We start from the raw sequence: 57671 nt of genomic DNA on the forward strand, positions 1-57671 counted from the left end.
CGAACACCCCGGCCGGGGACGAGGTGGCCCGGGTGCTCCAGGTGCCGGAGGGGGCGCCCGACCAGTTGCGCCGGCTGGCCACCCAGTTGGCCCAGGACAACGGCGCCCCGTACGCCCGGGCGATGGCGATCGAGCAGTGGCTGGCGGAGCACTACCGGCTGGTCGCCGACGCCCCCAGTGGCCACGCGTACCCGAATCTGGCGTTCTTCCTGTTCGGTCCGCGCAACGGCGGCGGGCAGCGGGGTACCTCGGAACAGTTCGCGGCGTCCTTCGCGGTGCTGGGCCGGTTGGCCGGGTTGCCGACCCGGGTGGTGGTCGGGTTCGCCGCCCCGGGTGACGGGCCGGTACGGGCGGGCGACGCCTACGCCTGGCCGGAGGTGCTTTTCGAGGGGGTGGGCTGGGTGCCCTTCGACCCCCTGCCCCGCCCGGAGGACGAGCCCCGGCCGGTGGAGGAGGACTTCCGCCCGCAGCCGGAGAAGCCGCCGCCCTCGGAGCAGCCGGAACCGACCGTAGAGCCGAGCACCGCACCCTCACCCCAGGCCGCCCCCGAGGAGGGCGAGGGCCAAGCGGGGGTGTCCACCCCGGTGCTGGTCGCCGCTGTAGCCGGAGGGGTCCTGCTGCTGGTCGTGGTGGCGCTGGCCGTCCTGGCCGGGATGCGCCGCGCCCTGACCCGCAACCGGCTGCACCGGGGCCCGGCCGACCTGCGGGTCGCCGGGGCCTGGCGGGAGCTGACGTACGCCCTGCGGCTGGCCGGGCATCCGGTCCCCGCCGACCTGTCCGCCACCGAGGTGGCCGAGGCCGCCCGCCGCGCCCTCTCCGACGCAGCACCGCCGACCGAAGCGGCCCGGGCCGGGACTCAACTGGAGGCGAAGATGGGGCGGGTCGGGACTCAACTGGAGGCCGAGGTGGGTCGGGCCGCGACTCATCCCGAGGGTGCGGCGGGTCGGGTCGGATCTCAGTCGGAGGCCGCCCACCGGGCGGTGGAGGAGTTGGCTCGCCTGGTCAACCAGGTCGGGTTCGCCCCCGGTCAGGTGACCGAGGCGCAGGCCGAGGCCGCCGCCGAGGCGGCCAGGGTATGCACCCGGGCGCTGCGCGCGGACCGGCCCCGGTGGCGGCGGTTGCTCTGGTCGGTGCACCCGGGGCCGCTGCGCTGGCGAGACTGAGCGGTGATCAGCGCCGCCGGGTGGGGCTCAGGTCGACTCCCCGGTGTCCGGGCCGAGCCGGGCGATCATGGTCGTCCGGGCCGCCACCCCGCCGGCAGCCAGTTCGGGGGTGGGCAGCAGGGCCATCACGGGGACGTCCACCCCGGCCTCGGCGTAGCGGCGGACCTGGGCCCGGCACTGCTCGGGTGAGCCGTGCACGATCAGCGCGTCGACCACCTCGTCCGGGATGGCCGCCAGGGCCCCCCGCCGGTCACCGGCCGCCCAGGCCTGCCACATCGGCGCCAGCGCCTCATGGCGGCCCAGCCAGCGGTGGAATTCCGCGTACGCGGGCACGGTCAGATAGCTGGTGATCATGCGGCGGCCCAGGGTGCGGGCGTACCCGGTGTCCTCGGTGGGACAGACGAAGATGCGGGCCACCACCTCGAACTGCGGGCGGCGCTCGCCCAGTTCGGCCATCGCCCGGGGGACGTCGGTGGCGGCCAGCCAGTTGAGGATCACCCCGTCGGCCTCGGCGGCGGCCAGCCGCAGCATGCCCGGCCGCAGCGCGCCCAGCAGCACCGGCGGGGGCACGGCCGGGGGTCGTTGCAGGCTGAACCGCCGCACCGCGAAGGTGTCGAAGGCCCCGTCGACGGCCTCTCCCCGCAGCGCCGCCCGCAGGAACCGCAACACGTCCCGGGTACGCCGGAACGGATCGGTGAACTCGATCGCGTTCCAGTCGGACACCAGCACCGGCGAGGAGGCCCCGATGCCCAGGGCGAACCGACCGGGTGCCACGTCGGCCAGGGCCGCGGCGCTCATCGCCAGCAGGCCGGGCCCACGGGTGAACACCGGCGCGATCGCGGTGCCCAGCCGGAGCTGCGGCGCCCAGGCGGCGGCCAACGCCAGTGGGGTGAAGGCGTCGGCCCCGTTGACCTCGGAGGACCACACCTCGGTGAAACCCGCCTCGGCCAGGGCCGCGTACACCGTCGCGTGGTCGGCCAGCCCCACCCCGTCCAGGGGCACCGTCATCGCCCATCGTGTCGTCATCGATCGATCCTGCCCGGCGGGCGGCCTCCCTAGCAAGATCTTGGTGCCCTACCGGTCCACCGGGCGGCTGCGCCGACCCTGGGGCAGGGCTCTGACCAGCGCTAATCTTGCCGCGTGACCTTCTCGCTCGTCGCCCGCTCCACCGACGGCCACCTGCATGGTGTGGCCGTGGCGAGCCGCTTCCTGGCTGCCGGCGCTCTGGTCCCGGCGGCCGAGGCCGACCTCGGCGCGATCGCCACCCAGGCGCATGTGAACCTGGCCTACCGGCCGCAGGGGCTGGCCCTGCTGCGGACCGGGGTGACGGCGGCCGGTGTGGTGGCCGCTCTGGTGGCCGCCGACCCGGAACGCGATCATCGCCAGGTGGGTGTGGTGGCCGCCACCGGCCCCGGTGCCACCTACACCGGGGAGCACTGCCGGGACTGGGCGGGCGGCCAGGCGGGCGACGGCTGGGCCGCCCAGGGCAACATCCTCACCGGCCCCGAGGTGATCGACGCCCTGCGGGACACCTGGCTGGCCCGTACCGACCTGCCCTTCGCGCAGCGCCTGCTCGCCGCGCTACGCGCCGGACAGCAGGCCGGGGGTGACCGCCGGGGCCAGCAGAGCGCCGGGTTGGTCGTGGTCCGACGCGGCGGGGGGTACGCCGGCACCGGCGATCTCATGATCGACCTGCGGGTCGACGACCACCCCGATCCGATCACCGAACTCGACCGGCTGCTGGCCGTGCACACCCTCATGTTCAGCCGTCCCGACCCGGCCACCCTGCTCGACCTGACCGGGGCGGTGGCCGTCGAGGTGGCCGGGCTGCTCACCGCGCTCGGCTACCCGGCCGACCCAACCGACCCGGAGGACGCGCTGGTGGCCTGGGCCGGACTGGAGAACCTGGAGGAGCGGCTGGCCCCCGGCCGCATCGATCCGGTGGTGCTGGCCCAACTGCGCGCCGCCCTCCCCCACGTACCCGCACCCCGAAGTGCGGCGTCAGCGGATGGTGACGTCGCCGCCCAGTCGGGCAGCGAGCCGGCACGGTAACCCGCCCGCTTCGACGCAGCCGACATCCTCGGCGCGGATCAGCGGCCGAAGGCCAGCAGCGGCAGGCCGACCCGGGCGAGGGCCGCCTGCTCGGCCAGGCTGCACGGAGTGCGCCCGGTCAGCTTGGCGATCAGGGTCAGCCGGTCCCAGCCCAGCTCCGCCGGCAGGGACCGGCCCCCAGTGAGCAGATCGGCGATGACCCGGCTGGCGGGCGTGGTCAGCCACGGCGGCCGATCCAGCGCCGCGGCCAGGTCCAGCCCGTGCACCCCGACCTCCACCACCCGGGTACGCAGGAACTCCGTCACCGTCATCGCATCGTCGTGTCGGGTGCGCACCACCCGTTCCGGTGGGTACGCCTCGACGGCCGCGAAGGCAGCGCGCCATGCCCGGTCGAAGTCCGCGCCCACCCCGACCCCTCGACGCGTGCCGCCCGAGTCGAAGCTCTCCTCGCCACCCTCGACCCGCCCGTCTCCCGCCCGAACCGCTCCCCCCGGTGCGCCCTCGACCCGAGCCGCCTCGACACGAGCCGCCTCGACCCGAGCCGCCTCGACACGAGCCGCCTCGACCCGAGCCGCCTCGACCGGAGCAGCCTCGGCGCGGGCCGACGCGGCACCAGCGACCTCAATGCGACCGGCCTCGGCATGAGCAGCGCCACGAGCAGCTTCGATGCGATCGGACTCGGCACCAGCGGCCGCGGCACGAGCAGACTCGGCACCAGCGGCCTCGATGCGGGCCGACTCGATGCGGGCGGCGTCGACCTCGAGGGTGAACTTGGCCGCGCCGAAGTAGCCGGCGGCGTCGATCAGGGCACCGGTCGGCGCCGGTGCGGCCAGCATGTCGGTCAGCCGGCCCGCACCGGTGCGGACATGTGCCAGCAGTTCGGCCACCGTCCACGGCACGCAACCGGTCGGCCGGGCCAGGTTCTTCCGATCGAGGGTGGCCAGCACCTCACCCAGCCGCAGGCACTCCTCACGGAAAGCCGCCCGAACAAGGTCGGCGTCCCCCACACCCTCCCCCACCTCGACCCACCACCCCTCCCCCAACCTTGCCTCCCCACCCCCGGCCGGGACGGCCCCGCCTCGTCGCCGACCGTTCATGATCGCGCTCGATCCAGGATCGAGTGGCCTCGTCTTCAAACTTGACCACTCGATCCTGCATCGAGCGCGATCTTGCGGGCGGGGAGGGCGGGGCGGGCGGGGCGGGGCGCGGTGGTGGTGGGGCACGGCGAGGGCGGAAGCGGCGGTGGTGGTGGGGCGGGTCGAGGTGGGGCGGGTCGAGGTGGGGCGGGTCGAGGTGGTCGGTGCGCGTGGCCGGGACCGGGTGGGGGTTGCCGTTCGGCGGGATCCGCGCCGTCAGGGGTCGCGCAGGTGGAGGCCGGCAGCGGTCAGCCCTTGTGGCGGGGGACGATGCGGTGCACGGCGGCGATGGCCAGCGCCATGACCACCCCCATCGTTCCGGCGATGCCGGCGGCGCTGCCGGCGTACCCGACGAACAGGGGTTGGCGGGACAGGTCGGCCGCCGCGGTGGGGCGCAGGCTGGTCAGCCAGAACAGCGCCAGCGCGCAGGCCAGGATCAGCAGCAGCCCACCGATGCCGAGCAGCAGGGCCACTCCCCGGTGCGCGTCGGCGGAGGACACCTGCGCCTGTTCCCGCTGGGTGATCAGCAGCAGGATGCCCGCCAGGGCCGCCCACACGCCGACGACGAGGTACGCGGCCACCGCGTCACTGGGCCGGTGCCAGCCCGCCGAGAGGGTCGCCACCCCGGCCACCGCCGAGTAGGCGGCACCTACCACGGCGGCGAAGGCCCGGACCTTGGGCGGCAGTACGAGCACCAACGCCACCGCCACGGAGGCGGCTACCGTGGTGTGCCCGCTGGGCAGGCTGTTGCCGACGCCGGCCCGTTCCGGGTCGATGCCGTAGTCGGGTCGGACCAGGCCGTACTTCAGCACCTGGGTGGTGACGTTGGCTCCGACGATCAGCAGGGTGGCCGCGACCGCCAGGGCGACCCGGCCTCGGATCAGGGCGATGAACCCGATCATCACCGTGGCCGCCAGCAGCGACACCACGGACATCGCGTTGAGGATCCGGTTGACCGGTTCTTCGATGTGGTCGCGGCCGATCCGGTTGCCGGTCAGCGCGACCGTGTCGACCCACTGCCCGAGTTCGCTGTAGAGGGCGAATCGCCACACCACGATGAAGACCGCCGTCTGGACCAGAGCCAACCCGACCAGCCAGACCGCAGTCCCACCCCTGGGCGTCACGCGCACCCGCACAACTTAGCGACCCTGTCCGAGCCGCCCACCAGTGGCCCGCCGACCGGATCGGCAGCGCCGCCCAGGGGCGGCTGAGCAGGGGCTACGGTGACCGGCAGGCCGAACCCGCCGGTGCGCGAAGGCAGGGGTCGCGGCGACAAAAAGGGAGAGGCCGCCACGGGGGGAGCGGCCTCTCCGGTGATGTACGTTACTCCGTCCCCGGCGGTGTTGTTATCCCGGAACGGTGACTTTTTCCGCGATCTGCGCGGTGTGCCTGTCGGATCGGGGGGCGGTGGGGTGGGTCGACTTCTCCGCTGCGTCGGCCAGAGGGCCGACCCACCCCGGCCTGACCGTGGGCGTCAGGCCGCCGGCCGGTCCTGCCTCTACCCCCGAGGCCCGGCCGGAGCCTCCGGGTGGGTCACCGCCCACCCGGAGGACGTCGTTCAGCCGTTGGGGAACAGCTTCCCGTAGTCGGCGTACGCCATCGCGACGTCCGCCTGGGCCCAGAACCGGTGGTAACGGAACTCCGGCTCCGGCCCACCGTCGAGGTAGGCCTGGACCTTCGGCCACGCCGGGTCGTTCTTGTAGAACGACCGGATGTCGACGAAGCTCTTGCCCGGGGCGATCACGTCACCGTTGGGCATCCGACCGGTCCAGCCCTGCGGGATGTACAGGCCCTGCCCGGTGGAGGCGTCGTAGACGTCGTCGAAGCGCCGGTAGTCGCCACGCTTCTCCACGGTCGACACACCCTGGGCGTCGCTCTCGCCGTGCAGCGCGTCCAGCAGCCCCTTGGCGGTGTTCTTCGCCGCCACGTCGCCGGACTTGGCCGCGTACGCGATCAGGGTCCGGGCGTAGGAGGCGGCGATACCGACGTCCTGGCCCTTGGCGATCACCTCGACGTGCAGGTTGGTGTTCGGCTGCGGGTTGGTCGGGTTCCAGTTGTTGGGCTGGCCGGTCCACTTCAGATCGGCCGGGATGGACCAGTCCTCACCCAGGGTGGTGTTGGCGATGGCCCACGGCACCCACTTGTCCAGCAGGGCCTTGGCGCGGGCGTCGCCGCTGACCAGGTACAGCTCGGCGATGCGCTGCATCGACCAGGCCTGCATACCGAACCACTGGTTCGAGGGCGGGTCGTTGTAGACCGGGTCCTCGTCGTAGAACATGCCGTAGAAGGTGGCCGTGCCGGCCGGCGGCGTGCCGTAGTGCCCGCCCCAGCTGTTGGTCGCGCCACCGGCGATGCCACCCTCGGCCGACTGGAGCCAGGTGTAGAGCTCCAACTGCCGGGTGAGGCTGTTGTTCCAGTCCGCCGCCGCGGTCGACGAGCGCGGCTTGAGCTCGTTGACGTTGGTCAGCGCCCAGGCCGCGAACGGGTTCTGGTAGCCGAAGTGGCTGTGGCTGGAACCGATCCGCCACGACCAGTTCTGGCTGGTCTCGTACGCGCCGCCCCAGGCGTAGTACCAGGACAGCAGGTAGTGGGCGGACTCGCGGTTGTTACCGGCCGGGCACTGGGTGGCCCCGACGCAGTTGCCGACGCGCTTGAAGTACTTGTCGAACAGGGCGTACCGCAGGTAGTCACCCATCTTGGCGGCCTTGGTCACCGTGGCCGCCACGTCGGCCTGCTTGTTCTGCTCCTTGGCCCAGGTCAGGGCCCAGTAGGCGGCCTGCACGGCGCGGGCGTCGGCGTCCGGGGCGTTGGTGTACTTCCACTGCTTGGCCGGGGTGCCGGACTCCTTGATGAACAGGTCCAGGTAGCCGCTCGGGCCGCCGTGGGCGAAGGTGTCGCAGGAGGGATGCGGCACGGTCTCCCACACCGACTCCTGGGTGCCCCGCTGGAAGGTGTTGATGTACGCGGGGCGGGTGGTGCCGTTGCCGCAGCGGCCGAAGCCGTAGACGTTGTCCACGTCCAGCAGCCAGTGCATGCCGTAGATGCTGCCGGTGCCGTAGGTCTGCTGGAGTTCCGCGCGCAGCGGGTCCTTGCCGACCGGCACGTTCGCGTTCAGCTGCGACGGGTACTGATTGGGCAGGTCGTTCTCGGCCGCGTAGGTGGCGTCACCGGCGGAGCCAGCGGTCGGCTGGTCGGCCGTGGACGGGATGATGTAGGTCTCCATCACCGTCCAGGCGTTGTTGAACGGCGCCCAGTTCTGGGTGACCCGACCGTAGTACGCCTCCAGCCACAGCCAGAAGCTGAACGCCTCCGAGGTGGTCTGGTGACCGTGGTCGGGCGCCTCGACGATCAGGGTCTCGATCGAGTGGTAGGGCACCCCCTCCGGGCTGAAGTAGCCGGAGTTCTTGATTTTGCCGTACTGCTCGAGGAAGCGCTGGACGTACTCGCCGTCCCCGCCCGGCACGTCGTTGTCGATCTCGGTGACGGTGACCGTGGCCGGGGTGTGGCCGGTGGCCGACGCGGTGATCGTCGCGGTGCCGCCCACCGTGTCGGAGTCCTCGGCGGCCTGGACGGTCACGTTGACGCCGGTCTCCCAGTTGCTCGGGGTCAGGGTCACCGAGGTAGGCGAGACCGTGATGTCCGAGTCGCCGGTGCGGGCGAGGCTGGCCGCGACGTTGGCGGTGGGTGCCCGGTTCAGCTTGAGGTTGAAGGTGGCGCTGTCACCCTCGGGCACGCTGAGCGTAGTCGGGGTGGCCACCAGGGCCGGCGAGGTCGCGGCGGTCACGCTGAACGCCCGCTCGGCGATCGCCGACAGACCGCTGTTGTCGTACGCCCGGGCCTGCACGGTGTAGTCACCGGCCGGCAGGCTCTCCATGGTGTACGCGTACGGCGCGGTGGTGTCGGTGTTGACCAGCAGGCCGTTGCGGTAGAACTCGACCCGGGCGATCGTGCCGTCCGGGTCGCTGGCGGTGGCCGTCAGCGGCACGGTCGCCGGGGCCGTGAACGGCCCGGCGGGGATCGACAGGCTCACCGTCGGGGGCTGCGCGGTGACGCCGCCGCAGGTGACCCCGTTGACGGAGAACGAGGTGGGCTTGGGGTTGCTGCCGGTGTAGGAGCCGTTGAAGCCGATCGTGGTGCTGGCGCCGGTGGCCATGCTGCCGTTCCACGCCTCGTTGACGGCGGTGACCTCGTTGCCGCTCTGGCTCCACCGGGCCGACCAGCCGTTGGTCACCCGCTGGTTGCCGGGGAAGGCGAACCGCAGGGTCCAGCCGTTGACCGGGTCGCCGAGGTTCTTGAGGGTGATGTTGGCGGTGAAGCCGTTGCTCCAGTCGTTGGTCGTATAGACCACGTCGCAGGCCGGTGCGGCCTGTGCGGCGCCGGCGGGTACGGTCACCCCGCCGATCGCCAACGCCGCGGCGGCGAGCCACGCCAGGCGGCGGCGTCTTGCCAGATCTCTCATCTGCGCGGTGTCTCCTCGAACCAGGCCGGGTGCGGTGCCGCCCCGGCGAGACGTCTCGCAGACGAGAAGGACGCGAGACGTCGGTGGATGGTGGTGGCCGGCCGACCGGCCGGAACGCAGCAGCGGGAACGAGCTCCACACCACTGCGATCAGGGCGCCGTCCGGATCACCGGAAGCCCTCGGCGGCCCCACGCTCACGTCTACCTGGCTCCACGTGGTCGATCGACAGTGTGCCATGGAAGCGCTCCCAGCACCAGAGACCGCACTTCCGGAAGCACTCGGTTGTTTCGATCTCATTTTGGGGCTTTCACAAAGCCGTGACGGGCGTTACAGTCGCAGCAACGTCGATGGGAGCGCTTCCATCGACGGAGTTCCAAGCATTGGATTACCCGGCGCCGTGCCCACGGCAATGGGTACTAAGACCGCAGGCCGACGGCGGGCCAGCCCGGACACCGCCGTCAGCCGTCACCCCACGAGAAGTGAGGGGAGGTGGATCCTCAGCCACTCGCGTGGCCCGGCTCCCGCGCGACACGCACGACTGGGACGCCAATCCGCACGTGCGTGTACCGCAACATGGTGGGGACGGGGGTTGCCCTCCCCCGTCCCCACACTAAACCCCCGTTCACGATGGGAAAAGAGGCCGATCGGGTCAGACGCGCATCACCCGCGCGCCCCGCACGGCAGTAAGCCCCGCCCGCCGACCGTGCGCTGCCCCGCCGACCACCTCCGGGAGCACGCCGCCGGTCCGCCCGCGGAACTCGGCGTTCCCGGTCCCGCCACACCCGATGCCCGACCGGCCGACGCCAGAACCCTCACCTTGTCACCTCCGCCAACGCGGTCGTCCGTGATGCGTGACGATCATGCACCGGCGGCGGTCGCCTACCCTTTACCCTTCTTGGGAGCGCTCCCGAGGGGCGCCGGCGGCCACCCCACCCACGAGGAGAATCCATGTCGATGCTCACCAGGCGACACCTGCTGCGCCAAGCGGCGCTGTCGGCCACCGCCGTAACACCGGCCGGTGCCGCCCTGGGCGCGGTCGCCACCGCAGCCGGCGCCACCGCCCTCACCGGTTGCGCCACCGACGACGGCACCGCCCCCACCGATCCGGCCACCAGCGCCGCCGCCCGGTTGCAGTTCCCGGTGGACTTCGGCTGGGGCGCGGCCACCTCGGCGTACCAGATCGAAGGGGCCGCCAAGGAGGACGGCCGGGGCGAGTCGGTCTGGGACACCTTCAGCCGTACCCCCGGGCGCACCCGCAACGGCGACACCGGTGACGTCGCCGCCGATCACTACCACCGCTACGCCGAAGACCTCGATCTGATGCGCGACCTGGGGCTGCGCAGCTACCGGTTCTCCATCTCCTGGCCGCGCATCCAGCCCGACGGCAGCGGTGCCGCCAACCAACGTGGTCTCGACTTCTACCGCCGCCTGATCGACGGGCTGCACGAGCGGGGCATCTCCCCGATGGCCACCCTGTTCCACTGGGATCTGCCGCAGACCCTCCAGGACGCCGGCGGCTGGGAGTCCCGCGAAGTCGCCTACCGCTTCGCCGACTACGCCGCCACCCTCTTCGACGCCCTCGGCGACCGGGTGCCGGTCTGGCTCACCATCAACGAGCCCAAGACCGTGGTGCAGAACGGCTACCTGTACGGCCACCACGCCCCCGGCCGGCGGGATCCCGACGCCGCCTACCTGGTCGCCCACCACCTGCAGCTGGCCCACGGCCTCGCGGTGCAGGCGCTACGCGCCGAGGGCCGGGAGGGCCGCATCGGCCCGGCCTTCAACCTGCACCCCTGCTACCCCGCCGACGACTCCCCCGCCGCCGCCGAGGCCACCCGGCTGTACGACGGTTACGAGAACCGCCTCTACCTCGACTCGGCGCTCAAGGGCAGCTATCCCGAGGACGTCCTGGCCGACCTGGGGCCGGACAGCCGGATGGTGCGCGCCATCCGCGACGGCGACCTGGAGATCATCTCCTCGCCGGTCGACGTGCTCGCCGTGCAGTACTACACCCCGATCTACGTCACCGGCGGCGGCGGCACCACCCGCCGGTGGCCCACCTCCGAGGCCAGCTGGCAGCAGATCTACCCGGACGGGATGTACGACATCCTGACCCGGGTGACCCGCGACTACGGCCCGATCCCGCTGACCGTCACCGAGAACGGACTGCCCACCCCGGACGTCCTCGCCGCCGACGGCACCGTCGAGGACACCGGCCGGGTCACCTTCCTACGTGACCACCTGGCCGCCGCCCACCGCGCCATCACCGACGGGGTGCCGCTGGAGAGCTTCCACGTCTGGTCGCTGCTGGACAACTTCGAGTGGGCCGAGGGGTACGACCAGCGCTGGGGACTGATCTACATCGACTACCCCACCCAGCGGCGCGTACTCAAGCGCAGCGCCCACTGGTACCGCCAGGTAATCGCCGACAACGCGGTGTGAGTCCTGGGTGACGCGCCGGGCCGGCGTACGGATCAGCGCCGCCGGCCCGGCGCGTTGCGGGTGAGGATGCCGTCCAGGGTGGCGTCGGTGCCGGACGCGGGCTGCGCCTAGGCTCACGGGATGGATCGGAACCGACGATCGTTGGGCCGGCCGTTCTGGACGTTCTGGAGCGCAGCCGCACTGGCCAACCTCGGTGACGGCATCCGGGTGGCCGCCTTTCCGCTGCTGGCCGCGGCGCTCACCGACAACCCGCTGGCGGTCGCCGCCGTGGCCGCCGCCCAGTTCCTGCCCTGGCTGGTGTCCGGCCTGCTCGCCGGTGCCCTCGCCGACCGCCGTGGGGCCCGGAGCCTGCTCACCGTCGCCGACACCGGACGGGTCGTCGTGCTCGGCACGCTCGCCGCCGCGATCGCCCTCGACTGGGCGAGCATCGCCCTCGTGGTGGTCGCCGCCTTCCTACTCGGCATCGGCGAGACCATCCGCGACACGGCTGCCCAGACCGCCGTACCTCGGCTCGTCCCGGACGCTCAGTTGGAGAAGGCGAACGGGCGGCTGGTCGCCGGTGAGATCGTCGGCAACGAGTTCGTCGGCCCGCCGGTGGGGGCGCTGCTGTTCGTCGTCGGCGCCGCCATCCCGTTCGCGGTCAACGGCGCCACGCTCGCCCTGGCGGTGATGCTGGTGTTGTCGCTGCCGCTGACCCTGGCCCACCGGCCCCGCATCGACGACGAGGCGCAGGTCGCCGACGACGGTGTCCTGGCCGGCCTGCGCTGGCTGGTGCGCCAACCGATGCTGCGGACCCTGGTGCTGGTCACCGCCGCCGTGGCCGCCGCCGACACCGCCTGGTTCGCGATCTTCGTGCTCTACGCCCGCGAGGCCCTCGACCTCGGGGCGTTCGGCTTCGGACTACTGCTGGCCACCGGGGCGGCCGGCGGTCTGCTCGGCTCGTTCACCGCCGACCGGCTGATCACCCGGTTCCGCCACCGCACCGTACTCACCTGGTCGATGGCGACCACCGCGGGCGTACCGGTGCTGCTGGCGGTCGTCGCCGACCGGGCCGTGGCCGTGGTCGTGGTGGTCGCCACCAGCGCGGCGTTCGCCGTGCTCAACGTCGCCGCCCTGTCGGTACGGCAGCGGCTGGTGCCCGGCGGGTTGCTGGGTCGGGTCATCGCCGCTTCCCGCCTGGTCACCTACAGCTGTACGGCACTGGGCGCGCTGGCCGGCGGTGCCCTGGCCGCCCGCGCCGGTCTGGGTGCGCCGTTCGTGTTCAGCGGCGCGGTCGCCGTGGCCGCCACCGCAGCCTGGTGGCTCGCCTCCCGGCCGACCATGCCCGGCGCCCTCGGCCTGCGCTGATTCCGATGTTAAGAAGGGGCCCCGCTACTACCGCAGGCGTTAACAAGGGGCCCTTCCTTACCTCAGCGGGGCAGGGCCTGCTGGAGTTCGGCGCGCAGGGCCGGGGTCAACATCTCCCCGGCCTGCTTGGCCAGCCGGGCCATCTCGTAGCCCACCACCCCGATGTCGGCCTCCGCCCCGGCCAGGGTGGCCAGGATCGAGCCGTCCCGGATCTGCATCACCAGGAAGTAGCCGCGACCCATCTCGACCACGGTCTGCTTGACCACGTCACCGTCGAACATCTGGGCCGCACCGGCGGTGATGCTCATCAGGCCCGAGGTCACCGCGGCCAGCTTGTCCGCGTGGTCGCGCGGCAGATGGTCGGAGATCGCGACCAGCAGCCCGTCGGAGGACACCACCACGGCGTGCGCCACACCGGGCACCCGTTGCGTGAACCCGCTGACCAGCCAGCTCAGGTCCCGGGCCTCCTGAGACAACGTTGTCACTTGAGTCCTCCCTCACTCCACGTCCCCGGTGGTGGTACCGGTATTTCGGTGGTCTCCTCGGCCTCGGCCCGTCGCACACCGCTGTACAACTTCGACAACATGCCGCCGACCGCCTCCGGGTCCGGGTCGTGCCGGGTGCTCTGCTGCTGGCCGGGACGGGCCGGCTGGGTGACGGACTGCAACTGCGCCATCGGCACCCGCATCGGCAGTCCCCGGGCGTTGGTGCCCGCCGTCACCGGCACCTCCGGCGGTGCCTCGCCACCGGCGGAGCTCGCCGGTGCGGGCCCCTCCCGGGACCACCACCCGCCGCCGCCGGACGCCGGGACCGCCACCGGGGGGAGTACGTTCTCCGCGCGTACCGGCACGGGGTGTGCCTGTCGGGGCACCGTGGCCGGTCGCCGCCCGGCCACCGGCAGCTCCATCGGAGCGTCGCCGATCTGCGCCGGCGGCGCCGACCGGGGTACCGGGAGCGGACGCTGGGGTGCGAAGGGTTCCAACTCCGACGACGGCGACGCCAGCAGGGCACCCGGCAGCCGGACCCGGGCCACCAGCCCGCCGGTTCCGCCGTGCAACCGCACCTCGATGCCGTGCCGGGCGGCCAGATGGCTGACCACGAACAGACCCATCCGCTCGACCGTCGCCACGTCCGCCGCGGGCGGGGTGGCCAGCACGGCGTTGGCCTCGGCCAGTGCGGTCTGGCTCATCCCCAGGCCCTGGTCGGCGATCTCGATGGTCGCCCCGTTGCCCTCCTGACGGGCCATGACCCGCACCAGCGTGTCGGGGCGGGAGAAGGCGGTGGCGTTCTCCAGCAACTCGGCGAGCAGGTGCACCACCTCGCCGACGGCGTGGCCCACCAGATGCAGGTCGGCCACCTCCACGTAGCTCACCCGCTGGTACTGCTCGATCTCCGCGCTGGCGGCCAACAGCACCGCGTTCAACCCGATCGGCCGGTTCCACCGGCGGGTCGATTCCGTGCCGGCCAGCACCAGCAGGCTCTCGTCGTTACGGCGCATCCGGGCCGCTAGATGGTCCAGCTTGAACAGGTTCTCCAGCTGGTCCGGGTCGTTCTCCTCGCGTTCCAGGTCGTCGAGCAGTTCCAGTTGCCGCTCCACCAGCACCTGGCTGCGCCGGGCCAGGTTGACGAACATCGCGTTGACGTTGCGCCGCATGTTGGCCTGCTCGACGGCCACCCCGACCGCGCTGCGGTGCACCGCGACGAAGGCCTCGGCCAGTTCGCCGATCTCGTCGAGGGACCGCACCACCGCCGGGGCCACCTCGATGTGGGGTACGCCGCCGGAGACCGAGCGCAGCCGGGCCAGCGCGTCCGGCAGCTCGACCTGCGCGATGTTCAACGCCTGGGAGCGCAGCATGCGGATCGACCTGGCCAGCGAACGGCCGATGAGCACCGAGATCAGTACGGCCACCAGCAGCACCGTGATGATCACACCGACCATCAGCAGGGTCTCCCGCCACTGGGTGTCGCTGGCCGTCTCGGCCTGTGCGGCCGAGTCCTCCAGCACCCCGGCCTCGAACTCCCGCAGCAGATCGTGGCGTACCTCGCTGAAGGTCCACCAGTCGTCGTCCGGCAGCAGGGTCAGGGCGGTCGGGTCCTGGGTCAGCGCCCGTTCCTCCAGCCGGGCGGCCTGGACGAAGGCGTCGTGCTGACTCATCCGGTCGTAACGGGTCACCTGGGCGTGGCTGGCCGCGATGCGGAAGGTGCCCAGGGCGGTCTGCTGGCGGGCCCGCAGGTCGTTTATCTGTGCCCGGTCGTTGGACTCGTACCCGCCGCTGCGGGCCGCCGCATAGAGTTCCGCGCGTACCCGCGAGGTGAGTTCCTTGGCCCGGGCGAACTGCACGTAGCGGGCCACCGCCTCGGACAGGTCCGGCCGCTCCGCGCCGGGGGCGGGCTGGGAGAGCAGGGTGAGCAGGGCGTCCACCGCCCGGTTGTAGTTGCCCAGGATGGTGTCGTTGCTCAACACCACAGTGGTCGTGACGCTGCGCATGTAGCCGACCTGCTGGTATGCCTGGTACGCCACCGTGAAGGCGTCCTGCCAGGCGGCGTCCCCCCTGCCCACCGGCTCGGCCACCCGGCGCAGCGCCTGGGCCGCCTGGTCGGTGTCGGCGCGGTAGGGGGCCAGGGTTGCGGTCACCTGGCCGGTCTCCTCCTCGGAGGCGGCGGCCCGCATGGCGGGCAGCTCACCGACCGTACGGTCGCGCTCCTGCTGCAACCGGTGCACCAGTTCGGCGATCTCCTGCCCGATGCCCACCTGGGCGGAGAAGTCACTCAGGGTGTTGGCCTGGCTGACCAGGTTCTGGGTCTGCACCCCTGCCAGGACCAGGAAGGCCACCGACGGGATCACCAGTACGGTGGCGAGCTTGGTCCGCATCCGCCAGTCGTGGATGCGCAGGGCGGAACGACGACGGTGGGGCACCACCCGGACATCGAACCGACGCCGACGATGCTGTGACACCGTCGGGTCCTGGTCCGGTCCTGTCCCCACCGCTCCTCCTCCCGCGCGTCCACCGCCGCCCGGGGAGCGTCGTCCATCCAACCAGGCCCCGGACCAGTGTCAACGTCCTGCCCTCACGTTGGTTCAGGAGTGCACCGCCGGGCGTCACCCTATGCCGTGCCCGCCGGGGAGTGATCATCCGTCTGGCCGATGTCGGTCAACGCGACGGCGTCGGCGATTCGGCCACAGGCCACCAGTGCGGCACCGGTGGCCCCGATCTCGGGGTGCCGTCCGAACCACACCTGTCGGGGTGCCAGCACCTCGGCGAAGGCCGCGCGCCACCAGGGGGAGGCGGCCATCGCCCCGCCCCCGAGGACCACCTCCACCGGTGCGGAGACTGTGGACTCCAGGGCGGCCAGGTCATCGACGACCTGGTCGCACACTCCGTACATCAGTCCGGCCAGCAGTTGCACCGCGGTGGTGTGGAAGCTCAGGCCGCCCAGCTCACCCGCGCCGGCCCGGCGGCCGCCCGGCGGGCGGTCACCGCCGAAGGCCACACTGACCGGACGCCGGTCCGCCGGCCCCAACTGACTCAGCGCCGCCTCCAGGGCCGGGCCCTGCGGGAGCCGCAGTTCCCGGTCGGCCCAGGCGAACAGGTTCCCCCCGGCGGAGTAGGCCGCCCCGGTGACCACATGATCGTGATCGACGCGGTACCGCCACAGGTTCGGGGGCAGGGGTGCCAGCGGCGCGTGGGCCGGCATCCGCTGGAGCAGCCGTACCGCCGAGGAGGTGCCCACGGTCACGGCCGCCCGGGTGTGGTCGATGCAGCCGGAGCCGACGTTGGAGGCGGCACCGTCACCGGTCGGTGGGGCCCACCGCGCCCGCGCCAGGCCCGGCCAGCGGCCGGCGTACGCCGAGCGCAGCCGTCCCTGCCAGTACGCCGGTGCCAGCTTCGGCAGGCTGTCGCGGCTCACCCCGGCCAGGGCGCAGGCCTCCGGATCCCAGTCGAGGGTACGCAGATCGAGCAGGCCGGTGCCGGAGGCCTGGGACAACGACATCGGGGCCTCGTCGAGCAGTTGACTCAGGGCGTACTCGACCAGGCCGGTGAACCCGGCCACCGGGCTGCCGCAGTGGGCCCGCAGCCAGGGCAGCCGCACCGACCAGTAGCAGCGGTGCCACCAGGTGCCGGTCCGTTGGTGGTAGGCGTGGGCGTCGGCCGGGCCGGTCAGGGTGGCCGGCGGCTCGGCCCGGGTGTCCATCCAGGTGAGGACCGGCCCCAGGGGATGGCCGTCGGCGCCCAGGGGCAGCACGGAGTGCCACTGGGCACTGACCGCCACCACCTCGATCTCGTGCAGCCATCCCTGCTCGCTCAACTCGTCCAGGCACTCCAGCAGACAGGCCAGGTAGCCGCGCGCGTCGAGGGTGCCGGTGCCGTCGTCGTCGACCGTCAGCTCGATCTTGCGGCGGGCCAAGGCCCCCGGCACCGGCTGAAGGTCGCCGTCCAGCACGAGCCCCCGCACCGAGGAGGTGCCCAGGTCCAGCCCCAGAATGCTCATCGCCGATCAACGTACCCGCTGGTTCCGCGGCGGCAACCTCACCGGGCACCCGGGTACGCCGATCGGCTTCCCCACCGCCGGTTCCGCGCGTAAGGTGAGCGCATGCTTGCGCGACTGTCCTGCTGGTGGCCCGCCGACCCGGCGGCCCACTTCCGCGCCTAGCTTCACCCGCGGCCGCCCGACGAGGCGGCCGCCGGTCCACTCTCCCGGCCCCCGGGCCGCCTCCTACGGCGGCACCCGGCCCGAGGAGAACCGATGACACCGCTGACCGACCTGCTGACCGCCCTCGCCGAAGGCGTCGATCCGGGCCCTTTCGCCCTGATCCGCCGCGAGGGTGCCGAGCATCTGGACCTGTTCACCGGCCCGGTGGGCACGGTCGACCGGCTCGCCGACATTCCGTTACCGGCCGGGCCGCCCGGCCCGGCCACCCTGGCTCTGGTGCCCTTTCGGCAGGTGGCCGAGCGCGGCTTCGCCTGCCGGGACGATGGAGTGCCGCTGGAGTGCCTGCGCATCGACAGCCGGGTACGGCTGCCCCTGGCCGAGGCCCTGGCGGCCCTGCCCGAGGGCCCGGTACGCACCACCGAGGCGGCCTTCGACATCGGCGACGACGAGTACGCCGACATCGTGGCCCGGGTGCTCGCCGAGGAGATCGGCCGCGGCGAGGGGGCCAACTTCGTCATCCACCGCACCCTGCACGCCCGGGTGCAGGGTGCACCGCTGGCCGCCGCGCTGGCCGCGATGCGGTCCCTGCTGCTGCGCGAGCGCGGGGCGTACTGGACCTTCGTGGTGCACACCGGCACCCGCACCCTGGTCGGGGCCAGCCCGGAACGGCACGTCAGCGTCGAGGACGGGCTGGTCATGATGAACCCGATCAGCGGCACCTTCCGGCACACCGGGGTCGCGGCCGACCGGGCCGCCCTGCTGCGGTTCCTCGCCGACACCAAGGAGGTCGAGGAGCTGTACATGGTCCTCGACGAGGAACTGAAGATGATGGCGACCGTGGCCGAGCACGGCGGCCAGGTGGTCGGGCCGTACCTGAAGGAGATGTCCCACCTGGCGCACACCGAGTACCTGCTGGCCGGTCGCGGTTCCCGGGACGTCCGCGAGGTGCTTAGGGAGACCATGTTCGCCCCCACGGTGACCGGCAGCCCGATGGAGAACGCCTGTCGGGTGATCGCCCGGCACGAGAGCACCGGCCGCCGCTACTACGCCGGGGTGCTGGCCCTGCTGGGGCAGGACGACACCGGCCGGCAGACCCTCGACGCGCCGATCCTCATCCGTACCGCCGAGATCACCCCGGACGGTGCCCTGCGGGTGCCGGTCGGGGCCACCCTGGTGCGTCACTCCACCCCGGCGGCCGAGGTCGCCGAGACCCATGCCAAGGCCGCCGGGGTGCTGGCCGCCCTGGGCCTGGGGCCGCAGGCACCGACCACCGGCACCGGCCCGGTGCGCCGGCTGGCCGACGATCCTGAGGTACGCGCGGCGCTGGCCGCCCGCAACGCGCCGCTGTCCCGGTTCTGGCTGGACCAGCGACCGCCGGGGGCCCTCGCCGTGCCCGGGTTGACCGGCCGCCGGGCCCTGATCGTCGACGGGGAGGACACCTTCACCGGGATGCTGGCGCACCAGTTGGGGGCGCTGGGGCTGGCGGTGACCGTGGCGCCCTGGCACACCGCCCCGCCGGTCGCCGGGTACGACCTGGTGGTGGTCGGCCCCGGCCCCGGCGACCCGAACGGCGACACCCCGAAGATGCGCAGTCTGCGCGGCCTGCTCGGCACCCTGCTGGACGACGGTCGACCGACCCTGGCGGTCTGCCTGGGTCATCAACTGCTGGCCGGGCTGCTCGGGTTGCCGGTGGACCGCCGGGCCGCGCCCTACCAGGGGCTGCAACGAACGGTGCCGGTGTTCGGCACCCTCCGACGGCTGGGCTTCTACGCCACCTTCACCGCCCGGGCCGCCAGAGGCCGTCAGGACAGCCCGTACGGTCCGGTCGAGCTGGCCTGGGACGAGACCGACGGGGCGGTGCACGCCCTGCGCGGCCGGGGCTTCGCCGGGGTGCAGTTCCACCCGGAGTCCGTGCTCAGTCCGGACGGCCTGGCCGTGCTGGCCGACCTGCTGGCGGAGCTGCTGCCGGCACCGGCCGGTGAGCTGTCCCCCGCCGGACAGGCATAGCGGCCCCGATCGGGGGTAGCGCTGGAGACAGGACCGGTGGACCGGGCGGGTTTGAGAGCCCTCGCCCGGGCCACCGGTCCGCCGACTGTCAGCCGGCCAGGCCCTGCTTGACGGCCGCGCCGATCTGCACCGCCCGCTTGGCGGTCAGGGCCGTAGCGGCCAGGGCGATGTCGTCCGGTGCGGTCTCGCCGTTGTTGCTGACGTGCGAGGCGCCGTACGGGTTGCCGGCGACGAACTGGCTGGGGTCGGTGTAGCCGGGCGTGACCACGATCCCGCCCCAGTGGTAGAAGACGTTGAACAAGGACAGCAGGGTCGACTCCTGCCCACCGTGTTTGGTGGCGGTGGAGGTGAAGGCCGAGTAGACCTTGTTGGCCAGCGCGCCATTGGCCCACAGCGGCCCGGTGGTGTCGATGAACTGCTTGAGCTGGGCGGCGATCATGCCGTACCGGGTGGGCGAGCCGAAGATGACCACGTCGGCCCAGCTGAGATCGTCCGGCTGGGCCTCCTCGACGTGCTGGGTCTCCAGGTGGTGGGCCGACCATCCCGCGTTGGACCGGATCGCCTCGTCCGGTGCCAGCTCCCGCACCTTGCGCAGGCGTACCTCCGCCCCCGCGTCGCCCACGGCCTCGCAGGCCGCCTGAGCCATCTGATAGGTGATGCCGGTAGCGCTGTAATAGATCACCGCTACCTTGACCTGTGCCGCCATCACGCGTCCTTCCTGCCTCGGGGTTAGCTTCGGCGTCTACCCGATGCTTGCGCCGACAAACACCGGGGTTGTCCACCGGTCGACGGACAAGGGCCACCGGGACCTGCGTACCTCGGGGCGGGTGTCGTCTGACATCCTCGCGGCCATGGAGATCAGGATCGCGACGGCCGCGGACTGGCCGGGCATCTGGCCCTTCCTGCGCGACATCGTCGCGGCCGGGGAGACGTACACCTGGCCCCGCGAGGTAGGTGAGGAACAGGCCCGCGGCATGTGGCTGGTGTCCCCACCCGGTCGTACGGTGGTCGCGGTCGATTCCGACGGCACCGTGCTCGGCACGGCGAAGCTGACCCCCAACCAGTTGGGCCCCGGCGACCATGTGGCCAACGCCAGCTTCATGGTGGCCCCCTGGGCCTCTGGGCGGGGCATCGGCCGGGCCCTGGGCGCTCACGTGCTCGACCTGGCCCGCGCGGACGGCTACCGGGGGATGCAGTTCAACGCCGTGGTGGCCGGCAACACCCGGGCGGTGGCCCTGTGGCGCTCACTCGGGTTCGAAGTGGTCGGGCGGATCCCGGAGGGCTTCCGGCGTCCCGACGACAGCTATGTCGACCTGCTGGTGATGTACCAGCGGCTCTGATCCAGGGGCTTCCTCAAGGCCGGATAGCCTGGGCGCGTGATGCTTCCCCTGCCCACCGGCGACTTCCAGGCGTACCTGTTCGACTGCGACGGCACCATCGTCGACTCGATGCCCCAGCACTACACCGCGTGGCGGCAGGCCCTGGACGAGTGGGGCTGCCACTTCCCCGAGGAGTTGTTCTACGCCTGGGCGGGTCGACCCACCGCCGACATCGTGGTCGCCCTCAACGAGCAGCAGCGGCTGAACATGCCCCTGGAGGCGGTCATCGCCCGGCGGGAGGCGCTCTACCAGCAGCTGCTGCCCACCGCGGCCGGCATCCCCGGGGTGCTGCACCACATCGACGACGCGCACGGCCGGATCCCCTTCGCGGTGGTCTCCGGCAGCACCCGCGAGGCGGTCACCGCCTCCCTGGGCGCCCTGGGCATCCTCGACCGGTTCGAGGTGCTGGTCTGCGCCGGTGACTACACCCGACCCAAGCCCGACCCGGAGCCCTTCCTGCGCGCCGCCGAGCTGCTCGGCGTACCCCCGCAGGCCTGCCTGGTCTTCGAGGACGCCGACCTGGGCATCGAAGCCGCCACGGCGGCCGGCATGGCGGCGGTCCGGGTGCCGCAGCCCCGCCAGGGCTGAGCGGTACGGCTCGCGCCTTTACTCAAGAGTTCCGCAAGGTGCCCGACACATGGTTCTCGGCCGCAGTGGAAAGCGCCATCCTGAGAAGACCGCTGCCGGCGACTCGCATCGCCGCCCCGCGGCGGCGAACCTGAACGGGGGATCGCGCTCCGCCACCAACGATGCTGGCGTAGCGCGATCAGGGGTGTTGGGACGGCACCTGGAGACGAATGCCTGGCCAAGACCCGCGTCACCCGGTGCATCCGTTGGGCGACCTCGGTCCGGCCCGCCGCGAGCAGATCGAGCAGGCGCTGCACCGGTACGCGGACTTCCTCGCCGTGCCGCCCCGGGTCAGCTGGAGCGACTGAACCGCGGGTACCGCGAGCCGACGACGGCGGTCATGCTGGCGAGCGCGGCCAACACCGCGACCGGTCCGCCAGGTCCGAGCGACGGACGGACCGCAGGGACGACCGGGCCGAGGAACACGTCGGCGTAGTGAGTCATGACAACGACGGCGGCCACGATCGTGACGACACCGAGCCCACCGGCCACCAGCAGCAGCCATCCCCGACGGCCCGGATCGACGATCGCCCCCCCGGTGACCATGCTGAGCAGGACGGCCGCGCCGACATACCAGGCCCACCCCGGAAACTCGGTGAGGCGTACGGCCCGGTCGCCGTACCAGGCCCAGGGCAGGCCGAAGACCGCGATGAGGGTTCCTGCCGCGCCAGCGACGGCGGCGGCTCGAATGACCACGTTCGACATCACGTCTTCCCAGGGTGTGCGGACCATGACGCGTGCACGGCGCTGACCGGGGCGGACCCTCGGTCGGCGCCGTGCCCGGTCAACGCGGCGGTGTCGGTGGCAGGACCTGCCACCGACACCACCAAGCCAGCTACGACGTTTGTAGTGACAGGTTGAGCACCGTCAACACGGACGGGGTCTCTGTCCAGAGAATATATTCGCCGGACCGTCCGGGATCCACATCGGTGTGGAATCCGCTCACGATTCCTCGACTCGTCAACACGCCATCGGAGCGAGTCGCCCAGACCGGCCCGCCGCTGTCACCCTTCGCGACCGCCGCGCAACCGGAGCACTGCCAGCCTTCAACTCCCAGTCGTACGCCCTTGCCGTCACCGAAGTCCCACTGGACGGCTTCGTGCGTCACCATGATATTGCAGCGGTTGGGGTAACTGGTATACCCACTCTGGCACACGTACTCACCGTCCCATGAGTACTGAGCGGCACCGAAGTTGAATACGTAGTCGTCATTGACCCATACCTGGGACGACGCATTCGCGCTGATGATCGCCGCATCGTGCGGATTGTTCTCCTGCTGGACCCGACCAATTCCCGCGCCACCCTGCGCCTCGATTCCGTTTCCGACGCTGAAGCAGTGCTCGGCGGTGACGAGATATTCGGCGTTGTAGGTCCGGTCACGAACCCCAAAGGCCGATGTGCATTGATAGCCGGAGATGTTGACGTCGTGTCGGATGGGGATTCCCCCTGCCAGGGAGCAGACGGACCGTGTCGGTCGGCAGGACGGACCGGGCTGCCCTTGACGTACCGGATGTCCGCCGCGTCCAGAGCGCTCACCGACAGCGATCTCGACGCGATCGAGGCCGCCCGAGCCGGATCGCTGGTGCGGACCTCCAGACCGCTGCCGTCGCTGAGCAGCACTATGGAGTAGACCTGCGCACCCACGCTCTTCCACTGCTTTGCCGCGTCCCAGACGCCTTTGCTGGCAGCCTCCATCTGGTGACGCGAGTACTTACTCTTCCGCACCTCGATGGAGGTGGCACCCCGCCTGGTCGATGAGAGCGGACCAACACCACGATCCAGCAGTAGCTGAGCCCGGTCGAGGTCCGTCGCATACACAGTCACCCGATCGTCGGCCGGATCGACTCGCATCCCCGAGAGGATGGTGCGGTAGTCGCCATGGCCCAGCTCACCGATCGCCTGGGCCACCTCTGAGTGACGCATGAGCGAAGGTTCGCTGACCCGCGTCGCAAAGTCACGATCAGGCTCTTTTGGATCGGCGGCGGATCGACCAGGAAGAGTGACGGCGGCGGCCAGTACGACGAGGACAGAAATCGATGAGAGCACGCGTCGCCGCAGTAGATGCGCCATTTTCCCCCGTAAGAAAAGGCGACAAACATTTGCCGCAGACAATACCTGTCCGTACCGGCCACTCGCAAGGCCGGGTGGACCGGACGATCCCGTTCGAGGTGTGCACCTGACGCGGAGCGCGGAGATCTTGGTACGAAGGCGCCCCTCGGGAGGGCGTTTCGTACCAAGATCTGCTTGGCGGTCTTGTGCGCAGACAGCGCAATCGCGAAGAAAGTGCGGCGTGGTCGACCGGGCACACTGAGCGCACCCGTACGGCGATCGGCCGACATGGTGCCCGGAGGTGCGTGTGTACCGTCCGATCCTGGACCCGCTCGCCGACTCGCTGGCGTTGAGCGCCCTCGTCGCCGGGCTGCCGATCGTCACCCTGTTCCTGTTGCTCGGCGTGCTGCGGGTACGGGCCTGGCTGGCCGCACTCGGCGCACTCGCCGTCGCGCTGCTGGTCTCCGTCCTGGCGTACTCGATGCCGACCGGGCAGGCGCTGCTCACCGCCAGCCAGGGCGCTACCTTCGCGCTGTTCCCGCTCGTGTGGACCTTCGGCACCGCCATCTGGATCTACCGGATGACCGTGACGAGTGGACACTTCGACGTGCTCCGGCGCTCCTTCGCCCGGGTCAGCGACGACCAGCAGGTGCAGGCGCTGGTGATCGCGTTCTGCTTCGGTTCCCTGTTGGAGGGGCTGGCCGGCCAGGGCACCCCGGTCGCGATCACCACGGTGATGCTGCTGGCGCTGGGCTTCCGGCCGATGAAGGCGGCCACGGTGGCGCTGGTGGCCAACACCGTACCGGCCGCCTTCGGGCCGCTAGGCCTGCCGATCACCACCCTGGCCCGGGTGACCGACCTGCCCACCGGTGACCTGGGCGCGATGGCCGGACGACAGGTACCGGTGATCGCACTGTTCATTCCCCTGCTGCTCGTCGGCATGGTCGGCGGTCGCCGAGGGCTGCGCCGGACCTGGCACATCGCCCTCGCCTGCGGGGTGTCGTTCGCCCTGGCCCAGTTCCTCACCTCGAACTACTTCGCGATGGCCTTGGCCGACATCGTCGCCGGGCTGGTCAGCGCCGTGGTGGTGACCGTGACCGCACGGGTGTGGCCGCCTCGACGCCACGACGACCGGGTGCTCGACGCCGACGGCCCGGCGGAACTCGGCACGCCTCCCGGGCAGGCCCCGGCCACCTCGGGCGGGCCGGGCAAGCGGGGCATGGCGGGCGGGCCGGCGGATCCTGCGGTGGCGGTCGCCAGCCGTACGGAAGTGGCTTCGCAGCCGCCGGACACCCCGGTCGAGGTGTGGCGGGCGTACGCCCCGTACCTGGTGATCGTGGCGATCTTCGGTCTGTCGCAGGTGCCCGCGATCGCGGAGGCGCTCAACGCGGTAACGGTGACCTTCAACTGGCCCGGACTGCACCTGCTGACCGTGTCGGGGGCCCCGTCTACCTTGCCGGTCTTCCGGTTCAACTGGCTCTCCTCCACCGGCACCCTGCTGGTGCTGGCCGGACTGGTGACGATGGCGATCCTGCGGGTCACCCCACGCACCGCCCTGGTCGCGTACGGACAGACCCTGGCCTCGCTGCGCTGGGCGATCCTCACCGTGTGCGGACTGCTGGCGCTGGCCTTCGTGATGAACGGCAGTGGGCAGACCGCGACGCTGGGCACCTGGATGGCCGGGGCCGGGGGCCTGTTCGCGCTGCTCTCACCGGTGCTCGGCTGGCTGGGGGTGGCGCTCACCGGCTCGGACACCTCGTCCAACTCGCTGTTCGGTGCCCTCCAGGTCACCGCCGCGCAGCGCGCAGGTCTGGACCCGGTGCTGCTCGCCGCCGCCAACGCCTCCGGCGGAGTGGTCGGCAAGATGATCTCGTTGCAGAACCTGACGATCGCGGCGAGCGCGGTCGGGCTCGACGGCCGCGAGGGCGACCTGTTCCGCCGGATGTTCGGCTGGAGCGTGGTGTTGATCTGCGCGATGGCCCTGCTGGTCGGCTTGCAGGCCACCCCGGTGCTGAGCTGGATGATCCCGTGACGGCTCCGCCGGGTCAGGTCGGCCCGGCCGAGGCCAGCAGGGCAGCTTGATCGTCCCGCTCGGCGGTCCGGGCAGGTCGTACCATCCGGCCCATCTCGCGTAGTCCGACCGCCGCAAGGTGGGCGGCGTAGTCCTGCGCCACGGTGTCGTAGGCACGCCGCACACCGACGTACCCGCCGGGGGTCGAGGGGACGGATTCACCGGGAGCCGAGGCCGTGGAACTCACGGCCGCATCATCGCACCAGCGCCGCCGCCCACGCTGGCGACATCCCCGTCGCCGGGCGCGGGCGGCGGCGTCCGTAGGCCCGCCATGGGCGCTGTTAACAAGGGGCCCTTCCTCTACCGCAGGAGTTAATAAGGTGCCCTTCCTTACATTCAGTCGGGCAGGGTCAGGTTGCGGCCGTTGGCGGGGTCGAACAGGTGCAGTTTTTCCAGGTTGAACCAGATGCGCCGGTCCTCCCCCTCGGTCACGGTGGACTCGGCCGACAGCCGGGTGACCAGGTTGGAGCCGGCACCGGCGAAGTCGGCGGCACCGGCGTCGGCGGCCAACTCCTCCAGCTCGGCGGCGGTGGCCCGGCCCCCTTCGACGGTCAGGTAGACGTACTTGTCCGAGCCCATCGACTCGACGATGTCCACCGGGGCGCTGAACTCCATGCCCCGGTCGCGGCTCTGCTCGTCGACCAGTTCGGCGTCTTCGAAGTGTTCGGGGCGGATGCCGAGGATCAGCTCACGCGGGGCATCCGCCTCGGAGAGCTCCCGGCGGATCCGGTCGCCGATCGGCAGGTCACCCAGGGCCGTACGCAGCCGGCCCTCCTCGAGGGTCGCGGGCAGGAAGTTCATCGACGGCGAGCCGATGAAACCGGCCACGAAGAGGTTGTTCGGGTGGTCGTACAGCTCCTGCGGCGGGCCGACCTGCTGGACCGCCCCACCCCGCATGATCACTACCCGGTCGCCGAGGGTCATCGCCTCGGTCTGGTCGTGGGTGACGTAGACCGTGGTGGTGCCGAGCTTCTTCTGCAGCCGGGACACCACGGTACGCATCTGCACCCGCAGCTTGGCGTCCAGGTTGGACAGTGGCTCGTCCATCAGGAAGGCCTTGGGTTGACGCACGATGGCCCGGCCCATCGCCACCCGCTGCCGCTGGCCACCGGAGAGGTTGGCCGGCTTGCGGTCCAGCAGGGAGGTCAGCTCCAGGACCTTGGCGGCCTCGTCCACCTTCTGGTCGATGGTGGCGCGATCCAGCTTGGCCAGCCGCAGCGGAAAGGCCATGTTCTCCCGCACGGTCATGTTCGGGTACAGCGCGTAGGACTGGAAGACCATCGCGATGTCCCGATCCCGGGGCGCCTTGTCGTTCACCCGCTGCCCGTCGATGCGCAGTTCACCGGAGCTGATGTCCTCCAGCCCGGCGATCATGTTGAGGGTGGTGGACTTGCCGCAGCCGGAGGGGCCGACCAGGATCACGAACTCGCCGTCGGCGATCTCCAGGTCGACGTCCCGCACCGCCGTGGTGCCGTCCGGGAACTTCTTGCTCACCTTGTCGAGCACGATGTCAGCCATGAGAACCCACCTATCCCTTGACGGCGCCGGAGGTCAGGCCGGAGACGATGCGGCGCTGGAAGAAGAGGACGAACAGGATGATCGGTACGGTGATCACCACGGCGGCGGCGCAGATGGCCCCGGTCGGGTCCTCGAACTGCGAGGCGCCGGTGAAGAACGACAGCGCCACCGGCACCGTGCGGGACCGCTCGGTGGAGGTCAGCGAGATGGCGAACAGGAAGTCGTTCCAGCAGAAGATGAAGACCAGGATGGCCGTGGTGAACAGCCCCGGCGCGGCCAGCGGGGCGATCACCCGCCGGAAGGCCTGGGCCTGGGTGGCGCCGTCCATCTTGGCCGCCTTCTCCAGGTCCCAGGGGATCTGCTTGAAGAAGGCCGACAGGGTGTAGATCGCCAGCGGCAACGCGAAGGTGATGTACGGCAGGATCAGGCCGGGCCAGGTGTCGAAGAGACCCAACTGCCGCTCGATCTCGAACAGCGGCGAGACCAGCGACACCTGGGGGAACATCGCGATCAGCAGGGAGACCCCGACCAGCAGCCGCTTGCCGGGGAAGTCCAGCCGGGAGATCGCGTACGCGGCCATCGCGCCGAGCACCACGGCGATCACGGTCGCGATCATCGCGATGCCGATCGAGTTGACCAGTGCCCGGACGAACTGGTCGGTGCCGAAGATGTTGCGGTAGTTGTCCAGGGTCCACTCCCGGGGAATGAACTTCCCGTCGGTGAGGGTGGCCGGGGTCTTGAACGACAGCGACATGATCCACAGCACCGGGATCAGGGCGAAGACGACCACTACGGCGTTCAGCAGGCCCCATTGCAGCTTGGCGCGGCGGGCGGTGGTGTCAGCCATGTCAACGCCTCTCCCCGTCGTCGCTGCCGGGGGCAGCGGTACCGAACAACTTCACGAAGATGAACGCGATGATCGCCACCGTGATGAAGATCAGCACCGACATGGTGGAGCCGATGCCGAGGTTGAGCCCCCGGATCAGGTTGTTGTAGGCGATCATCGACACCGAGGAGGTGTCGTTGGCCCCGGAGGTCAGCACGTAGATGTTGTCGAAGACCCGGAAGGCGTCCAGGGTGCGGAACAGCAGCGCGACCAGGATGGCCGGCTTCATCACCGGCAGCATCACCTTGGTGAACCGCTGCCAGGCGGTGGCTCCGTCCGTGGAGGCCGCCTTGAGCAGGTCCTCCGGCACCAGGGCCAGGCCCGCCATCAGCAGCAACGCCATGAAGGGTGTGGTCTTCCAGATCTCCGCCAGCATGATGATCGCCAGCGAGCTGGCCCGCTCGGTCAACGGCGCCCCGTCGGAGAAGAGGTTGGCCAGGTAGCCGGTGCCGGGGGTCCAGGCGTACCGCCAGGAGAACGCGGCGACGACCGTGACGATGCCGTACGGGATCAGGGCCGAGGTCCGCACGATGCCGCGACCGACGAGCGTACGGTGCATGATCAGGGCCAGCCCCATGCCGAGCACCAGTTCCACGGCCACGGTGACCACCGTGATCAGCATGGTCACCCCGAAGGCCGTCCACCAGAACTCGTTGGTCAGCACGGTGACGTAGTTCTGCAGACCGACGAACTCCCGCTCGGCGGGGAACCGCAGGTCGTAGCGCTGCAAGGACAGCCACACCGAGTAGAGGATCGGGTAGGCGGTCACCGCGATCATGACCAGCGCGGCCGGGGCGCACAGCAGCAGACCCAGCCGGCGCTCGGCCCGCTTGTTCTCACTCAGCGGCGCCTTGCGCCGCCGGTTGTTCCGCTGCGCGGGGACCGCGGCGTTCCGACCCTCGGTGCGGGTGTCGGTCCCGTCGGCGGCCACCTCCGCGCCCGCCGGGGTGGCGTTGACGCTCATGCCCGCACCCCCGTGTGGTGTCGCCGGCTCATGGCAGGACCCCCTTCGACTCCAGGGCGTCGGCGATCGCCTCGCGCAGCTCGTCGGCGGTGGTCTGCGGGTCGATCGCCGCCGGCGGCGACAGGATCGCCGAGGTCACCGTGGAGATGCTCTGGTACGCCGGGGTCAGCGGCCGTACGGCCGGATCCCGCAGCTGTTCGAGGATGGTCTCCTTCATCGGGTACGCCTCGTCCATCTCCGGGTCGTCGTAGACGCTCTCGATGGTCGGCGGCACCCCGTCGTTGATCGCGGAGAACTTCTGGTTCTCCGCGTTGCGCAGGCACTTGGCCGCGTCGAAGGACTCCTCAGGATGCTTGGAGTAGCGGCTGACGGCCAGGTTGACCCCGCCGATGGTCACCCGAGCCGGGGTGTTCCCGTCGACCCCGGGCACCCGGGCCCAACCGACCTGCTCGGCGAGCTGCGGGTTGGCCTCCTGCATCGCCGGGTAGACGAACGGCCAGTTCACCTGGAACGCCCCGGAGCCGGACTGGAACTCCAGCCGCACCGGATCCTCGGTGGCGTTGCTGAACGACGGCGAGGCCACCCCCGAGGTGGCGAAGGTACGCAGCACCTCCAGGGCCCGCACGGCACCCTCGTCGACCACGGCCTCGGTGCCGTCCTCGTTGAGCAGGTTGCCGCCGGCACTGGCCACCAGGGTGTTGTAGAGCACCACCAGGCCCTCGTACTGGGCCCCCATGGTGAGCACCTGGTGCGGCTTGCCCTGTTCCTTGAGCTGCTGCGCCGTCGAGATCATCTCGTCCCAGCTGGTCGGCGGCTCCGGCACCAGGTCCTTGCGGTACCACAGCAGCTGCACATTCGTGTTCTTCGGCGCCCCGTAGAGCTTGTCCTCGTACCGCGCGGTCTCCAGCGGGCCCTCCAGGGTGCCCTCCTCCACCTCGGCGCGGTCGGATCCGGTCCACTCCAGGATCCATTTCGCGCCGGCGAACTCCTGGGTCCAGGTCACGTCCAGACCGAGCACGTCCATGCCGTCGTCGGAGGCGGCGAGCCGCCGGACCAACTGCACCCGCTGCTCGTCGGCCTCCCGGGGCAGCACCCGGTTGACGATCCGGTACCACCCGGCGGCCTCGGTGTTGCACCGGTCCACCACCTGCTGCAGGTTCTGCTCCGGCGGATAGTAAAGATTGATCACGGGTACGCCGGTGTCGTCGCCTGCGGCACAGGCCGCCAGCGGCGCCATCACCGTCAGCGCCGCGGCAGCCGCCGCCATACATACGCGGGGTCGGCGCCGGCCCTCGTCCGGGTCATTCATGTCGGCATCCCCCTCCCCCTCCTCCTAGGTGGGCCAACATCCGGGGAGGATCCCGTGCCCCGGCGCACGGCGAGACGATCAGGGCCTGTGACCTGCTGGTTTCCGGACCCCACGTGTCGTGGCAGCAACACTGCCCGACCTGCGCAGGCACGAAACCTGACCCAGGTGAGCCGACATCGACAGGCGCCTCGGTGGCTCAGATCACACCCGAGGAGTGCCCGTACCGCCCGGCGCTACCCTCGGGCGATGGATGCGACCTTCTTCTTCGACCCTGCCTGCCCGTGGACCTGGCGAACCTCCCGCTGGCTGGTGGCCGTCGCCGAGACACGTGGCCTGAGCATCGAGTGGCGGGCCTTCAGCCTGAGCATCCTCAGCGGCGGCAACATCCCCCCGGAGTACGCCGACGCGGTGGCCGCCTCCGGTCGGGCGTTGCGGCTGGTAGAGGCGCTGCGGGCCGAGGGCCGCCACGCCGACGCCGGCCGGTTCTACACCGAGTTGGGCACCCGCACCCACGACGCCGGCAATCCGCCGAGCGGCAAGCTGGTGGAATCGGCCGTCGAGGCGGCCGGGCTAGACGACATGGCCGCCGCCCTGGACGACGAACGCTGGGACGAGGCCGTCCACGCCTCCCACGCGGAGGCGTACGCCTCCGCCGGTCCGGACATCGGCTCACCGGTGCTCATGGTCCCCGGCGCCGACCGGGGCATCCACGGCCCGATCCTGACCGAGGTGCCCGGCACCGAGGACGCCCTGACCCTCTGGGACAACATGGTCCCCCTGATGCGCATGCCGTCCTTCCACGAGATCAAACGCGGCCGCCGCTGACCTGCTTTCGCGATCTCGGGCAACTTCGGGGAAGGTGTCGCCTCGCCACGCCGGCAGGGGACATCTTCCCCGGAGTTGTCTGACCCACTAGCGTTGAACGCGCATCGCCGTCAGCGCGTACGCCGTCGCCGTCGATACGCCACCGGCCGACCCCGATCCGCCCGATCGGTTGGTTCTCCCGGGAACAGCGCACCGCCGCTCCGATTGGGCAGGATCATCTCCAACGAGGAGGTGCCGTCGTGGTGCAGGACACCCGCACTCTCGCCCTGACCTTCGAGGTGAGCGGCCTGCCACCGGTCAAAACCGAGGCGTTGTCCATCTTCGCCGCCGGGCACCGGCAGGCGACCAGGGTACGCGCGCTGCTCCAGGCTGCCTGCGAGGCGGCGCAGCGTACCGGCTGGACTTCACTGTCCGGCCCGATCGAGGTGGACCTGACCCTGCGCTGTCCACCCGGGCGTCGTACCTCCGACGCGAGCACCCTGCTGGGCGGGGTGTGCGCGGTGTTGCAGGACAAGAAGCGGGTCGCCAATATCGGGCTGGCCCACCTCGGGGTCCTGGTCGATGTCGCCGTCTACGACGACGACAAGCAGATCCGCCGACTGTCGTACGCCGAGGAACCCGCCGAGGAATTCTCGTATCAGGTACGGGTCGCGGCCATACCAGAGGCGGTTTGACCGACGGCTGCGGTGGGGTACCGCAGCCGCCGACGAAGGGAGCGCCGATGTCGGAGCCACATGTCACGCTGGAACCCCGTGACCCGGTGCAGGAGAAGCTGCGCGGGCCGCTGGAGCAGCAGCTGACCTCGGCGCTTCAGGCAGCAATCGACCGGGTCCGTGGCCAGTACGCCGGGGAGCCGGTCGAGTTGGTCTGCCAACGACTGCTGGACGAGACCCGAGTCGGGCTGCACCCCGACATCGCCGCCGGTTTCCAACCCGACATGGACGAGTTCTGCCGGGTCGCGGTAGCCATCGTGCGGGGCGAGAACCCCTGAGACGACCGCGCCCGGCCAGCGGGGTGGCTGTGGCCGGAACGAACCTTTGCGGACCCGTCGGCGCCGGGCTGCCGAGGTTCAGGGTGCGGTGGCGAAGGTGGCCTCGGCCGTGGTGACCGTGCCGGCGGTGCGGCCCGGGGCGGAATGGTGCGCCCAGTACAGGTTGGTGTGGGCGATGACCTGCTCCGGCGGGGGCGCACCCCAGGCGGTGAGGTCCTCCGTGGTGTGCGCGTCGCTGACCAGGGTCGCGTCGTAGCCCCGCACGAACGCCCCGTGCAGGGTGGAGCGGATGCACACGTCGGTCTGCGCCCCGCTGACCACTAGCCGGCCGACCCCGAGCCCGACCAGGACGGTCTCCAGGTCGGTCGCCTCGAAGGAGTCGGCGTAGTTCTTCTCCACGAGTGGCTCGGTGTCGTCCCGGGTCAGCTCCGGGACGATGCGCCAGTCCTCGCTGCCCCGGGCCAGCCCCTTGTCGGAATGCTGGACCCACACCACCGGCACGCCTTTCTGACGTGCCCTGTCGATCAGGACGGCGATGTTGGCCACGACCTCGTCCCGTCGGGTCGCCGTGGCGACCACTCCGTTCTGCACGTCGATGACGAGTAAGGCGGTGTGCGGACGGTTCTTCAGAGTGGTCATGACTCCCCCGTCGGATCGATGTGTGACCACGCTAGACGAGGGGTCCGACAGACGGTCTTGCGCGGTGCCGCCACCCGAATCAGCCCGGCGACACCGCCCCGGTCCGCCGGTGGCGCCAGCGACAGGTGAGTAGGCCGGCGGCGACCAGTACCCCCGGAAGTATCCCGATCCCGCTCACCAGGGCGGCCGGTCCGTACACCAGCTGCGGCAGCGGACCGCGGGCCTCAGGTAGCCCGGCGACCTGGTGATCGACGTACCCGGCGGCGTGGCAGGTCACGAAGACCGGCCCGCCCTCCGGCACCTCGAAGGTGCCCAGCAGGAGGGTCACGATGCTGTCGCTGTTGTCGGTGAACGGCACCGCGGGTTCGGAGAACGCAAGCTCGTCGCCCTTTTGATCGACGATCGTGCACTGGCGTGCCGACGCATTCGGCTCGTACGAGCGGTAGACGGCGTGTCGCCCTTCGCTCAGTCGTACGGCGACCCCCTGGCCGTGACCGACCGCCACGGCATCGGCCGGCACGAACCGCACGACGGACAGTTCGGCGCCGACCCGGACGAACTCCGGCACCACGAACAGGCCGGCCAGTCCGATCAGGCCGGCCACCACCCACCAGCGGCGTACCCAGCTCCCGGGTGCTCCGAGGTCGGCCGGCCCCCTGGTGACCAGCCATGCCACCCCCGCACCGACACCGAGGGCGCCGGCCAGCGTCGTCCACCCCACGGTCGGCGCCCAGGTTCGGGCCAGGTCGAGGCTCGCGCCGAGCGGAACCACGTACCGGTAGAGCAGGATGTTGCCGACGAGGAACAGCGTCGCCGTCCCGACGGCGACCACGAGCACCCGCAGCAGAGCACCGCGCAGACCCGGCACCCGCCCATCGCGTACGACGCAGAGGTGGCCCGCCGCGACAGCGGTGCCGATCGCCAGCAGCTTCGCCGCCGTCGTCAGCTCGGCCAGTTCGGGCCGATATCCCTCATATTTGCCGGCATCCAGGACGACCAGGGTCAGGACAAGGCCGGCAGCCGTCCATCCGATCAGCACGGCGGCTGCCACCAGGAACCGAGCGGGGCGCGACATCCGACCAGGCTAAAGGGCATCGACGGGACACGAAGTCCACGCCGCGGGCCCGGGTCGGGTCAGGACCGGTTCCGCACGCCCCGGCCCTGACCCCAAGCTCGGCGTGGCAGCGACCGACCAATGCCCCGGTCCGGCCCATCGACCGTCACCAGGGCAACGGGCGGCACGCCCGCACTCAGCTCCACGGTGCCCACACCGAACTTCGGTGCCGCGACCGACCCCTGGCGAATCGCGACACCGCAGGGGAGATTAGGTGGGCCGAGGGCGGCCCGGGCCCGCCCGATTCGACGATTACCAGCAGGGTGCAAAAGCCGCCGGAGGTGGTAACAGCACGCAGGCCGCCAGCGCTGATCGAAATCGGGCCGTACCTCAGAAGTGGTGCAGCAGTTCCGGGAAGGCCCGCAGGTGCAGTACCCCCTCGTCCGCCGGGTCCAGTTCGTCGTGCTCCAACACCCAGGTGTTGTCGTTCGGGATGAACACGGCACGCCACCCGGCGGCGCGGGCCGGCAGGATGTCCGAGCGCGGCGAGTTGCCGATCATCCAGGCCCGTCCCGGGTCGATCCCGTGTTCCCGGCCCAGCCACCGGTAGGTGTCGGCGTTCTTCTCCGACACGATGTGGGCGGCCGAGAAATGGTGCAGCAGCCCGCAGGCGTCCAGCTTGCGCTGCTGCTCCTCCCGTTCGCCCTTGGTCAGCAACAACAGTTCGTGGCGGCCGGCCAACTCGTCCAGGGCGGCGGCCACCCCGGGCATCAACTCGACCTGGTGGTTCACCAACGCCATCGCCAACTCGTCGATCTCGCGCTGCTCCGCCATGGTGGCCGGTCGCTCCCGCAGCCGCTCCAGGCACTCCCGCAGACTCCGCAGGAAAACCTTGCTGCCGTACCCGTGGGCGACCGCGTTGGCCCGCTCGATGTCATCCAGCACGGCCCGGATCTGCACCCGGTCCAGCGTCGGATGATCGAGCCAGGCCAGAAAGTCGTCGATCACCCGCTCGAAGACGACATTGTTCTCCCACAGCGTGTCGTCGGCGTCGAACACCAGCACCCGCCCCGGCTCGACCCCGGTCACCTCACCAGTCACCCCGCGACTCTAAGCACCCCCACCCCTCCCCCACGACCCAATAACCCCACCCTCCCTCTCCCACCCCGCCCGTCCCCCGTCTTCCGTGATCAACGAGCTCGGCGAGCGGGCCGGTGCCGGGCGGGTCAGCGGCGGAGGGTGAGGATCAGGTCGGCTACCAGGGCGGTCCAGCCGGTCTGGTGCCAGGCGCCCAGGCCGGCGCCGTTGTCGCCGTGGAAGTACTCCGGGAAGGCGATCAGGTCCCGCCAGTCCGGGTGGGTCTGGAACAGCTGCGCCGCCCCGTAGATCGGCCGGCGTCCCCAGTCGTCGCGGGTGAACAGGGCGATCAGCCGGGCGGAGAGGTCGTCGGCGATCTCGTCGAGGGTCTTCTTCACTCCGGAGCGGGTCGGGTACTCGACCTGGAGGTCGTCGCCGAAGAAGGCCGCGTGGTCGCGCAACGCGCTGATCAGCAGGAAGTTCGTCGGCATCCAGATCGGGCCGCGCCAGTTGGAGTTGCCGCCGAACAGGCCGCTGGTCGACTCGGCCGGCTCGTAGCCGACGGAGAACTCCTGGCCGCCGAGGGTGACCGTGAACGGCTTGTCCAGGTGGGCGCGGGAGAGGGTACGCAGGCCGTACTCGGAGAGGAACTCCTCGGTGTCCAGCATCCGGGCGAGCAGCCGGACGATCTGCTCCGGGCCGCACATGGACAGCAGTCGCTGCTGGCGGCCGTCCGGGCCGATCCGGCGGGCGCCGATCACCGAGGCGTACTCGGGGCGGTTGGTCAGGAACCAGCGCAGCCGGGCACCCAGTTCGGGCAGCCGGTGCAGGGTGCGCGCGGGCAGCCGGGTCACCGCGGCCAGTGGCAGCAGCCCGACCACCGAGCGGACCTTCAGCGGGACCTTGGTGCCGTCGGCCAGTCGCAGCACGTCGTAGAAGAAGGCGTCCTCCTCGTCCCACAGTCCCTGGTCGTACGCGGCTGCGGCGATGTACGCGAAGTGTTCGAAGAACTTCGTGGCGGTGTCCACCCAGGTCCGGTCGTGCTCGGCCAGCACGATGGCGATGTCGAGCAGGTTGAGGGCGTACATCGCCATCCAGCCGGTGCCGTCGGACTGCTCCAGCACCCCGGCCACCGGCAGGGCCGCCGACCGGTCGAAGGGGCCGACGTTGTCCAGCCCCAGGAAGCCGCCCTCGAAGACGTTGTTGCCGCCGGTGTCCTTGCGGTTGACCCACCAGGTGAAGTTCATCAGCAGCTTGTGCATCATCCGGGCCAGGAAGTCGTGGTCCCGGCTGCCGTCGATCTCGAACACCTTCAGGGCCGCCCAGGCGTGCACCGGCGGGTTGACGTCCCCGAAGGCCCACTCGTACGCCGGGATCTGGCCGTTGGGGTGCAGGTACCACTCGCGCAGCAGGAGCAGCAGTTGCTCCTTGGCGAAGCCGGGGTCTACCCGGGCGATGCTCACGCAGTGGAAGGCCAGGTCCCAGGCCGCGTACCAGGGGTATTCCCAGGGGTCCGGCATGGAGATGACGTCGAAGCTGGTCATGTGCCACCAGGCGCTGTTGCGCCCGTGCCGGCGCCCGGCCGGTGGGGTGGAGCCCGGGTCGCCCTCCAACCACCGTTTGACGTCGAAGTGGTAGAACTGCTTGCCCCACATCAGCCCGGCGATGGCCTGCCGGGCGATGGCGGCCTCGTCGGCGCTGGCCTGCTCGGGGATCAATCCGGCGAAGAAGTGGTTCGCCTCGGCCCGCCGGGCCCACACCACGGTCTCGAAGCCGTCACCCAGGTCGGCCGGGGGCGGGTCGCCGTCGCCGGGCGGCGGAGCGGTACGGGTCAGCCGCAGCCGGATCTGTCGCTGCGCCCCGGCCGGCACCTCCAGTACGTAGTGCAGGGCCCCCTTGGTGCCGGTCAGCTCCGGGTTGACCGTGTCCGCCCCGTTCACCACGTGGTCGTTGATGCCGTCCTTCGGGTACGGGGTGCGGCTGGGCAGCCCCCAGAGCCGCTCGGCGTTGCTGTCGTTGTCGCACAGCAGCGGCGTCGGCTCACCGTCTCCTTCCAGCACGATCTGCCCGAGCACCCAGTGGTCGCCGACCAGCCGACTCCCCTGCCCGACCAGGCGGGGCACCCGCTCGTCCGTGCCGGGCAGCCCCCAGCCCCAGGTGTTGCGGAACCACAGGTGCGGCAGTACGTGCAGCCGCTCCGGCTCCGCCCCCCGGTTGGCCACGGTCACCACGATGCACAGATCCGTCGGGCCGGCCTTGGCGTAGTCGACCGTCACCGCCCAGTACCGGTCGTCGTCGAAGATGCCGGTGTCGACCAGCTCGTACTCGGTGTCGTCCCGGCCGCGCAGGCCGTTGACCGCGACGAGTTCGTCGTACGGGAAGGCGGCCTGGGGGTAGTGGTAGCGCCAGCGCATCCAGGAGTGGGTCGGGGTGGAGTCCTCGTACCACCAGTACTCCTTGACGTCCTCGCCGTGGTTGCCCCCGTCGCCACCGAGACCGAACATCCGCTCCTTGATGATCGGATCGCGCCCGTTCCACAGCGCCAGGGCGAAGCAGAAGGTCTGCCGGTCGTCGCAGACGCCCGCCATGCCGTCCTCGGACCACCGGTAGGCTCGGGACCGCGCGTGGTCGTGGGGGAAGTAGTCCCAGGCTGTGCCGTGCTCGCTGTAGTCCTCCCGTACCGTCCCCCAGGCCCGTTCGGACAGATAGGGACCCCATGCCCGCCAGTCCTGCTCACCGGCATCGGCCTGGGCCAGCCGGACTCGTTCGGCGTCGGGGGCGGAGGGCGAACCGTCAATGATCACCTTTACATCTTCGATGCCGCTGGGGTACTTCACCACAGCGACCATTGTCGTCGTGCCGTGTTACACCTCGCCGCCGGTGGAGGAAAGTTGATCGAAATTCGTTTCGGTACCCAGGTCTGCGGTGAGCTGACCAGCGCCGCCAGTCGGGAGTGGCTGGTGGCCGACGGCCTCGGCGGATACGCGATGGGCACGGTCGCCGGACTGCGTACCCGCCGCTATCACGGGCTGTTGGTGGTACCGGGAGAAACCCCGGCCTCCCGCAAGGTGGGACTGGCCAGTCTCGATCCGGCCGTGGTGCTGCCCTCCGGGGCCCGGGTACGCCTGGGTGCCCACGAGTGGGCCTCCGGCGACGTGGACCCGCGGGGATTCGAGTTGCTGGAGGGGTTCGACCTGACCGACGGGCTGCCCCGGTGGCGGTGGCGGATCGGCGAGGTGGTGATCGAGCGGGAGCTGGCCATGCTGCCCGGCCGCTCCTGTGTGGCGGTGGTACACCGGCTGGTCAGTGGCGGGCCGGTCGAGCTGGAGTTGGCCGCCGCCTGCACCTGGCGCGACGCGCACGGCGAGCGGCGGGCGGACGGGCCGGCACTGCGAATGGATCCGGTCGAGGGTGGGGCGGTGATCGAGGGGGCGTACCGGCTGTCCGGGCCGGGCTGGACCCCGCAGGGCCACTGGTGGCGGGGCGCCTACCACCGGGAGGAGGCCGCCCGGGGCCTGCATCCGGAGGAGGACCTGTGGTACGCGGGCCAGTTCCGCGACCTGCTGCGCCGCCCCGGCGACACGGTGTCCGTGCTGGCCTGGGCCCAGGACCCCGCCCCGGAACCGCCACCCGCCGTCGAGGTGGTCGCGGCGGCCCGGCGACGCAACCGGGAGGTGGTGGCGGCGGCCAAGCCGGCCGACGATGTCGAGGCCACCCTGGCGTTGGCCGCCGACGCCTTCGTCGTGCGTACGAACGACTCGCCGGTGGAGGTGGTCGCCGGGTACCCCTGGTTCGGCGCCTGGTCCCGGGACACGATGATCTCCTACGAGGGGTTGTTCCTCTGCACCGGCCGCGCTGACCTGGGCCGGGAGCTGCTGCGCACCTACGCGGGGACCCTGTCGGAGGGGATGCTGGCGAACACGGCCGACACCGGCCGGGTGGAGTACAACACCGTGGACGGCACCCTGTGGTTCCTGCACGCGGTCAGCCGACACGTCACCGTCACCGGTGACACCGATCTGGGGGACGAACTGCTGCCGGCGCTGCGTGGGGTCATCGACGCCCACCTGACCGGCACCCGGTACGGCATCGCCGTCGACCCGGCCGACGGGCTGCTCACCTCCGGGGCCCCCGGGGCCGCCCTGACCTGGATGGACGCCCGGGTGTACGGGGTGCCGGTGACCCCCCGGCACGGCAAACCGGTCGAGGTCAACGCCCTGTGGATCAACGGGGTGGCCGGGGTCGCGGAGCTGACCGAGTTGGCCGGGCAGGACGCCGACGGGCTGCACCGGCTGCACGAGCAGGCGGTCGAGTCGTTCCGGCAGCGCTTCCCCGCTCCGGCCGGTTGGCTGCACGACGTGGTCGACGCGCCCGCGCCCGCGTACCCCCTGGGGGGTGCGGCCGTCCACGACGACGACCTGCTGCGACCCAACCAGCTGCTGGCCTGGTCGTTGCCGAACGCGCCGTTGCGGCCGGACCCGCAGGCGGTGGCTCTGGTCGGTGCGGGGCTGCTCACCCCCCTGGGTCTGCGCAGCCTCTCCCCGGACTCCCCCGGCTTCACCGGGGGGCACCGGGGCGGGCCGGCCGAGCGGGACAGCGCCTACCACCAGGGCACCGTCTGGCCGTGGCTGATCGGTCCGTACGCCGATGCCAGCCGCCGGGCCGGTCTGTCGGTGGATGAGCTGTTCACCGGTCTGGAGGCGCACCTGAGCGAGTACGGCCTCGGCTCGGTCAGCGAGACCGCCGACGGCTCGGCCCCGCACACCGCCACCGGTTGCCCCTTCCAGGCCTGGTCGGTGGCGGAACTGCTGCGGGCCCGCCGGTGACACGCACCGACGGGCCCGTAGCGCCCCTGAGGAGGTAGGTTCGGTGGGACGCCCGCACGGGCGTCCCACCGTTCGATCAGTTCAGACCGGCTGCCACGGCGGCCTGGCGGCCACCGACGATCGGCAGGGTGATCCGGGTGCTGTCGAAGTGCACCGTGATCTCGGCGCGGGTCTGCTTGGCCCGGCTGCTGTAGCCGGAGTACGAGCCGAGCAGGACCACACCGATCTGGTGGCCGGCCTCGAAGACGTAGTCCTCGGGCTGCAGCGGGATGTCGACGGCGTTCTTCTCACCCGGCACCAGCGGGGTCGAGGTGTAGAGCGAGTCGAGGTTCAGCCCGTCGTAGATGCCCTTGGTGACCAACTCCTGCGGGTTGCTGGCCACGTTCTTGACGACCTGGCGGTAGCAGGCCTCCTCGTTGTGCCCACCGAAGTTGGCCGACTCGCCCCAGCAGTCCTCGGTGGTCACGGTGCGGACGCCGTCACCGGAGGTGCTGAAGCGCTGCCGGGTGCCGTAGTCGACGAGCAGACCGGCGAAGCTGGTGTCCTCGCCGTTGACCGAGGCCTTGATCCGCACGATCGGGGTGCCGGAGATGTGCAGCGGCGCCTTCAGCGGCTCGGACAGGAAGACCAGCCGGTTGTTCTTGTTAGCCGCCGGGTCCGAGGGGTGCCGGATCGCGTTGGCCTGGCTCATCGACGGGGTGTCGGTGAAGGTGGCCTTCTTGTTGCCGGGGCCGGGCTTCACCGAGATGTCGCCGGGGTCGCCGTTGGTGCCGGGGCGCAGCCAGATCTGGGTCGGCTGGGACTTGGGGATCGGCCAGTTGGCGTGGGTCTCCCAGACGTCCGGCAGCCGCTCCAGGTCGACCATCGGCTCACGCATGATGCCGTTGTCGATGCCCTGGAGCCAGAAGTCGAACCAGCGGTGCAGGGTGTCCACCCACTCCGCGCGACGGAAGTCGAACGGGTCGATGTGACCGGTGCCGGTCAGCCACAGCTTGCGCGGCACGTTGTTCTCGGCCAGGGCGTACCACCACTTGCTGAAGTGGTCGGCCCGCACGTTGTCGTCGTTGATGCCGTGCACCAGCAGGACGCTGGCCTTGACCTTGTCGGCGTGCGGCACGTAGTCCCGCTCGGCCCAGAAGTCGCTGTAGTCACCGGTGGCGTCGTCGGCGCCCACGCCGAGCTGGGTCCGCACCGGGGCACAGTACGCCCGACGGTTCGGGTTGGTGACGGTGTTGGACAGGCTGCCCGAGTAGTTGTTCGCCCGGGTCACCAGACCGTTGCTACGCGAGTAGTCGTACCAGCTGGAGATGGCCGAGATCGGCACGATGGTGGACAGGCCCTCGACGCCGGTGGCGGCGGCGGCGTTGGCCAGGGTGCCGTCGTACGACTTGCCGATCATGCCGGACTTGCCGTTGTGCCAGTTGGCGACGACCTCGTTGCCGTCGGCGTCGACACCCTTGCGGCGGCCGTTGAGCCAGTCGATCGCGGTCGGGGCGCTGATGTTGTCCCCGAGACCGCCGGTGACCGGGCAGCCGGTCGAGTTGTTGGTGCCGATCATGTCGAGCAGCACGACCGCGTAGCCACGCGGCACGAAGTAGTTGTCGTAGAACAGCGGCCACTGGTCGAGCAGGCCGTCGCCGTCCAGGTCGGCCTTGCACTCGGTCTCGTTGCCGCGGCAGACCGTCGAGTAGTAGGGGCTGGCGTCCATGACCACCGGCACCCGCAGGCCCTGGTCGCTGGCCTTCGGCCGGATGATGTCCATCGCCACGACATCGAGCTCACCGTTGGAGTCGGTGTCGACATCGGAGGTGACGAAGATCCGTTCGCGGATCGCGTCGGCGTAGCCGAAGACCGGCTGGGTGACGCCGTCCGCGATGACCAACTGGTTCGCCTGCGCGGGCTGGGCTAGCGCGGGGGTCACCGGCAGGATGGCCGCGGTCATCGCGACCGCCACCGCACTGCCCCACCATCGCCTCGTGGTTCGCATGCTTCTCCTTCCAGGCACCGGGTGCCGACCACCGCACGCCGGTTCTGGCGCACGAGCCATGAGCCCCTCAGTGCTGCGTCCGGTTAGAACCTACGAACCAGGCCGTGGCAGGTCATCAGACAGTTGCGGGAGGTGCAGACCGGCTGGTGCTACGCCTGTCGCAGAGGTGGGCGCAATGTCGCCTCGCGTCCGTTCCCGGTGACGAGACCGGGAGTACCGACGGGCTTTACAGCCCCGCAATCGGGATGTCTCCGCTGGTTATCCAGCTGCCAGCAGGATTGGTCCTGGGCGGAGAGACAACTCAAAGGGGGCGCGTATGTCACCGGACGCCGACGTGATCGACATCAACCCCGTACGTCCGCAGCGGGTCCTGATGTTGTCCTGGGAGTATCCGCCGGTCCTGGTCGGTGGCCTCGGTCGGCACGTGCACGCTCTGTCGGTGGCCCTGGCCGCCGCCGGCCACGAGGTCACCGTCGTCACCCGCCACGCCGCGGGGGCGCCGCTGTCCGAACACCGCGACGGGGTACGCATCCTGCGGGCCGCCGAGGACCCGGTCACCTTCCCGCTGGCCACCGGATCGCTGCTGGCCTGGACGATGGCGTTCAACCACACCCTGACCCGCACCGCCCTGCACGCCGCCGCCACCGGCGAATTCGACGTCATCCACGCCCACGACTGGCTGGTCGCGCACACCGCGATCACGTTGGCCGAGCACCTGCGCCTGCCGCTGGTGACCACGATGCACGCCACCGAGGCCGGGCGGCACCAGGGCTGGCTGCCCGAGGAAATGAACCGCACCATCCACGGTGTCGAGCACTGGCTCAGCACCGCCTCCACCCGGCTGATCGCCTGCTCCGGGTACATGCGCGACCAGGTCACCACCCTGTTCGAGGTGCCACAGGAGAAGGTGGCGGTGGTGCCCAACGGCGTCGACGACCGGGCCTGGCGGGCCCGCCCTCGCGCGGTCGCCTCGGCCCGCGCCCGCTTCGCCGGCGACGGCCCGTTGATCGGGTACGCCGGACGACTGGTGTACGAGAAGGGCGTGCAGCACCTGGTGGACGCCGTGCCGCAGCTGCGGGACCGACACCCGGGGCTGCGGGTGCTGATCGCCGGTGACGGGCCCTACCGGGGCGAGTTGGAGGAGCGGACCCGGCAGCTCGGGCTCGGCGGGACCGTCCGCTTCGCCGGGTTCCTGAACAACACCCAACTGCCGGCGGTGCTCGGGGCCACGGACGCGACCGTCGTACCGAGTCTCTACGAGCCGTTCGGGATGGTGGCCCTGGAGGCGGCGGCGGCCGGCGCGCCACTTGCCGTGGCCCGTACCGGCGGTCTGGCCGAGATCGTCGAGCCGGGTGTCACCGGGGTGACCTTCCCGCACAGCGACCCACCGGCGCTGGCCGACGCGGTCGATCGACTCATCGGCGACGAGGTGTTCGCCCGCCGGGTGGCCCGGCAGGCCCGCAGCATGGTCGGTCAGCGGTACGGCTGGGCCACCATCGCCGCCCGTACCGCCGAGACCTACGCGGTGGCCCGCCGGGCGCACACCCCGGCACAGGCCCGCCGTCCCGCCGCCGTCGACCTGCCGGCCCCCCGGCAGCCGATCGCCATCCCGCACGGCAATCTGCTCGTCGGCACGGCCGCCTGCTAGCTCTGTCGTCCCGCTCTCCGGCCCGCGCCCGCAGTGGTGGGCCGGAGGGCGACAGGTGGTCGCCGAGCCCTGTCGAGCTGAGGGCGCAAACGGATCGCGACGACCGGCTCCGGCCCGCAGCCTGTGGGGCAGGGCAAGCCCGGACCATCGGCTGCCCAGGTCGGTGCGGGGCACCAGTAGGCTCGGTGCGTGGAGTGGGAACGGCACGACGACGATGACCGACTGCGCGTCTCCGACCGGGAACGGGAGGAGGTCGTGGAACTGCTCGGCAAGGCCACGGCCGAGGGCCGACTCACCCTGGACGAGTACACCGATCGGGTCGGCGCCGCCCACGCCGCGCAGACCCGGGGTGAGCTGGCCCGGCTGACCACGGACCTGCCGAACGCCCCCAGCCGCTCCCCCGCCCGCCCCGGCGGGGCGCTCGCCCCGGTGACGGAGAAGCTGCTCGCGGTCTTCGGTAGCGAGGTGCGCAAGGGCGCCTGGCCGGTGCCGGAACACATCGACGCCCGGGCCGTCTTCGGTGACTGTCGGATCGAGTTGCACGAGGCCCGGTTGCCCCGGCAGGTGACCACCATCGAGGCGAACGCCATCTTCGGCAGTGTCACCATCGTGGTGCCGGAGGGCACGGACGTCCGGATCACCGGCTCGGCGGTCTTCGGCGAGAAGAGGTCCAAATTGAGCGGTCCGGTCGCCCCGGGCGCTCCGATCGTCGAGGTGCGCTGCCGCGCCGTCTTCGGCGAGGTGACCGTCCGTCCGCCCCGCAAGCGCTGGAAGATGATCTGATCAACTCCCCGCTGGCCGACATGCCGCGCGGGCCCGCCCGGGTAGATGGTCGCTAGTGTCCAGCACGCATTCCTCGGCATCCCGGGCCCTGCGCTTGGGACGCACCGACAACAGGTAGCACATGTGCTACGTTGGGTGTATGTACGAGGTTGGGCTGCGGGAGATGCGGCAGAACGCAAGCGAACTGGTTCGTCGCGCGCAGGGGGGCGAACGGGTGACGATCACCGTCGCCGGGCGCCCGGCAGCCGTGCTGGGCCCGGTCAGTCCTCGAACCTGGCGTGAGTGGGACGACCTTGCCGGCGTTTTCGACCAACCCACAGACCCGGGGTGGGCAAGTGATCGGGACCTGCTCGACGACGCCGTCACCGATCCGTGGGTTGAGCGGTGAGTCGCGGCATCCTCGACACCAGCATCCTTATCGCCAATGATGTGACTCCGATACCCGGGGAACTGGCCATCAGCGTCGCCAGCCTCGCCGAACTTCAGTTCGGTGTCCTGGTCGCGAAAACCGCTGAGGCGAGGGCGCTCCGGTTGGCGCGGTTGAGCGCCATTCAACGTCGATTTGATCCGCTGCCCATCGACGAGGCGATCGCCGACAGCTATGCACGCTTGGCTGCACGCGTCGTCGAGACCGGCCGCCAGCCGCGAGCCAGGGTGATGGACCTGCTCATCGCGGCAACGGCACACGCCCATGACGCGGCCGTGTACACCCGCAACGCCGACGACCTTGCCGGACTCGAAGACCTCATCACGATCCACGCGATCTGACTCCACAGCCCGCCAGTGGCACGCGGTGCAGGTCAGCCGGGCTCGCCACTGGGGCGAGTGGGACCTGTCGAGCTGAACCGTTTGTGCTATCCCGCAGAGCGTCGTCGCGGCGGGCAGTATCCGGACCGACAGGACCCCGCCAGTACCGACGCCTCTGGTAGAGCTTCGCTGACTCCCGCCGTTTCGCCGAAACGGCGGGGTTCGGGGCGGCGGGATACCGCCGTTTCGGCGTAACGGAGTCGATCACCGGGTCAACTGGCCACGCTGGCCTGCGCGGCGGCGTGGCTGACTGGGTCCTGGCCCAAGTCGAGGCCCAAGTCGAGGCCCAGATCGTGGCTCGGGTCTTTCTCGTCGCGCGGCCGGACTCAGCGGGACAGGTACTGCGCGGCCCACTCCTCGAAGGAGGTGAGCGGGATGCCCAGGTCTCGGGCGAACTGCGGGCGGGCGGGCTGCCCGGCCACCTCCACGAAGCGGTGGGAAACCGCCCCGAACGCCGGCATACCGGCCGCCACCGCCTCTTCGTCGGTCATCCTCGGCGCGGTCAGCGGCACACCCAGGGCGCGCGACATGACCTCGGCGATCTCCGTCATCGTCCGGTAGTCGCTGGCCAGTTCCAGTTCGACCTGGTGGAAGCGCTCCGGTGCCGCGATGGCCGCCGCCGCCGCTCGACCGATGTCGTCGACCGCGACCAGGGACAGCCGGGTCTCCGGCCGCAGCACGGTCACCAGCCCGCCCTCGACGCCCCGGGGAAGCAGATAGGCCATCGAGGGCAGGAAGTTCTCCATGAACCACCCCGGCTTGATCAGGGTCCAGTGTGGAAATCCGGCCGTGCGTACCCGATCCTGGATGGCGGTCTTGGCGTCGTAGTAGGGCTTCAGGGCGGCCCACCGGCCCTCGCGCCAGCCGGGGGCCTCGGTGTGCTGCCCGGCGCCGGAGACCGAGGAGTGCACGAACTGTGGCACACCTGCGGCGAGCGCCGCCTCGATCAGGTTGACGGCCTGGGTCACCTCGCCGTCGAAGTCGAGGGACTCCCCCTTCAGCTCGGGCATCTGGACCGAGAAGACCGCGCGGGCTCCCTCCGCGGCCGCGATCAGGGAGCCACGATCGTTGAGGTCACCGGTCCGCAGGTCGGCGCCGAGCGCGGCAACGGCTCGCGCTCGGTCGGTCTCCGGGTCACGGACCAACGCTCGGACGGGTACGCCCGCTGTGCGCAACGCGCGGACGGTCGCGCCGCCCTGTCGTCCGGTGGCGCCGACGACCAGAACGGGTGCGGGTTCGTTGGACATGAGACCCCTCTCGCTAAACGGCGTGGCCCGCCGTTTCTACTCCGGTAAGATACGGCGGACCCCGCCACTTAGCAACCTCGGAGGTGAGCCCATGACCGCTGCGCAGCGCGCCGACGCGCGGCGCAACTACGCACGCCTGCTCGCCGTCGCGGTGCAGGAGGTCGCCGCACACGGCGCCGACGCCTCCCTGGAGCAGATCGCCCGCGTCGCCGGAGTGGGCTCGGGCACCGTACGGCGGCACTTCCCCAGCCGCCACGCCCTGCTGGCGGCGGTCTTCCGCGAGCGCGTCGAGGCCCTAGCGGCACACGCCGCCGACCGGACCGACCGAGCCGACCCCCGGGCCGCGCTGCTGGAGTGGCTCAAGGCCGTTCTCGCCTCCGCCGCCACCATCAGCGGGTTGGCCGAGGCACTGAATCGCGACCGGGCTGCCGCCCCCGAGGACACCCACGTCTACTGCGCCTGCGCGCAACTGACCGCCGCGGGCGAGCCACTGGTCCGGCGCGCGTCCGCCGCCGGGGCCCTCGCCCCGGGGGTGACGATCGACGACCTGCTGACCCTGATCACCGGCATCGCCCTGGCCACCACCCACCACCCCGACCCGACGGCCGAGGCCGCCCGCCTGCTCGACCTGACCATCACCGGCATCAGTCCCCGGACCGGCTCAGCGCTGGCCGACTCGACGACCTCGCCTACGGATGGTGGGCGGTAGTCACAGGGACCGCCGGTGTGGCCGGGTGCGCGGGAAGGGGCTCCGGCCGCCGCTGGTGGGGGCGCCGCGCCACATCCGCCAGATCACGGGGCCTTCCGTGGGCAGCACGATGGTGGGGCCGGCGTGGTAGCCGAGGCGGAGGTAGAGCCGCCGGTTACGCATGTTGCTGGCCTCCAGGTACGCCGGCAGGCCGAGCTGGTCGAGACGACGGTGCTGGTCGGCGAGCAGCGCGGCGCCGATGCCCCGGTTCTGCCGGGTCGGGGCGACGGCCAGGTAGGCGAGGTAGTGGTGCGGGTCGTCCGGGTGGAAGGCGTCGAACATCTCCTCCAGCAGCACGAACTTCGGGGCGTACGGGCCCGCGATGTGTTCCAACGTCGCCAGTCGGCTGCGGGTGTCGACCGGGGTGGGTTCGAGGCGGGGGTACCAGATCGCGACGGCCGTCTGGTCGCCTGTGGTGTACACCTGCCCGTGTTCCAGCCCGTGCTGGAAGGCGTCGGCGAAGTACTCGTAGTAGACGGTCCGCCGGTCGACCGGGTCGGGAATGAGCCAGTCGGCGAGGGGGCCTTCGTGGAACGCCTCGGCGAGTACGCCGACCAGCGGCCCGGCGTCGGCCTCGGCGGCGGGGCGGACGAGCAGGTCGGTCACGGCTTCTCCCTGGTCAGGCGGGTTGGCGGAGGGTGTCGGGGGTGCGCAGGGGTCCGGTGTCGCGGTCCGCGCCCAGGCCGACTGCGGCGTACACCTCGGGGTTTGTGGTGCGCAGGACCAGCGCCCACCCGATGCCGAGCAGCGCGACGGCGGCGTACCCGGCGGGGAATGCCCAGCGCAGCGGCGAGTCCGGCGCGACGCCGAGCAGGGTGGCGAACTCCCGCAGCGTCACGGTGAGGATCCCGCCCAGCGCGACCGTGGCCAGGCCCGGTGCGATCAGTGACCGCCAGGGTCCTTCGGGGTGGGTGATCCGGGCGAAGAAGCCGATCACGGCGGCGGAGGTGACAGTCATCAGGATCAGCACCCCGAGCCCACCGGTGACGGTGACCCAGAAGAACAGGTGCACGATCGGATCGGCCCCGGCCACGGCGTAGCCGACCAGCACGCAGAACGCGAGCCCCCTCTGGACGAGGGAGCCGACCTTCGGGGCGCCGGTACGCCGGCTGGTGCGACCGAACACGGCGGGCAGCAGCCGTTCGCGGCCGAGCGCGAACAGGTACCGGGCCACGGTGTGGTGGAAGCTGAGCAGCGCGGCGAACAGCGAGGTGATGAAGAGGACCCGGGCGACGGTGACGATGCTGTCGGCCAGGTACGGCGACACCAGGTTGAAGATCAGGTCGGTGCCGTCGGCGCGGGCCGCCGCCACGATGCGGTCCGGGCCGGTGGCCACCGACATCGCCCAGGCGGAGAGCCCGTACAGCAGGCCGGTGACGGCGACCGCGATGTACGTGGCACGGGCCGAGCACCGCGACGACCGCCCACACCGCGAGGGCGCAGACCCACCAGGTCAGGCCGATGCCGTACCGGTTGTTGAGGAACTGGGCGGTGACAGCGCCGGCCCCACCGTAGAGCCCGATCTGCATGGCGTTGTAGGCGAGCAGCGCGACCATGGCGGCACCGACACCGGCCGGGCGGCCGAGCCCTCGGGTGACGTAGGTGTAGAAGGCGCCCGCGTTGACGATCCGGCGGGACATGGCCACATAGCCGACCGCGAACAACGCCAGCACGGCCGCCACCAGCAGATAGGACACCGGGATGCCGGTGACCCCGGTGACCGCGTACCCGGTGGTCGCGCCGCCCGCGACGACGGTCAGCGGCGCGGCGGCGGCGATCACGAAGAACACCACCGACGGGATACCGAGCCGCCCGCGCGCGAGGACGGCGGAGACGGTGTCGGGTTTCGAGTGGGACATGGGTTCTCTCTCGACGAGAAGGGATGAATGCAGGACGGTCAGGTGGTGCGATGGCTCAGTACGGCGCTGCCGACGACGGCACCGAGGTCGGCCAGCAGGTCCCGCAGCGGCGGCGGGGCCTGCTCGACCTGCTGGCGCAGGAAGGCACGCACGGCCGGGGGTGTGCCGTCGAGCAGGATCGGATCGAGCTGGGTGTGCACCGCCAGACCGGCGAGGGCAACATCGAAGGCGTTCAGGCGTTGGTGGTTGCGCAGTTGAAAGGAGAGCCGGGCCCACGACCAGGCGGCCGTGTTCATGTCCGCCGGCACGTAGACGGTGCGCTGTCGCCACAGCCGACCGACCTGCTGCTGGCGGAGCAGCCCGAGCTGCCACATCCGGGTGGCCACCTGCTGGTAGGCGTCCGTGCCGAAGTACGCCAACCAGGTACGGGTCTCGGTGTGACGCGGCTCCGCGACCAGGCGATCGAGGACGAGGTTTTGTAGCCAGTCCCTCGGCGGGAAGGTGTTGACCACCCGCAGGCGCCGGCCCTCGAAGGTGACCCGACCCTCGCCGTACAGCTCGGCCAGCAGCCCGGCGGCCAGACCGTACGCTGTCGCCGACTCGAACAGCCGCGACCGGCCGGTCTGGTCGTCGTGCGCCAGGTAGAAGAACTCGTCGGCGAGCCGTACGGCGCTCGGCATCGCGGCACTGCCGACGGCGCGTACCGGCCGGGCCGGCTCCGGATGCTCGCGCAGGTGTGGGGCATGGTCGTCGCCGTGGGGTGTGCTGTTCACCGCGGCCGGCCCTCCTCGGTCGAATCGTCGATGGGAAACCCGAGCCGCCGAAGGAGCTTCCGGCCGCCGGGATGACGGCCGAGTTCCTCGACCGCCCAGGTGTGCTGCCCGCATCCGCCGTCCTGACAGTGGAAGCAGGTGCTCCCGTCGCGGTGCTGGCGCACGGTGTTGCGCGCCGACTCGAAGCGATCCACATCCCGGTCGCTCTCGTCTGTGCCGGTCACCTCGCCGGCCTTTGGCCATGCAGCGCGGTGACCTTGACCCGCACCTCCATGCAGGGCGGATGCCGGTCGACGTGCGGGTACTCGCACTCCGGCCGATGACCGAGCACCCACACCCACTCGTCCGCCCGATTCGGCAGGTCCCGGATTTGTGTGACGGTGACGGCCACGGCAGTGCCGGGGATCAGGTCGCGGCCGTACGACCAGTCACCCGGATCGAGCCGCAGCAACGTCCCCGCCACGACCTCAGGCACCGGCTGAGGCGTCCTATACACGGCCACGCCTCCACCAACACGCCCACCTGCGCCACCCCGCACTCCCCGGCGGCACATCGCTCGCACCGCTCTGGCCGCCGCGCGCCCCCCACCCGCGTTGATCATGAGGTTGCCGCCCCGGCAAGCGTTTACCCAAGCCATTAACCTCATGATCGACGGTCAGAGTGTCCGGCGACCCAGGGGCGCGGGGGTGGTGGGCGGGCGTGGGCGGGCAGGTGAGGCCGAACGGGCTGTACCGGTGCTCGGCCTCGGCGGGGACGAACCATTTGACGCGCACTGCCATCACCTTCCTGTGAGAGAAGTGCGGCCGGGCGCTCTCCGGCACCGACCGCGTGCCCCGACTAGTGAGTGCAGGGACCGCCCCGATCGGGGGAAACGGTGCGGTCCCCGCACCCGGCTCACGAGCCGGACCCGTTCCGCAGGTACTCCGTCACTCGGGCGGCCGACTGCTCGGCCTGCTCGACGAGCGTGCGAAGTGGGGAGTAGGTCCGCCGCCGCAACTCGCGGGCGTCGTCAGCCTGGTCGAGGCCAGCGAGGAAGAGGCGGGCGCTTTCGAGGGCGCGGTTGACCCGCTCCATTTCGAGAGCCAGCTCACGGGCCTTAGCACTCACCATGCCTCCTTCGTGACTCGATGATGACGACGCGTAAGGTTGGATTCATACCAACCATTACAGGGCGGTGGGCTGCAGTCAAGACCATCCCGATAGATTGGTTGGGACGAAATGAGGAAGGGGCGTGAGCGTGAACCAGCCGAAGTACCGGCGGATCGCCGCCGATCTGCGCGAGCAGATCGCCTCCGGAAGACTGCGCGTGGGCGACCGCCTGCCCACGGAGGCACAGCTCCAGGAGCACTACACGGCGTCGCGCAACACCGTCCGCGACGCGACTGCGGTGCTGATCAACGAGGGTCTGATCGAGCGGGTGCCGGGCCGCAGCGGCGGCATGGTCGTCCGGGAGCAGATCACTCTCACTTTTCACGCCCACCGGGCCGAGATGCCAGCTGGCCCAACGGCCGAGACGGACGCCTGGCGATCGGAGGTCGCCGCTCAGGGCTACGAGGCGTCCCAGGACTTCCGGCTAACGATCGAGCTACTACCGAAGGACCTCGCCGAGCGTCTGCACGTCGAGCCCGAGTCCGCAGCCGCGCTACGGCGATGCGTCCGGCACATCAACGGCGACCCGTCGTCTGTGCAGGACACCTACTACCCGATGGACATGGCCAACGAAATCCCCGAACTGCTGTCGCCGAGGGACATTCCACAGGGCACGACCCGACTCCTCGCCGAACGCGGCTACCCGCAGACCGGCTACTACGACGAGTACGTCTCTCGGATGCCGACGCCCGAGGAAGCGTCCCTGTTGCAACTGCCGCCAGGCACTCCGGTGCTGCTGTTCATCCGCACCGGCTACACCGAGAAGCGGCCGGTCCGAGTGTCCGTGACCGTCTTCGCGGGCGACCGCAACCGGATCGTCAGCACCCATGGCGACCCTGCCGTCATCGCCAAGTTCCGGCCCGAGGAATCACCGAAGTGATCATCGTTCCTGCCCGACCCTGCGACGTTGACATCATCATGAGCTGGCGACGCGAACGGGTCGCCTGGCTAGCCGCGCGAGGCGAGGAGCAGTGGTCCATCCCGCTGCCACGATCCGCCGTAGCGTCGACCGTCTCGGCCGGGCAGACGTGGATGGTGTGGGACGGCGAGGAACCGATCGCCACGATCACCCTGACCGCCTATGTCGACGTGGACGGCTTGTGGAAGCCGGACCGAGACCCAGAAGCACTGTGGCACCCGGAGGACGACCCGGCCGACGCGCTGTACGCGGCGAAGATGATGATCCCGCTGCGCCACGCCAACCAGAACCTCGGCGGCGAGATGTTGGATTGGGCCGGCGGACGGGCATACGAAGCGGGCCTGACCTGGCTACGGCTAGATGCCTGGACCACCAACCAACGCCTGCATGACTACTACCGCCACCAAGGATTCCGCCACGTCCGCACAGTTGAGTCCCGCGTATCCGGCGCGTGCTTTCAGCGGCCCTCCCAGCCGTACAACGGGCACCGCTTGAAGAACGAGACCACCTGATCTCACCCCGAGGGAGGCAGGGGCGGACACCGGTCGTAGTGCCCAGTCAGCGGCATGAGCGGATGTTCGATTGGTTACGACGACTTACTCAACGTGACCGGCGTGGTGCAAGCCGACCTCGTGGTTCGCGTGGTGTGGGATGGATGATGATGTTCTTGTGGCGCACCGGCTGCTGGAGACCGTGCACCGCTTGTTCGGACGGCTTGCGCGGGCTCATGCTGGGCGTCCAACACCTGTCGTCGAGTGAGCCTCGTAAGGAGCTTTGTGAGCACCCTCGGTAGTTTCATCTGGTCGATCGCCGACCAACTTCGGGGCCCCTACCGCCCCAACCAGTACGGCAACGTGATCCTCCCGCTCACAATCCTGCGACGCCTCGACTGCATCCTTGAGCCCGACCGAGACACGGTGCGCGCGCTGGCGGCGAAGTACGACAACCCCAACCGGCTCAAGATCGAAGTCAAGAAGGCGACCGGTCGGCCGTTCTACAACACCTCGAACTACTCCTTCGCCAACCTGCTGGCTGACGCCGACGGGCTGGCGGACAACCTGGCCGACTACATCGACCGCTTCTCGCCCGATGTCGATGTGTTCCAGTACTTCGACTTCAAGAAGGAAATCCTCGCCCTAGAGAAGGCGGAGCTACTGCGCGAGGTCGTCACGTCCTTCAAGGCCGTCGACCTGCATCCGGACGTCGTCTCCAACGCCGACATGGGCGATGCGTTCGAGTACATCATCCGCAAGTTCAACGAGGCCGCGAACGAGACCTCCGGCGACCACTACACCCCACGGGACGCGATCCGGCTGCTGGTCGACCTCCTCTTCGCCGAGAAGGACGCCGAGCTGACCGAGCCTGGCATCGTCCGCTCGCTGTACGACCCCACCGCGGGCACCGGCGGCATGCTCGCCCTAGCCGAGGAACACCTGCTTGCACAGAACCCGGGCGCGAAGCTGCGCCTGTACGGGCAGGAGTACAACCCGCAGTCGTACGCGATCTGTAAGTCCGACCTGCTGGCCAAGGGCCACGACGCGACCAACATCGCCTTCGGTAACACGCTCACCGACGATGCGTTCAAGGGGCGCCCATTTGACTTCTGTATGTCCAATCCGCCCTACGGTGTCGACTGGAAGCAATACGCCAAGGCGGTGACGAAAGAGCGCGACGAGGCGGGCCCCTACGGCCGGTTCGCTCCCGGCCTGCCGTCGACCTCGGACGGGCAGATGCTCTTCCTGCTCCACCTGGTTCACAAGATGCGGGCGCCGGAGGACGGGGGCGGCCGGGCCGGAATCGTGATGAACGGCTCACCGCTCTTCAACGGCGCCGCCGAGTCCGGTCCCTCCAACATCCGGAAGTGGCTGCTGGAGAACGACCTGGTCGACGCCATCGTCGCGCTGCCGACGAACATGTTCTTCAACACCGGCATCGCCACCTACATCTGGATCCTCGACAATACCAAGCACCCTGACCGCAAGGGCCTGGTCCAGCTCATCGACGGCACATCGTTCTGGACCAAGATGCGCAAGAACCTCGGGTCCAAGGGCCGCGAGATCAGCGACGCCGACCGCGCCAAGGTGGTGAAGTTGTACGCCGACTTCATCGACGCCGATCCGGACTATTCCAAGGTGCTACGCACTGACGAGTTCGGCTACTGGACCATCACCGTCGAACGCCCCCTACTCGACGAGTCCAGCAACCCCGTCCTTGACCGCAAGGGCAAGCCGAAGCCGGACACGAAGAAGCGCGACACCGAGAACGTCCCATTCACCTACGGCGGCTCTACCGCCGGTCCGACGGGCAAGGTCGAGGTCATCCAGGCGTACTTCGACGCCGAGGTGAAGCCGCACGTCCCCGATGCCTGGATCGACTGGACAAAGGTCAAAACCGGCTACGAGATCCCCTTTACCCGGCACTTCTACGAGTACGTCCCGCCCCGCCCTCTCGTTGAGATCGACGCGGACCTGGAGAAGCAGGTAGCCAAGATTCTCGACCTTCTCCGGGAGGTCGAGGGATGAGTTCAATGACGCTGATCGGTGCGCACCGGGCTGTCTCCTCGTTGCTGGAAACCAGGCCCAAGTCGTGGGACGTCGTTCGCTTCAAGGGCCTGTTCGACCGACTCGATCGGCGCAACAGCGATCTCTCCTATGAGATGTTGTCGCTGCGCTCGACAGGTGAAGTGGTTGCGCGCGCCGAGATGGGAGGGCGACAGGAGCCGGACGAGAGCAGCCTGCCGAGATACCTCGTCGCCGAGGTCGACGACCTCGTCGTCAACCCGATGTGGCTGATCGGTGGGGGGATCGGCGTGTCTCGGCGGGTCGGAGCAGTGAGCCCTGATTACAGGGTCTTCAGGTCCCGTGACACTCTGCTGCCACGGTTCATTCATTACCTACTGCGATCGCAGCCTTACCTTGATCAGTATTTGTTGTACACGCGTGCACAGACCACCTTCGACCGCCGAGTGCAGCAGCCAGATCTGGACAACCTGCCGATACCAGTGCCGCCGCTGGAGGAGCAGCGCGCCATCGCCGACTACCTCGACCGCGAGCTCGCCCGCATCGACACGCTCATCGAGGAGCAGCAGCGCCTGATCGAGATGCTCAACGAGCGGCGGTGGGCGGTCGTCGAGCGAGAGGTCGCCTTGCTGGACTGGAACACGCCCCTCAAGACCGTTGCGGCGCTGGTCCAAACAGGCCCTTTCGGTAGCCAATTGAAGTCTGACGAGTACGAGGATGGGGGGATCCCGGTGATCAATCCGTCCCACATCGTCGCGGGTGAGGTGATGCCCGACCCACGAATCGCGGTCAGTGCTGAGAAGGCAAAGCAGTTGGCCAGGCATAGGCTTAAGGAGGGCGACCTGATCGCTGCGCGTCGGGGTGACCTCGGGCGCTGTGCCGTTATCGGGCCATCTGCGGAGGGATTCCTGTGCGGAACGGGGTCAGCCGTTGTTCGGCTCGACCGAGCACGTCTGGATCCATCATTCGCCGCGATCGTATTCAGGAGTCGTCGTAACCGCGATGCCCTTGCGCTAGCCTCCGTTGGTTCAACGATGGAAAACCTGAACTCCGACATCATCGGCGCGCTCCGCTTTCCGGTTCCACCGCTCGATGAACAGCGTCGGCTGACAGTAGAGTTGAAACAGGCGACGACCAAGATTGATGCACTCGTCGCTGAGGCGGAGCGGTTCGTAGAGCTTGCTCGGGAGCGGCGGGCGGCGCTGATTACGGCGGCGGTGACGGGGCAGATCGACGTACGGGAGATGGCGTGATGGCCGATCACAACGAGGTCGTCTTCGAGGCCGAGATCTGCGCGTACCTGGAGTCCCACGGGTGGCTGTACTCGGCGAACGACACCGGGTATGACCGGGAGCGGGCGCTTTTCCCCGAGGACCTGTTCGCCTGGCTGGAGGAGACCCAGAAGCCGGCGTACACGAAGGCTTTGAAGGCGGCGGGGTCGCAGGCGAAGTTTCTCGATGTGCTGACCACGGCGCTCGACAAGCCTCTTGAGCATGGTGGCGGGACGCTGAACATCCTGCGTAACGGGGTGCTGTACATCGGTGGTGGTCGGTTGAAGATGGCGCAGTTTCGGCCCGACACCAGCTTGAACGCGACCACCAATGAGCAGTATGCGGCGATGCGGGTGCGGGTGATGCGGCAGGTGCACTTCTCCACCGCCGACCGGCGCAGCATCGATCTGGTCTTCTTCGTCAACGGGCTCCCGGTGGCCACCGTCGAGCTGAAGACCGACTTCACCCAGTCCCTCGATGAGGCGATCAATCAGTACCGCAAGAACCGGCACCCGCTGACCAACGGGCGGCCGGAGCCGCTGCTGTCGTTCGGGCATCGGGCGCTGGTGCACTTCGCGGTCTCCAACGATCTGGCCGCGATGACCACCAAGTTGGAGGGCGAGAAGACGCACTTTCTGCCGTTCGACATGGGGCACGACAGTGGCGCGGGCAATCCGCCGGCTGAGGGCGGACGGTCGGCGACGGCGTACCTGTGGGAGCGGGTCTGGGAGAAGGACGCCTGGCTCACCATCATCGGCCGGCTGATGATCGTGGAGACCAAGGAGGAGTGGGACGTCGCGACCGGCACGTCGGTGCGGCGTACGAGCATGCTCTTTCCACGGTTCCATCAGTGGGAGGCCGTGACGAAGATCGTGGCCGCAGTGCGCGAGGAGGGGGTGGGGCATCGCTACCTGATCGAGCACTCGGCAGGGTCGGGGAAGACGAACACCATCGCCTGGACCGCGCACCGGCTGGCGCGGCTGCACGTGAACGACGAGAAGGTCTTCGACTCGGTGATCGTGGTCGTGGACCGCAACGTGCTCGACGGGCAGCTCCAAGACGCGATCCGGCAGATTGACGGGTCGGGGAAGATCGTGGCCACGATCAGCCGGGAGGACGTTCGCAAAGCGGGGGCGAAGTCGAAATCCGGGCTGCTAGCGACCGCGTTGAAGAACGGGGAGCTGATCATCGCGGTCACGGTGCAGACCTTCCCGCACGCCCTCCACGAGATCCAGGCCGACACGTCGCTGAAGGGACGGCGGTTCGCGGTGATCGCCGACGAGGCGCACTCCTCGCAGTCCGGGAAGGTCTCCTCCAAGCTGCGGGCTGTGCTGACCGCTGAGGAGATCAAGGAGATCGAGGAGGGCGGGGAGGTCGACGTCGAGGCGATCCTGGCCTCGGAGATGACCGAGCGGGCCGAGTCGGAGAACATCTCCTACTTCGCGTTCACGGCGACGCCGAAGAACAAGACCCTGGAGCTGTTCGGTCGCAAGGGCCCCGATGGGAAGCCGGTCGAGTTCCACCTCTACTCGATGCGGCAGGCGATCGAGGAGGGCTACATCCTCGACGTGCTCAGGGGCTACCAGTCCTACGACACCGCACTGAAGATCGCCGGCCGGGCCGAGAGCGCCGACGGCGAGCTGGTGGAAGAGGCCACGGCGCGTAAGGGGCTGATGCGGTGGGTGAAGCTGCACCCGACCAACATCAGCCAGAAGGTGCAGATCATCGTCGAGCACTTCCATATCAACGTCGCTCACCTGCTGGAGGGCAAGGCGAAGGCGATGGTCGTGACCGACTCGCGCAAGGCGGCGGTGAAGTACAAGAAGGCGATCGACGCCTACATCGCCAAGCGGGCCGCCGAGGACGCGTCGTACAACTACCGCACCCTGGTCGCCTTCTCCAACTCGGTCAAAATGGACGAGGACGAGGAGTGGACTTCGGACTGGGGGCCGAGGCCGAGCAAAGACGAGGAGTTCACCGAAGCCAAGCTCAACCCCGGAGCCGGCGCGGACCTCGCCGCCGCCTTCAAGGGCACGACGTACAAGGTCATGCTGGTCGCCAACAAGTTCCAGACAGGGTTCGACCAGCCGTTGCTCTCGGCGATGTACGTCGACAAAAAGCTCTCCGGGGTCACCGCCGTGCAGACGCTGTCCCGGCTCAACCGCACCCACCGCACTGCGGGCGGGGAGCAGAAGCAAAAAACGTTCGTCATCGACTTCGTGAACAAGCCTGAGGACATCCGGACTGCGTTCGAGCCGTACTTCACCAACGCCACCCTGGAGACCGAAACCGACCCGTACGTCGTCGTCCACCTCTCCAACAAGCTCGCCCAAGCCGGGATCTACACGCCAGAGCAGGTGCGCGAGGTCGCCGAACTATGGGTCACCCGCAAAGGCAACAACGCGCTCTCGGCCGCGATCAGCCCGGCCAAGAACGACTTCGCCCGCCGCTACGCTGCGGCGATCGAGGCCGACGACAAGGTCACAC

49 protein-coding genes and 1 pseudogene (2 of these 50 only partly in view) are annotated in these 57671 nt (G+C 70.2%); 23 read left to right on the top strand and 27 right to left on the bottom strand.

Annotation, left to right across the window (positions count from 1 at the left end):
* Positions 1-1163, top strand: partial view of a transglutaminaseTgpA domain-containing protein gene (locus ABZ795_RS16580; RefSeq protein ID WP_357531020.1) — the 3' portion only. It extends 1126 nt beyond the left edge of the window; only the last 1163 of its 2289 coding nucleotides appear in the window; its start codon lies off the left edge, out of view; it ends in the stop codon at positions 1161-1163.
* 27 nt (positions 1164-1190) lie between these two features.
* On the opposite strand, the gene ABZ795_RS16585 is transcribed toward ABZ795_RS16580, so the two are convergent.
* On the bottom strand, positions 1191-2171 hold the full coding sequence (locus ABZ795_RS16585; RefSeq protein ID WP_357531021.1) for an LLM class F420-dependent oxidoreductase: 981 nt from the start codon (positions 2169-2171) through the stop codon (positions 1191-1193).
* Positions 2172-2303: 132 nt separating this feature from the next.
* Between ABZ795_RS16585 and ABZ795_RS16590 the strand changes: the two genes are divergently transcribed.
* Positions 2304-3215 (top strand): DUF1028 domain-containing protein, encoded by a 912-nt coding sequence (locus ABZ795_RS16590; RefSeq protein ID WP_357530964.1) that lies wholly within the window; start codon positions 2304-2306, stop codon positions 3213-3215.
* 38 nt (positions 3216-3253) lie between these two features.
* Here the strand turns inward: ABZ795_RS16590 and ABZ795_RS16595 are convergent, their stop codons facing one another.
* From ABZ795_RS16595 to ABZ795_RS16605, 3 genes are all read right to left on the bottom strand, one after another.
* Complete coding sequence (locus ABZ795_RS16595; RefSeq protein ID WP_357531022.1) at positions 3254-4222, bottom strand: hypothetical protein; 969 nt, start codon at positions 4220-4222, stop codon at positions 3254-3256.
* A 377-nt stretch (positions 4223-4599) separates the two neighbouring features.
* Complete coding sequence (locus ABZ795_RS16600) at positions 4600-5487, bottom strand: phosphatase PAP2 family protein (protein ID WP_327025142.1); 888 nt, start codon at positions 5485-5487, stop codon at positions 4600-4602.
* Positions 5488-5909: 422 nt separating this feature from the next.
* Complete coding sequence (locus ABZ795_RS16605) at positions 5910-8810, bottom strand: glycoside hydrolase family 48 protein (protein ID WP_357530965.1); 2901 nt, start codon at positions 8808-8810, stop codon at positions 5910-5912.
* 948 nt (positions 8811-9758) lie between these two features.
* On the opposite strand from ABZ795_RS16605, the gene ABZ795_RS16610 reads away from it, so the two are divergent.
* Positions 9759-11252, top strand: coding sequence for a GH1 family beta-glucosidase (locus tag ABZ795_RS16610; protein ID WP_357530966.1), 1494 nt, complete (start codon positions 9759-9761; stop codon positions 11250-11252).
* A 120-nt stretch (positions 11253-11372) separates the two neighbouring features.
* The gene (locus ABZ795_RS16615; protein WP_357530967.1) at positions 11373-12599 is read left to right on the top strand and encodes an MFS transporter; all 1227 of its coding nucleotides are present in this window, start codon (positions 11373-11375) and stop codon (positions 12597-12599) included.
* 62 nt (positions 12600-12661) lie between these two features.
* Here the strand turns inward: ABZ795_RS16615 and ABZ795_RS16620 are convergent, their stop codons facing one another.
* The 3 genes from ABZ795_RS16620 to ABZ795_RS16630 all read right to left on the bottom strand — a co-directional run bounded on the left by ABZ795_RS16620 (position 12662) and on the right by ABZ795_RS16630 (position 17090).
* Entirely contained in the window at positions 12662-13075 is a 414-nt protein-coding gene (locus ABZ795_RS16620; protein ID WP_327027061.1) for a roadblock/LC7 domain-containing protein, read from the bottom strand.
* A 5-nt stretch (positions 13076-13080) separates the two neighbouring features.
* On the bottom strand, positions 13081-15585 hold the full coding sequence (locus ABZ795_RS16625) for a nitrate- and nitrite sensing domain-containing protein (RefSeq protein WP_357530968.1): 2505 nt from the start codon (positions 15583-15585) through the stop codon (positions 13081-13083).
* Between the two features lie 119 nt (positions 15586-15704).
* Positions 15705-17090, bottom strand: a complete 1386-nt coding sequence (locus ABZ795_RS16630) for an FGGY family carbohydrate kinase (RefSeq protein WP_357530969.1) — start codon at positions 17088-17090, stop codon at positions 15705-15707.
* Positions 17091-17345: 255 nt separating this feature from the next.
* On the opposite strand from ABZ795_RS16630, the gene ABZ795_RS16635 reads away from it, so the two are divergent.
* Complete coding sequence (locus tag ABZ795_RS16635) at positions 17346-19259, top strand: anthranilate synthase family protein (protein WP_357530970.1); 1914 nt, start codon at positions 17346-17348, stop codon at positions 19257-19259.
* An 88-nt stretch (positions 19260-19347) separates the two neighbouring features.
* Here ABZ795_RS16635 and wrbA read toward each other — a convergent pair whose 3' ends face one another.
* Entirely contained in the window at positions 19348-19965 is a 618-nt protein-coding gene (gene wrbA, locus ABZ795_RS16640; protein WP_357530971.1) for an NAD(P)H:quinone oxidoreductase, read from the bottom strand.
* A 145-nt stretch (positions 19966-20110) separates the two neighbouring features.
* Between wrbA and ABZ795_RS16645 the strand changes: the two genes are divergently transcribed.
* The 3 genes from ABZ795_RS16645 (at position 20111) to ABZ795_RS16655 (ending at position 21573) form a co-directional block, all read left to right on the top strand.
* Entirely contained in the window at positions 20111-20599 is a 489-nt protein-coding gene (locus tag ABZ795_RS16645; protein ID WP_327025133.1) for a GNAT family N-acetyltransferase, read from the top strand.
* Between the two features lie 36 nt (positions 20600-20635).
* Positions 20636-21226, top strand: coding sequence for an HAD-IA family hydrolase (locus ABZ795_RS16650; protein ID WP_357530972.1), 591 nt, complete (start codon positions 20636-20638; stop codon positions 21224-21226).
* A 209-nt stretch (positions 21227-21435) separates the two neighbouring features.
* Positions 21436-21573 (top strand): hypothetical protein, encoded by a 138-nt coding sequence (locus ABZ795_RS16655; protein ID WP_357530973.1) that lies wholly within the window; start codon positions 21436-21438, stop codon positions 21571-21573.
* On the opposite strand, the gene ABZ795_RS16660 is transcribed toward ABZ795_RS16655, so the two are convergent.
* Positions 21557-21970, bottom strand: a complete 414-nt coding sequence (locus ABZ795_RS16660; RefSeq protein ID WP_357530974.1) for a hypothetical protein — start codon at positions 21968-21970, stop codon at positions 21557-21559. The genes ABZ795_RS16655 and ABZ795_RS16660 overlap by 17 nt on opposite strands.
* Before the next feature lie 130 nt (positions 21971-22100).
* A complete protein-coding gene (locus tag ABZ795_RS16665) occupies positions 22101-22919 on the bottom strand; it encodes a hypothetical protein (RefSeq protein WP_357530975.1) in 819 nt (272 codons plus the stop codon).
* Between the two features lie 696 nt (positions 22920-23615).
* On the opposite strand from ABZ795_RS16665, the gene ABZ795_RS16670 reads away from it, so the two are divergent.
* The gene (locus ABZ795_RS16670; RefSeq protein WP_327025130.1) at positions 23616-25346 is read left to right on the top strand and encodes an L-lactate permease; all 1731 of its coding nucleotides are present in this window, start codon (positions 23616-23618) and stop codon (positions 25344-25346) included.
* A 13-nt stretch (positions 25347-25359) separates the two neighbouring features.
* Here the strand turns inward: ABZ795_RS16670 and ABZ795_RS16675 are convergent, their stop codons facing one another.
* The 5 genes from ABZ795_RS16675 to ABZ795_RS16695 form a co-directional block, all read right to left on the bottom strand.
* Positions 25360-25572, bottom strand: a complete 213-nt coding sequence (locus tag ABZ795_RS16675) for a hypothetical protein (protein ID WP_357530976.1) — start codon at positions 25570-25572, stop codon at positions 25360-25362.
* A gap of 149 nt (positions 25573-25721) precedes the next feature.
* The gene (ugpC, locus tag ABZ795_RS16680) at positions 25722-26903 is read right to left on the bottom strand and encodes a sn-glycerol-3-phosphate ABC transporter ATP-binding protein UgpC (RefSeq protein ID WP_357530977.1); all 1182 of its coding nucleotides are present in this window, start codon (positions 26901-26903) and stop codon (positions 25722-25724) included.
* A 10-nt stretch (positions 26904-26913) separates the two neighbouring features.
* Complete coding sequence (locus ABZ795_RS16685) at positions 26914-27750, bottom strand: carbohydrate ABC transporter permease (RefSeq protein WP_327025127.1); 837 nt, start codon at positions 27748-27750, stop codon at positions 26914-26916.
* A 1-nt stretch (position 27751) separates the two neighbouring features.
* Positions 27752-28753 (bottom strand): sugar ABC transporter permease, encoded by a 1002-nt coding sequence (locus ABZ795_RS16690; protein WP_357530978.1) that lies wholly within the window; start codon positions 28751-28753, stop codon positions 27752-27754.
* A 28-nt stretch (positions 28754-28781) separates the two neighbouring features.
* The gene (locus ABZ795_RS16695; RefSeq protein ID WP_357530979.1) at positions 28782-30062 is read right to left on the bottom strand and encodes an ABC transporter substrate-binding protein; all 1281 of its coding nucleotides are present in this window, start codon (positions 30060-30062) and stop codon (positions 28782-28784) included.
* A 246-nt stretch (positions 30063-30308) separates the two neighbouring features.
* Here ABZ795_RS16695 and ABZ795_RS16700 point away from each other — a divergent pair, with 246 nt between their 5' ends.
* The 3 genes from ABZ795_RS16700 to ABZ795_RS16710 all read left to right on the top strand — a co-directional run bounded on the left by ABZ795_RS16700 (position 30309) and on the right by ABZ795_RS16710 (position 31878).
* Positions 30309-30887, top strand: a complete 579-nt coding sequence (locus ABZ795_RS16700; RefSeq protein WP_357530980.1) for a DsbA family protein — start codon at positions 30309-30311, stop codon at positions 30885-30887.
* 242 nt (positions 30888-31129) lie between these two features.
* Positions 31130-31561 carry a hypothetical protein gene (locus ABZ795_RS16705; protein WP_357531023.1) on the top strand — a complete coding sequence of 144 codons (432 nt, stop codon included), beginning with the start codon at positions 31130-31132 and terminating at the stop codon, positions 31559-31561.
* A 47-nt stretch (positions 31562-31608) separates the two neighbouring features.
* Entirely contained in the window at positions 31609-31878 is a 270-nt protein-coding gene (locus tag ABZ795_RS16710) for a hypothetical protein (protein WP_357530981.1), read from the top strand.
* Positions 31879-31956: 78 nt separating this feature from the next.
* Here the strand turns inward: ABZ795_RS16710 and ABZ795_RS16715 are convergent, their stop codons facing one another.
* The 4 genes from ABZ795_RS16715 to ABZ795_RS16730 all read right to left on the bottom strand — a co-directional run bounded on the left by ABZ795_RS16715 (position 31957) and on the right by ABZ795_RS16730 (position 37497).
* Positions 31957-32517 carry a cysteine hydrolase family protein gene (locus ABZ795_RS16715; RefSeq protein ID WP_357530982.1) on the bottom strand — a complete coding sequence of 187 codons (561 nt, stop codon included), beginning with the start codon at positions 32515-32517 and terminating at the stop codon, positions 31957-31959.
* A 79-nt stretch (positions 32518-32596) separates the two neighbouring features.
* The gene (locus tag ABZ795_RS16720; RefSeq protein ID WP_357530983.1) at positions 32597-33592 is read right to left on the bottom strand and encodes a hypothetical protein; all 996 of its coding nucleotides are present in this window, start codon (positions 33590-33592) and stop codon (positions 32597-32599) included.
* Positions 33593-33961: 369 nt separating this feature from the next.
* A complete protein-coding gene (locus ABZ795_RS16725) occupies positions 33962-34636 on the bottom strand; it encodes an HAD family hydrolase (RefSeq protein ID WP_327027059.1) in 675 nt (224 codons plus the stop codon).
* A gap of 161 nt (positions 34637-34797) precedes the next feature.
* A complete protein-coding gene (locus ABZ795_RS16730) occupies positions 34798-37497 on the bottom strand; it encodes a glucosidase (protein ID WP_357530984.1) in 2700 nt (899 codons plus the stop codon).
* A gap of 42 nt (positions 37498-37539) precedes the next feature.
* On the opposite strand from ABZ795_RS16730, the gene ABZ795_RS16735 reads away from it, so the two are divergent.
* A complete protein-coding gene (locus ABZ795_RS16735; protein ID WP_357530985.1) occupies positions 37540-39474 on the top strand; it encodes an amylo-alpha-1,6-glucosidase in 1935 nt (644 codons plus the stop codon).
* 76 nt (positions 39475-39550) lie between these two features.
* Here the strand turns inward: ABZ795_RS16735 and ABZ795_RS16740 are convergent, their stop codons facing one another.
* Positions 39551-41461 (bottom strand): Xaa-Pro dipeptidyl-peptidase, encoded by a 1911-nt coding sequence (locus ABZ795_RS16740; RefSeq protein ID WP_327025118.1) that lies wholly within the window; start codon positions 41459-41461, stop codon positions 39551-39553.
* 316 nt (positions 41462-41777) lie between these two features.
* On the opposite strand from ABZ795_RS16740, the gene ABZ795_RS16745 reads away from it, so the two are divergent.
* The 4 genes from ABZ795_RS16745 to ABZ795_RS16760 all read left to right on the top strand — a co-directional run bounded on the left by ABZ795_RS16745 (position 41778) and on the right by ABZ795_RS16760 (position 44660).
* Positions 41778-43109 (top strand): glycosyltransferase family 4 protein, encoded by a 1332-nt coding sequence (locus ABZ795_RS16745; RefSeq protein ID WP_357530986.1) that lies wholly within the window; start codon positions 41778-41780, stop codon positions 43107-43109.
* A 189-nt stretch (positions 43110-43298) separates the two neighbouring features.
* Complete coding sequence (locus ABZ795_RS16750) at positions 43299-43892, top strand: DUF1707 domain-containing protein (RefSeq protein WP_357530987.1); 594 nt, start codon at positions 43299-43301, stop codon at positions 43890-43892.
* A 139-nt stretch (positions 43893-44031) separates the two neighbouring features.
* Entirely contained in the window at positions 44032-44280 is a 249-nt protein-coding gene (locus ABZ795_RS16755; protein ID WP_357530988.1) for a type II toxin-antitoxin system prevent-host-death family antitoxin, read from the top strand.
* On the top strand, positions 44277-44660 hold the full coding sequence (locus ABZ795_RS16760) for a PIN domain-containing protein (protein ID WP_357530989.1): 384 nt from the start codon (positions 44277-44279) through the stop codon (positions 44658-44660). The genes ABZ795_RS16755 and ABZ795_RS16760 overlap by 4 nt, the downstream gene beginning before the upstream one ends.
* 365 nt (positions 44661-45025) lie before the next feature.
* Here ABZ795_RS16760 and ABZ795_RS16765 read toward each other — a convergent pair whose 3' ends face one another.
* Entirely contained in the window at positions 45026-45946 is a 921-nt protein-coding gene (locus tag ABZ795_RS16765; RefSeq protein ID WP_357530990.1) for an NmrA/HSCARG family protein, read from the bottom strand.
* 91 nt (positions 45947-46037) lie between these two features.
* On the opposite strand from ABZ795_RS16765, the gene ABZ795_RS16770 reads away from it, so the two are divergent.
* Positions 46038-46655, top strand: a complete 618-nt coding sequence (locus ABZ795_RS16770) for a TetR/AcrR family transcriptional regulator (protein ID WP_357530991.1) — start codon at positions 46038-46040, stop codon at positions 46653-46655.
* On the opposite strand, the gene ABZ795_RS16775 is transcribed toward ABZ795_RS16770, so the two are convergent.
* The 6 genes and pseudogenes from ABZ795_RS16775 to ABZ795_RS16800 form a co-directional block, all read right to left on the bottom strand.
* Positions 46656-47300, bottom strand: a complete 645-nt coding sequence (locus tag ABZ795_RS16775; RefSeq protein ID WP_357530992.1) for a GNAT family N-acetyltransferase — start codon at positions 47298-47300, stop codon at positions 46656-46658.
* Between the two features lie 13 nt (positions 47301-47313).
* A pseudogene (locus tag ABZ795_RS16780) lies at positions 47314-48553 on the bottom strand (amino acid permease).
* Positions 48554-48591: 38 nt separating this feature from the next.
* A complete protein-coding gene (locus ABZ795_RS16785; RefSeq protein WP_357530993.1) occupies positions 48592-49326 on the bottom strand; it encodes a GPP34 family phosphoprotein in 735 nt (244 codons plus the stop codon).
* The gene (locus ABZ795_RS16790) at positions 49323-49550 is read right to left on the bottom strand and encodes a hypothetical protein (RefSeq protein WP_357530994.1); all 228 of its coding nucleotides are present in this window, start codon (positions 49548-49550) and stop codon (positions 49323-49325) included. The genes ABZ795_RS16785 and ABZ795_RS16790 overlap by 4 nt, the downstream gene beginning before the upstream one ends.
* Positions 49547-49801 (bottom strand): hypothetical protein, encoded by a 255-nt coding sequence (locus tag ABZ795_RS16795; RefSeq protein WP_357530995.1) that lies wholly within the window; start codon positions 49799-49801, stop codon positions 49547-49549. The genes ABZ795_RS16790 and ABZ795_RS16795 overlap by 4 nt, the downstream gene beginning before the upstream one ends.
* Before the next feature lie 419 nt (positions 49802-50220).
* The gene (locus ABZ795_RS16800) at positions 50221-50436 is read right to left on the bottom strand and encodes a hypothetical protein (RefSeq protein ID WP_357530996.1); all 216 of its coding nucleotides are present in this window, start codon (positions 50434-50436) and stop codon (positions 50221-50223) included.
* Positions 50437-50557: 121 nt separating this feature from the next.
* On the opposite strand from ABZ795_RS16800, the gene ABZ795_RS16805 reads away from it, so the two are divergent.
* The 5 genes from ABZ795_RS16805 to ABZ795_RS16825 form a co-directional block, all read left to right on the top strand.
* Positions 50558-51355: a GntR family transcriptional regulator gene (locus ABZ795_RS16805; RefSeq protein ID WP_357530997.1), complete on the top strand. Its 798-nt coding sequence runs from the start codon at positions 50558-50560 to the stop codon at positions 51353-51355.
* A complete protein-coding gene (locus ABZ795_RS16810) occupies positions 51352-51906 on the top strand; it encodes a GCN5 family acetyltransferase (protein WP_357530998.1) in 555 nt (184 codons plus the stop codon). The genes ABZ795_RS16805 and ABZ795_RS16810 overlap by 4 nt, the downstream gene beginning before the upstream one ends.
* Positions 51907-52170: 264 nt before the next feature.
* Positions 52171-53916: a class I SAM-dependent DNA methyltransferase gene (locus ABZ795_RS16815; protein ID WP_357530999.1), complete on the top strand. Its 1746-nt coding sequence runs from the start codon at positions 52171-52173 to the stop codon at positions 53914-53916.
* Positions 53913-55166 carry a restriction endonuclease subunit S gene (locus ABZ795_RS16820; protein ID WP_357531000.1) on the top strand — a complete coding sequence of 418 codons (1254 nt, stop codon included), beginning with the start codon at positions 53913-53915 and terminating at the stop codon, positions 55164-55166. The genes ABZ795_RS16815 and ABZ795_RS16820 overlap by 4 nt, the downstream gene beginning before the upstream one ends.
* Positions 55166-57671 carry the 5' portion of a DEAD/DEAH box helicase family protein gene (locus ABZ795_RS16825; protein ID WP_357531001.1) on the top strand. 668 nt of this gene lie beyond the right edge of the window, so only the first 2506 of its 3174 coding nucleotides appear in the window; its start codon is at positions 55166-55168; its stop codon lies beyond the right edge, outside the window. Before ABZ795_RS16820 ends, ABZ795_RS16825 begins: the two co-directional genes overlap by 1 nt.

This window comes from Micromonospora sp. NPDC047134 (assembly GCF_040643455.1).
In the GTDB taxonomy this organism is placed as follows: domain Bacteria; phylum Actinomycetota; class Actinomycetes; order Mycobacteriales; family Micromonosporaceae; genus Micromonospora.

Excerpts from the sequence above, each read along its gene's own strand:
- ABZ795_RS16710 (WP_357530981.1), top strand. The coding sequence starts at position 31,609 with ATGTCGGAGCCACATGTCACGCTGGAACCCCGTGACCCGGTGCAGGAG.
- wrbA (WP_357530971.1), bottom strand. The coding sequence starts at position 19,965 with ATGGCGGCACAGGTCAAGGTAGCGGTGATCTATTACAGCGCTACCGGC.
- ABZ795_RS16695 (WP_357530979.1), bottom strand. The coding sequence starts at position 30,062 with ATGAATGACCCGGACGAGGGCCGGCGCCGACCCCGCGTATGTATGGCG.
- ABZ795_RS16715 (WP_357530982.1), bottom strand. The coding sequence starts at position 32,517 with ATGACCACTCTGAAGAACCGTCCGCACACCGCCTTACTCGTCATCGAC.
- ABZ795_RS16730 (WP_357530984.1), bottom strand. The coding sequence starts at position 37,497 with ATGGTCGCTGTGGTGAAGTACCCCAGCGGCATCGAAGATGTAAAGGTG.
- ABZ795_RS16660 (WP_357530974.1), bottom strand. The coding sequence starts at position 21,970 with ATGTCGAACGTGGTCATTCGAGCCGCCGCCGTCGCTGGCGCGGCAGGA.
- ABZ795_RS16700 (WP_357530980.1), top strand. The coding sequence starts at position 30,309 with ATGGATGCGACCTTCTTCTTCGACCCTGCCTGCCCGTGGACCTGGCGA.
- ABZ795_RS16685 (WP_327025127.1), bottom strand. The coding sequence starts at position 27,750 with ATGGCTGACACCACCGCCCGCCGCGCCAAGCTGCAATGGGGCCTGCTG.
- ABZ795_RS16605 (WP_357530965.1), bottom strand. The coding sequence starts at position 8,810 with ATGAGAGATCTGGCAAGACGCCGCCGCCTGGCGTGGCTCGCCGCCGCG.
- ABZ795_RS16745 (WP_357530986.1), top strand. The coding sequence starts at position 41,778 with ATGTCACCGGACGCCGACGTGATCGACATCAACCCCGTACGTCCGCAG.
- ABZ795_RS16720 (WP_357530983.1), bottom strand. The coding sequence starts at position 33,592 with ATGTCGCGCCCCGCTCGGTTCCTGGTGGCAGCCGCCGTGCTGATCGGA.
- ugpC (WP_357530977.1), bottom strand. The coding sequence starts at position 26,903 with ATGGCTGACATCGTGCTCGACAAGGTGAGCAAGAAGTTCCCGGACGGC.
- ABZ795_RS16610 (WP_357530966.1), top strand. The coding sequence starts at position 9,759 with ATGTCGATGCTCACCAGGCGACACCTGCTGCGCCAAGCGGCGCTGTCG.
- ABZ795_RS16765 (WP_357530990.1), bottom strand. The coding sequence starts at position 45,946 with ATGTCCAACGAACCCGCACCCGTTCTGGTCGTCGGCGCCACCGGACGA.
- ABZ795_RS16655 (WP_357530973.1), top strand. The coding sequence starts at position 21,436 with ATGCCTGGCCAAGACCCGCGTCACCCGGTGCATCCGTTGGGCGACCTC.
- ABZ795_RS16740 (WP_327025118.1), bottom strand. The coding sequence starts at position 41,461 with ATGCGAACCACGAGGCGATGGTGGGGCAGTGCGGTGGCGGTCGCGATG.
- ABZ795_RS16800 (WP_357530996.1), bottom strand. The coding sequence starts at position 50,436 with ATGGTGAGTGCTAAGGCCCGTGAGCTGGCTCTCGAAATGGAGCGGGTC.
- ABZ795_RS16635 (WP_357530970.1), top strand. The coding sequence starts at position 17,346 with ATGACACCGCTGACCGACCTGCTGACCGCCCTCGCCGAAGGCGTCGAT.
- ABZ795_RS16690 (WP_357530978.1), bottom strand. The coding sequence starts at position 28,753 with ATGAGCGTCAACGCCACCCCGGCGGGCGCGGAGGTGGCCGCCGACGGG.
- ABZ795_RS16615 (WP_357530967.1), top strand. The coding sequence starts at position 11,373 with ATGGATCGGAACCGACGATCGTTGGGCCGGCCGTTCTGGACGTTCTGG.
- ABZ795_RS16630 (WP_357530969.1), bottom strand. The coding sequence starts at position 17,090 with ATGAGCATTCTGGGGCTGGACCTGGGCACCTCCTCGGTGCGGGGGCTC.
- ABZ795_RS16585 (WP_357531021.1), bottom strand. The coding sequence starts at position 2,171 with ATGACGGTGCCCCTGGACGGGGTGGGGCTGGCCGACCACGCGACGGTG.
- ABZ795_RS16820 (WP_357531000.1), top strand. The coding sequence starts at position 53,913 with ATGAGTTCAATGACGCTGATCGGTGCGCACCGGGCTGTCTCCTCGTTG.
- ABZ795_RS16770 (WP_357530991.1), top strand. The coding sequence starts at position 46,038 with ATGACCGCTGCGCAGCGCGCCGACGCGCGGCGCAACTACGCACGCCTG.
- ABZ795_RS16755 (WP_357530988.1), top strand. The coding sequence starts at position 44,032 with ATGTACGAGGTTGGGCTGCGGGAGATGCGGCAGAACGCAAGCGAACTG.
- ABZ795_RS16645 (WP_327025133.1), top strand. The coding sequence starts at position 20,111 with ATGGAGATCAGGATCGCGACGGCCGCGGACTGGCCGGGCATCTGGCCC.